The following is a 57671-nucleotide window of genomic DNA, read 5'->3' as shown; positions in this document are numbered from 1 at the left end:
GTGGTGGATGCAAGTCCAAGTTTGGTTATGTGGAGACTTAATCGGGAACTTTTTTTGACATTTTTTTCCTACTATTTTAAACATATACCCGTTAAAATTCTATGTAATGGAAAAATAGCATTGTTATTAAAGAAAGAGGGTAGGAAACGGATTGTATGGATTATCGGAACAAATGCCGATTCACAAGCCGATGAAGTAACCAAATAAAATCTACGATGAGGTGAAGCCTTTCTATGAAAAACAAATACCCTTTTGTTTCCGCACTGCTTGCTGCGAGTATGCTGCCAGCAGGCTCCGTATTCGCAGCATCCGTTTCAATGACACCCGCTCCGGCGCAGCAAGTTTTGGATACGAAAACGAACATTAGCCAGGACTTTAAAACCGTACCTCCTCTTGTGAAAGCTACAATGGATAAGCTATTGAAAGTAGAACCCGAGCTTAAAATAGCATCCATACAAACGGATGACAGTACACATTCGGTTTTCATCTATATGAGTGAGCACCCTACCGCTGACATGAATAAGCAACATGTCCCCGATTTGTCAAATGCTTATATTCGAATGGACAGTAAAACAGGTGAACTTCTTATGTTAAATTTACAGATTAAGGACTGGGCATCTGCTTCACTGCCAACCATCTCTGCAGCCAAAGAAAAAGCGGCCCAGTTTGTTAATCAACTGTTAGCCACGGATCGGAAGGCTATCTTGGGAGAACCCGAATCACACGGTTCAGGCAGTTCAGGATATCAGAAAGAAAATAAAACCTGGGTGAGGTGGGCCCACCGAGACGTTGAGTTCCCCTTCCTTATAAATGGAATTCCTGTGACAGGTGAATCTGCTGTTCACGTTGGAGTGGACGGGGCAGGCCATATCGTGAGCTTTCGCTATTCCTTGCCTGATATAGCTGGCTTAAAACTGAATAAACCATCGGATGTTCTATCGGAAGAGGAATTAAAAAAACGGCTGATAACTGCTGATTCATTAACATTAAACTATACAGCAGCCCAGCCTGCACGGTACAGTGCTGAGAATGGTCCGGAAAATGAACACCCGGCACTGTATTATGATTTCAATTTTTTTGGCCCGATAGACGCTCGGACTGGAAAGCCCATCAGCATGATGACGGGCAATGAAATGAAGGCTGGAGCATTCCAGAATGTTTTAAAAGATGTAACGCTGACTGCCCAAGGCGATAAACTTCCACTCATCCACACGGAACAGGACGCCGCTAACGCTCTTAAACAAATACTTCAGTATGATGTCAGCCAGCTTCAACGCGAGGAACAGCCGGAAGTTGCTCCTGATGTACAAAAAGCAAATGACAGATACATCGACTACGGCTGGACCAATCAGAAAGATACGTTTGTTCACGTAACGGCCTCTAAAAAGACCGGACAGGTCATTAGTCTCAACATCAGCCAGAACCATAATAAGAGCAACAATAATAAGAATCCGGACATTACACAGGAACAAGCCTATCAGCGCGCGTCTGCCATGCTTTCCCAATATGTTGATCCAGCCGCAACAAATCTCAAGGTTGTCGTCCTAACGGCCAATCCGCAGGAAGACCCGCCAACATGGGTAGATACAAGCAAACTCCTGGAAATGGATAATCAAAACAAGCAATATTTGTTTTTGTTCACTGAACTGCACAATGGTGTCCCTGTTACAGATAGATGCTATACGATAGCTGTGGATGCCGCAACCAGCAATGTAGTAAGCTTAACCATCCCGGAAAACATGGATAACGTTGAACTGCCTGACACCAAAAGTATAATTTCAAAGGAGAAAGCTGCCGCCGTTTTCCGTAACCAAGTACACTTTAAGCTGCAGTATATATGGCCAGATTATTTCGGTCAGCGTGCTCCTTCCCCTATTCTCGTCTACATGCGCGATAGCAAAATGCCCGGTTTCAGCTATGTTGATGCACTGACTGGCTCTTATACAACCGTTCCATATCTAACTGAGGAATAGGTTGCCCGTTTTTAGCCGTCCGGTCATAAACCATCGTTCGGAACCCAAATAAGTAAAGCCGTGGCAGATGCCCAACACTCGTCCATGCCCCTCCCCGTATCATGCAAGTAAAGGAGGGGATACCATGGGTTTCTTTGGTGGCGAAGATGTAATTGGTGTTATTCTGGTTCTGTTCATCCTGCTCGTTATTATTGCGTGTTCTTGCGACTGAACAGAATGAATGCTGGCGTCCAGCCTTAACTAAGGCTGGACGTTTCGCTCCTTGTAAGATTTCTTTCAATATAGTCGAAATCTAGGTTTTGTTCGAAGCTATCCAGCACTTCATCCCTTGTTGGTTGCTCCCCAAGCCAGGGAATTGAGCCAAGAACAGGTATGCCGCTGTATTGTGTTATCAGGTCCGCGTTGGTTCGCTCCGGTATGCCTATCTCTGTTTTGCCGACGCCTGACAGAATGACGCCTGCAATCGTAAGTCCACGTTGGCGCGCATACTCAATTGTAAGTAGCGTATGATTAACTGTGCCCAAGTTTGGCCGGGCCACGATGATCAACGGAAGTTTTAATAGACTTGCCAAATCAACGACGAATCCATCCTCCGTATAGGGCACGGCTATGCCGCCGGCACCTTCAACGATGAGCATTTGGTGATGTTCCTTTATTGACTCATATTTATCAACAAGATCACGTAAATACACCCTTTGCCCGGTACGCCGAAGGGCCAGAAGCGGTGCAATCGGCTCTTCTATACTATAAGGGCAAATAAGTTCGGGCTGATCCTCCACCCCTGAGAGAAGTTTGAGCCTCGCCGCATCCCCTTCCGGATTAGTGGATAAATGTCCGCTTTGGATGGGTTTAAACACTCCCATGTCATGATTACGCCGGCGCAACACACCTGCTAAACCACCTGCCACCATCGTTTTTCCTACTTCTGTGTCTGTTGCCGTAACAAAAAAACCGCTCATCGCATAACCCCCAGTTCCTTGCCGACTAATTGGAACGATTGAATCAACGACTGGATATCTTCATCCGTGTGGGACGCCATTAACGTAATCCGAATGCGTGAAGATCCAATTGGAACCGTCGGTGGACGAATAGCGGGTGCAAATATTCCATTGTCCTCCAATCTCTTCGAAAAAGTAACAGCTGCATCCGCAACTCCGATCACGACAGCCAAAATCGGAGTTTGACCATCCAACACATGAAAACCCAACCTGCTCAATTCCTGCCGCGCATATGAACTGACATGATGCAATCTCCATCTTCGCTCCGGTTCAAGCTCCACTATATCTAAAGCTTCAAGCGCACTGGCGATTACGCCTGGCGATAAGGCAGTGGAAAAAATGAACGGCCTTGCACGGTTCAATAAATAATCAATCAACTCTTGCTTTCCCGCAATATACCCCCCTTCCGCCCCCAGTGCTTTCGATAACGTACCCAATTGCACAGCAATTCTATCTTTCAAACCGAAGTGCTCCGCTGTTCCTGTACCGTTGTTTCCCAACACCCCCGTGGCATGGGCATCATCTACCATGATTGTTGCTTGATATTTTTCTGCCAGAGACACGATATCCGGCAATGGCGCTATGTCTCCATCCATCGAAAACACACCGTCTGTCACGATGAGCCGTTGCCGAAAGGAAGTTGATTCTTTCAATTTGTTCTCTAAATCTTGCATATCAGCATGACGGTAAATGACCGTTCTCGCCCGTGAAAGCCGGCAGCCGTCTATAATACTGGCGTGGTTTAAGGCATCCGATAAAATCACATCGCCCTCTCCGACAAGCGAAGTTAGAGCAGCAATATTCGCCATATATCCGGTATTAAAAACAATAGCGGCTTCGGTGCCTTTAAATTGAGCGAGACGTCCTTCAAGCTGCTCATGCAGAAGGGTGTTTCCCGTGGTCAAACGGGATCCCGAAGATCCTGTGCCATATCTTTCGATTGCCTGGCAAGCGGCCCGGATTAATCGGTGATCATCGGCGAGTCCAAGGTAGTTATTTGAAGCAAACATCAGCATCTCATGGCCTTCCACGATAACCCGGTTGGAGGCCGCACTTTCCATGCGCCGCAGTTTTCGATATAAGCCGTTTTTCGTTAGCTCATTAAGCTCTTCATGCAGCTTCATGCCTCGGTCACCTCAGCAATGCCTTGATATAAAATAGCGAGCATTTCATCCAGTTCTTCATAGGTGGACGCCAGGGGCGGCATGAAAACAACCACATTTCCTAACGGGCGAAGAAGCATGCCTAGCTCGCGTGTACGCCTGCAAACACGGGCGCCAATCCGCTCGGTCCAGTCATACGGCTGCTTCGTTTCTTTGCTGACCACCAGTTCCAGGCCAATCATGAACCCTTTCTGGCGAATATCGCCTACATGGCGTAGTTCATGAAAGCGAGCAAGCCTTTCTTTTATGTATGATGATTTTTTAGCCACCTGGGACACCAGATTGTTCTTTCGAAACAGCTCCAGATTCGCCAGCGCCACCGCACAGCCCAATTGATTGCCGGTGTAGCTGTGGCCATGGAAAAATGTTTTTTGTTCCGCATAATCGCCGTAGAACGCATCATAAATTTCGTCTGTTGTGACAGTGATCGCTACTGGCAGGTATCCGCCTGTTAACCCTTTCCCCGCTGTTAATATGTCGGGGCTCACCTGTTCATGTTCACAGGCGAACATTTTACCTGTCCGGCCAAATCCAGTTGCGACCTCGTCGGTGATCATCAAGACGTTATAGCGGTTGCAAAGATCGCGAATCGCTTTCAAATACCCGTCTGGCATGGTGATAATGCCGCCAGCACCTTGAACCGGCTCCACAATTAAAGCGGCCACCTCGTGTGATCGCGTGGCCAGAACCTGTTCCAGTTCTGCTAAATGGCCGGCTGCTGCCTCTTGCGGATCAGCCCCGTATGGCGAACGATAAACATACGGATAAGACACTTTAATAGAAGGAAATAAGAGGCCTGAATAAATGAGGTGAAACTGATCAATCGCGCCAACCGAGACAGCTCCGATCGTATCACCATGGTAAGCTTCTTTCATCGTGATAAAATGCCTTTTTTCCGGAAGGCCTTTATTCTTCCAATATTGAAATGCCATTTTAATCGCTATTTCTACGGCAGTCGCGCCAGAATCAGAATAAAAGACTTTAGACAATCCTGGAGGCATGATGTGTATAAGCTGCTCAGCTAATAAAATCGCCGGTACATTCGCCATTCCCAACAGGGTCGAATGCGCGATATTCTCTAACTGGTCGCGAATCGCCTGATCGAGTTCCGGGACGCGGTGGCCATGGACATTTAGCCAAACGGATGATACGCCATCCCAGTATTCATTTCCCTCAACATCTATCAATTGGCGTCCGCTTCCCCCCGCTATAATAACCGGGTCTTCTTCCAGGTAATCTTTCATCTGCGTAAACGGATTCCAGAGATAGGCTTTATTCTTCTCTGCAAGTTCCTCATAGGTATAAGATGGTTGATTCAATTCCAACACCTCCAGACAATATGTTAACCTAAAAAATATTAAGGTTGACAATTAATAGGTTAACATATGCAAAACGTTCTGACAACTTTAAAAATATTCAATCTCGCCAAACACAGAAGGCCAGCCGTTTCTCATGCAAACGGCTGGCCTTCAATGAAAAGACACTTTTATCTTAAGCTATTGTCTAAAAAACGGCGAAACAATGTTTTGGCCTCTGCAGCATCCTGTGTACCATGAACCAGTACTCTTCCATCCTCAAAAATAACCATGCGAAACGTATCTACTTTAAATGAAACGAGATAGGGGTTTTTCGCAAGGCTTCCCACTCCCTGTTTTGCAAGGTCTTCCGCAAGATGATCAAGAGTGCGGAATGATTTCACAGAGGGACGAATTTGTACCGTATCGCGGCCGCAGAGCACAGCTGTTTTCACATTGTTTTGTTCCTTTAAATAAGGATAGGTGGGATTGTTGCCGCACGAAGGGCAGTCATTATTCTTTAACGAGCCAATCTGAATGGATGCATGCTGATTTTTCCACAGGTCAAAAGAGATCAGGGAGGACCGGAGCGCCGCCCAATCTTCAACCAGAATTTTTAAGGCTTCTGCCGTCTGATAGGCGACAACCATCTGCACTGCAGGGCTGATAATTCCCGCTGTATCACACGTTCCCCCACCCAACGGCACTTTTTCTAGCAGGCAGTTGAGGCACGGGCTTTTCCCGGGGATAATCGTATACGTTAAACCATAACTGCCTACACAAGCCCCATATATCCAGGGGATACGATGTTTCTGTGAGGCATCGTTAATCAACAGCCTTGTCTCGAAGTTGTCCGTTGCGTCTAGGATTAAATCCACGCCGGCCATCAACTGCTCAATTTCATTTGCTGACACATCTTGTACGATCGCCTCTATGTCGACGAAGGAATTAATGGCAGACAATCTTTTTTTAGCTGCGATGGCTTTTGGCATCCGCTCGACAGCGTCCTGCTCGCAATACAATTGCTGACGCTGAAGATTGCTCCATTCCACATAATCTCTGTCAACAATCGTTACCTTACCGACTCCGGCCCGAACGAGCGACTCGGCATTTCCAGTGCCGAGCGCCCCTGCCCCGATGATCAGGACATGTTTGTGCGAAAGTTTCTTCTGTCCTTCTACGCCAATACCTGCGAACCGTTCCTGCCTGCTATAGCGGTCATTCAAACCACACTCATCCCTTCCACAGGGCTGCTGGCGGTAGCATAACGCTTTTTCGGAATTCGGCCTGCTTCGTAACTGAGGCGCCCGGCTTCGATGGCCATCTTCATCGCGGCTGCCATTTTTACCGGATCCTTCGCGCCTGAAACAGCTGTGTTCAGCAGCACGCCATCCGCTCCCAGTTCCATAGCAAGTGCGGCATCAGATGGGGCTCCAATGCCTGCATCTACAATAACAGGCACGGTGGCCTGTTCGATAATAAAGCTGATGTTCAGAGGGTTAATGATCCCCTGGCCGGAACCAATTGGGGAAGCGCCCGGCATGATGGCATGCACGCCAAGTTCCTGAAGCTTTCTGGCGAGTATCACGTCATCGGAGGTATATGGAAGAACGATAAACCCCTCCTCCAGAAGCATTTCAGAGGCTTTCAGCGTTTCAATTGGGTCAGGCAGAAGCGTTTTTGTATCCCCGATGACTTCGACTTTAATCATGTCACAAAGGCCCGAAGCCTTGGCCAACCTGGCAATGCGTACGGCTTCTTCGGCATTTGTGGCGCCTGCAGTGTTGGGAAGCAAAGTAAATTGCTTAACATCAATCATTTCAAGAAAGTTCGGCTGGTTCGCCTCCCATATGTTCATGCGGCGTACAGCAAACGTCAGAATTTGCGCGCCTGACACATCAACAGCTTGCTTTTGAATCTGAAAGTCCGGGAATTTTCCTGTGCCTAACAACAACCGAGAACCAAACTCATAAGGTCCTACTTTTAACATCTTCAACCGCCTCCCACAAAATGTACGATTTCAATACGGTCACCATCCGATAATTGAACGGTGGCATGCGAACTTTTCTCCAGTATCGAACCATTTTTCTCCACAATTACAACCTGGTCTCCCAGGCCAAAAAAACCGAGCAAATCTTGTACAGACTGCACACTCTCTTCAATCTTCACGCTTTCCCCATTGATGGTAAGATTCATCAAATTCATCTCACTCCTGCCTTCACTTCCGCATGCCGATCCAAAGCAAACGGCGCTAAATCAATTCCATCTGTCCGCCTGCCTTCCACTAGATCGGCTACAATCACACCGGTGATGGCGCTTAACAAAATGCCATTGCGGAAGTGTCCACTCGCCACGATTAAGTTCGTGAACTTCGGGTGTCTTCCCAGGTAAGGCAGTCCATCGCGAGTCTGCGGGCGGAGGCCAGCCCATGCTTTCTCCCATTCGGCATCAACAATACCCGGCAGAATACGCATGGCCCGCTGCATTAATAATCGGATCCCTTCAACCGTAACCTTCTGATCAAAGGTGCGCTCCTTTACTGTCGCCCCTACCAGCAGCCGGCTCCCCCGCTTCGGGACCAGATAGCAACCATGGGAAAACACAGTAGAAGTAAGCAGAGGGGTCGTTGTCTTTACTGAAAAACACTCACCTTTTACCGGATAGGTTCCAAGCTCAATGCCCGTCTGCTTTAGCAGTTTCTCACTCCATGCCCCCGAGGCAATAATCACTTCATCAGCCGTTATACAACCGTTATCCGTTTGAACCCCGCTTACTTTGCCATTTTCGATAATGAGCGATGTAACTTCGGTAAACTCTCGTATCTCAGCCCCTCTGTTCGCGGCTGTTTTGGCGAAAGCCTGGGACAGCTCAGGCGCCAGCAGCTGGCCATCATCAGGTATGTACATCGCTCCTGCAATCTCCCCTGTAAGGCCGCTTTCTCTGCTCCGCACTTCTCTGCCTTCCAACCACTCGGCTTTTTGCCCGGCTCTGTGATGGTAGGCGATCACCTCCTGGAATTCCCTCTTCTCTTCTTCCGTGAAAGCAATTCGCAGCATGCCTTTCGTTATAAGATTGGCATCAATTCCACTGCTTTCCCGAAGTTCCTCTACTAGAGAGGCAAAAAGAGCACGGCTTCGAATAGCGAGATTAAAAAGAGGGCCTACTTCTTTGCCCATTTCTACCTGCGCTCCAAGCATTCCACCCGCAGCACTGGAGGCGCGGCAGGCGATCCGCTCTTTCTCAACAACGACTACCTTCAACCCTCTTTTCGCCATCTCACAGGCGATAGACGCGCCTATAATCCCACCGCCAATAATGATCGCATCATATTGTTTTTGCATTTCTTTCTTCCTCCCCAAATAAAGCTTGTGCATATCGCTTGGCCGCTTCCTGCGGATCGCCCGCTTGCAGGATGCCGGATAAAACTGCAATGCCAGAAGCGCCGGCATTCACTACCGACTCTACTTTTTCCGGTGTAACGCCCCCAATCGCCATAACGGGAATCGTGACGCTCTGGGCGACTTGCGCCAGTTCAGCAAGCCCCCGGGGTTTTAAACCGGGCTTTGATTGACTGGCAAAAATATGGCCGAAAACCAGATAGTCGGCCCCCTGCCGCTGCATCCTGACGGCTTCCGCAACGCTGTGGACAGAGCGCCCCACCCGCAGGCGGGGAAAAGCCCCTTTTACCTGATCGGGTTCCAGGCTGTGCCCGGCCAGGTGCACGCCTTTCACACCCAGCGTCCATGCCACATCAACCCGGTCGTTTATGTAAATTTTCTCAAGCGGAACACCCCTGCTCAGCAGATGGTCAACGCCGAGGCAGATCTCTTTTACCGTGCGCTTCTTTTCCCGTATGTGGACAGCTGATACCCACTCGTGCACCGCACCCGCTATTTTTGCAAATGTTTCCAAAGCCATATTTCCGTCGCTGATTAAGTGAAGCTCTCTACTATTCATCACATGCACGACCATACTCCTTTTAGAAAATTAAAAAGCCCACTCATTTCGGAGAATGAGTGGGCCGATGAGCTGAGTCATAGAACTTAAGAATGACACGAAACGGTCTCTCCACTTCCCTCCGCTGGTATGATCCAGTTCAGGTTCAAAGGGTCCGAAACTTCATGTTTCATCTCAGCCAAAGCAGGCACCCCTAGTGAAATTGCGTATTTAATTTAGAATCTACTTAAACTATAACATACTTTTCCAAGTTGTAAAACCCTGTGCCCCTCAAAGAAAACAAACATACTTCAGACGCGCCCGTTCACCACGTAGCAGACGGACGCCTCATGTTTCCTACAGAAGGGCTATTTCCAGTCTGTATATAGATCTGTCCGGCGGTCGCGCCAGGTCGTGACTGTTCCTCGTTCACGCACTTGATAAAGCAGCTCAAGATCGAGGTCAGCAGTAATGATCATATCATGGTTCATTTCGCCTTCTGCCATGATTCCACCCGGCGGGAATGGAATATCATTAGGAGATATAATCGCGGCCTGACCGAAATTGGAACGCATAAAGTCTACGGTAGGCAGAGACCCTACTGTTCCGGTTGTGACGACATACACCTGATTTTCGATGGCTCTGGCATGGCTGCAGTAGCGCACCCGGTGAAACCCATGCCGATCATCCGTGCAGGAAGGACAGAAAATAACATCTGCTCCCCGTGCTTTGGCAATGCGCACAGCTTCTGGAAACTCGATGTCATAGCAGGTAAGAATTGCGATTTTTCCTTTGTCTGTATCGAAGACCTCCAGGCCGGTCCCCTGTTTCATGTTCCATTCTTTTAGTTCCGTAGGGGTAATATGAAGCTTGGATTGTTCGTCGATTCTTCCATCCGGATAAAAAAGGTGCGCGACATTGTATAAATTGTCTCCTTTGCGGACGACATGGGTTCCCCCGATAATGTGCAGGTCAGTCTGTTTGGCGAAGTAAGAGAATAATTCCTTGTAGTCATCGGTAAAATCGGGTAAATCCTGTATCGTTAACGCACTTCCCTGCATGTCTCCAATCGACATAAGCTGGGTTGTGAATAACTCTGGAAAAAGAACAAAATCCGCACCAAATTCCTCTGCGGTCTTAACGTAATGCTCACACTGTTTAGCAAACTCCTCAAAAGAATGGACGGTTTGTAGATAATACTGCACAGCGGATACTCTTAACTTCACTGGACGCCTCCTCTACTGGTACCATATTATTTTATTTTATGTTAACACGAATGTGACGCTAATCCTTAAAAACGCAAAACAAATTCGTTCTTTGATGATCCTCATTTTATTATACGTTCATTCCCTTCCCCTAAACAACTGATGTTAATCCGTCACACTCAGCCGGGCAGATATAAAATTCCATTTGCTGCATACCTATATAGAAAAATAAGTTTGTCCAAGGAGATGCTGCCATGCATAAGTGTTCAACTTGTAAAAATTATGTGGATCATACTGCCGCGGTGGTTAAAGGGAAAGGAGGACTTATTCTCGTTTATTGTCCTTCATGTGCCGCAAAACATGCAGAACGAAAAGCATCAGGGGAATAAATAATAGAAAGGGGCTGTCCAAGCATCCAGCCTGAGCAGCCCCATTGATTCATCCGATTTTCTTGTCTTCTTTCATTCGTGCCAATTCCTGTTCCACGGCCTCGTTCTTTGCCTGTTGGTAAGCGGACGCCGGGTTGTATGGATGGAGAATAGAATGCCCGGCATGCGCTTGTGCCTCCAGCGCCATTATTTTCTCCTCCATGCGGGCAAACCCTGAAGCTGCGCTTTCTGTATCAAAACGCAGTACCTGGTTTATCTGCTGCTTTGTGTGGGCCACATTAGCCCGAGAAAGTAAGTATGTCCTTTTGTTTTTCATTTCGTAATATTTGTCTTTCAACTCCTGCAGCTGCTGGCGCAGCGATTTATTCTGCTCAAGCACCGTATCATACTGCTGGTTGAATTCCTGAAGCCGTACTTCACAAAGTTGTTTATCGGACAGCGCCAGTCTCGCCATTTCATCCTCTCCGCGCTCCACAGCTAATTCAGCCTGACGGATTCGTTTAGTAATCGTATCTTTAGTCTCAGCAATATACAGGCTGTATTTCTTCTCTGTCGCGATTTGACGGGCAAGTGCCTGCTCAGCCTTGGAGATTTCATCCTCCATATTCCGCATATACTGGTTCAGCATGCTGATAGGGTCTTCGACATGGTCCATCGCCTCATTAATGGCCGCCATGGTAATATCACGTACGCGTTTAAATATACTCATTTTAATTCCTCCTCATTTTTTCTTCCTGTCCAGGATGGATTTAATTACTTCTTAATTGATTGTTCCCATTCATCCAGCGGGTCGTATTTGGGGGTCTGGCCAGTCGGAAAACCTTCCATCATCCTGTTGTCAGATCCACATGCGAATAACGTTCCTTGAGCACCTTTGACCATGTGCCATCCTTTATAAATCAAAAGAGCAGCAATTGCCATTGGGATTAAAAAACCAAGGTGCAGAATACCCATCAGCATCATCCCTCCTACTCCCATCAACACCAGCCCGCGTTTTTTCCCTTTCATCCTGCATCTCCCTTTCGTTTAGTGTTCATAAGGTATTGCCTGCTTTGCTTCTCATCCTTATCTTACCTGTGATTGAACCTGCCGATAACGAGCGGCCGGTTGATTTTATCTCCTCCCAGAGGAGGAGGAAGGAGTCATCCCAGGGTTAAGCACACAAATGAACGGCTTCCCCTACGGGAAGCCGTTCTTTGATTGACGCTTATTTAGGTGGTCTTTACATAATCGGTCTTATTTCTCAGACTTGTTTTCATTTGTAGCTTTTTCATTTTCACCCTGTTGTCCGCTCTGATGATTGCCAGTTTGGTTTTTCTTGTCCTGTACAGGTTTTGCGGCCGGTTGAACAGGTTGCCCTGTAATCGGATCAAGGAACAGTTTTTTAGCAGACGGATGTTTAAAGTCGAACATGTTCTCGATACTTCCGGCGACTGCATCAAATGAGTGGTCACCAATGCGCCCTAAATTCCAGTTATCTTCAATAAAGCGAAGAATGGACGACTGGTCAGTTAGCGTATGATCAACGAAATTAGTTTTAGCGTATGGAGATACCACCAGAAGCGGAAGGCGCGGACCGTAACCTGCACGGTTTAAGTATGGGCCAAGTTTTGGCGTACCTGCATTGCCCTGTCCATATAAGGCATCTGTTTCAGGGTCGTTTGAGCCGTTAACAAGTGGATTGTGCATCACATGGTCATACCAGCCGTCTGAATCATCATAAGCAAGAACAACAGCGGTATCCTTCCACTCAGGAAGCTTCTGCAGGTGGTTAATGGTGTCAACAATAAAATGCTGTTCATCAAGTGGATCCGAGTAACCAGCGTGGCCATCCTGATAGTTAGGAGCCTTCAGGTAGCTTACTGCCGGCAGGTTATGAGAATCTGCAGCACTCCAGAAATCCTGCATATCATATTGATGGTTAGCTTGATCGGCATGTCCAATCATAGCCGTAGAAGAAGGCGGCAGATGGTTCGGATTGGATGTTGATTTATAGTATTGGAATGGTTCATGGTGCGGATTGTAGTCCGTTGAGGAGCTTCCTGCAATATTGTTGTGTGTTGCTTTAGGATCGCGGAATCCGCCCTGGAACCAGCCCCATGTAATGTTCTTCGCGTTTAACAGGTCACCAACGTTTTTGCCGTCCATCGCAGCTTGAGCACGAGTCTTGCTTGAAGCTGTATCATAGTACGGGTCAGGGTCGCCTATTACAGTGCCGTTTACCACATTGTCTGTAATATCGCCTTTCTTTTCTCCATTTTGGTAACCTGTAGCTCCGTGAGTTTGACCGGAGATGAGGTTTAGGGCACCTGGTGTAGAAGGACCGAAGGTTGTGTTAAAGGAGTTATCGCTCATAGCGAAGTTTTGCGCATAATTCCACAGTCCGGTAACGGTATTTCCATCGTAATAATTCATAACCATAGTCTTGTCATTTCCACCAGAGGTGTACTCAACAAACTTGTCCATTTTGCCTCCATTGAATGCTTTCTGTTCAGCTGTATACTCATGATCCATGTCAGGTGTTACAGCCTGGGAGCGATCAAGGCGCTTTGGATTCGCGGCATTAGGATTCTTTCTCAGAAGGTCTTTTGTGAGTCCATTAACAGAGGGAGTGTTAGGCTTAGCTTTAAACACTGGTTCGCCTGACGGATTAGCTGCGTTAGGATATGTGCCGAAGTAATGATCGAAAGAAACATTCTCCCCGAAAATAACAACCACATGCTTGATTGGTGTTTTTGTTTGGTTTGATAGGACTTTTGCCTTCGGAGCGGCAGCATTAGCCATAGAGGAAAAACCAAATACGGAACATATGGCAGCTGTGGTTACTACGTTTAATAACTTCTTTTTCTTCATGACTTTCTCCTCTCATACCTGTATAGCCCTGTATAGCGATACAGTAATTGGTTTAAGCATAGAAGATTTTTGTTAATATTCTTTACCGAAATTGTTAACCGGGCGTAAATTATCTATAAATATGACGTTTATATTACATAGAAAAACCCATATTTATCTCCGTCGTAAAACGTTTTTTAACACCAAAAAAGTCCGAGGTGTCGCTGCCTGGTTTAAATGCAGCAACACCTGCGGACTTATCGAGAAATGCAGGGCCGCTTAGAGCCTTATTCTTCTTTATAGAAGCGGTCTCCTGTTCGGGGATTATAATAAACACGGGTCCGCCTGCCGCTCACCGGATCAATGTTGACTTCGTCTGTATATACATACCCGGATGGAATTTCGGTTCCCTGACTGTTTTTGTACTGCCTATCCCAAACAAACCATGAAAGTATCGCGAGGAGCAGCACACCGGCTATGATCATCACAGCCTATGTCCTTTCAACCACAACTGCAGTCCCGTAAGCGACAATTTCACTCATATCCTGCCCAATTTCCCCTGAATCATATCGCATCATAATAACGGCATCCGCACCCATGGCTCTCGCGTTCTGCACCATTCGATCCATCGCCTGTTTGCGGGCGTCTTCCAACATGCTCGTATATTCTTTGATTTCGCCGCCCATAATGGAACGCAGGCCAGCCATGATGTTGCCGCCGATCCCCCGGGAGCGAACCGTTAAGCCGAAAACAGGCCCCAGCACTTCCTTCACCCGGTAGCCTGGTATATTTTCCGTTGTTACTACGATCATCAAAACTCCCCCTTTAAATAGCCTCTACAGCAATATTTGGCTTAGTATAGCATACTAATCGCCTGGTCATCGGATTATTCTTCTTCCCAGTAAAAATAATTGAAGCCAGATAGCAGGGATATTCTATTGGATCTCCTGCTATCTGGCTTTTTTATAGATAAAGATAAACGTTGCCGTCTGCGATTTCGACCTGGTACGTTTTAATGGACCCGGTATCCGGTGCCTGAACCTTGCCATCAATCAAGCTAATCTTCCAGTCATATAGCGGGGTAAAGACATACTCACCCGATACAATTCCCTCCGCTATGGGACCGCCTTTGGGGCACAGGTTTTCCACCGCCCGCACATCTCCGCCGGTAAGACTAAAAAGGACAATCTCTTCATCTGCTACTGTTACGACCCAGCCTTCCTGCAAAGGCAGTTCATCTAACTCCGCTACTTTGTATTTCTTATTCACTTTGGTCTTCATTTCTCCAATCCTCCTTACACCGTAGCCGCGGAATGTTTCTCAAACAAGGCCCGCTTGTGATCATTGTGGATAATTTCTTCCCATGGATCATGCAGAACCGATAAAGCCTCATCCATGCGACTATTCAATTCCGCACGTGCTTCAGCAGATGCCAGCGCTTCTTTGACACACTCAATGCCAACACGTTCGATCCATGCCGCTGTACGCTCACCGTAGCTGGCATATTCCCGATAGTACTGTAGAGAGGCTCCTACCCATTCGATCACTTCTTCGCTTGTTTTAACCTCGCAGAGAAAATCTGCGCTCCGAAGTTTGATGCCCCCGTTCCCTCCTACATATACCTTCCAGCCACCGTCGATCGCGACAACACCTACGTCTTTTATTAAGGATTCCGCACAGTTGCGCGGACAGCCGGATACACCCATTTTGATTTTGGCTGGGCCGCTAATCCGCTCAAATTTTCTCTCCAGGTCTATGCCCATCTGGGTCGAATCCTGGGTGCCAAAGCGGCAGAACTGCTTGCCGACGCATGTCTTCACTGTGCGCAACGTTTTTCCATAGGCATAACCTGAAGACATATGAAGTTCTTCCCAGATCTTAGGCACATCCTCTTTTTTGACGCCTAAAAGGGCGATTCGCTGTCCGCCGGTTGCTTTTACCAGCGGAACCTGATATTTTTTAGCCACTTCAGCGATCTTGAGCAGATCATCCGGTGTGGTTACACCGCCATACATGCGTGGGACGATGGAGTACGTACCATCCTTCTGAATATTGGCATGCATCCGCTCATTAACAAAACGGGATTCTGGTTCATCGGCATGCCCGTGCGGCCAAAGCATGCCCAAGTAATAATTAAGGGCTGGACGGCATTTGGAACAGCCTTCTTTTTCTTTCCAGTCAAGCACGTGCATAACTTCTCTGACTGTCGTCAGGTATTTTCCCTTGATCTGGGCTACCACTTCATCACGGCTTAAATCCGTGCAGGCACACATCGATTGTTTTTGCGGGACGTTGGCAAACTCATTGCCCAGCACAGCCTCCAGTATTTGCGCGATCACCGGTTTGCAGCCGCCACACGAGCGCCCGGCGCCGGTGCACGCTCCAATTTCGGCTACGGTATGCGCACCCTTATCCCTAATGGCATCAATGATGGTTCCTTTCGATACACCGTTGCAGCCACAGATAATCTCTTCATCCGCTAGCGCCATCACGGCAGCCACGTCTGAACCACAGCTCGCACATTCGCTATCCAATACGGATATTCGATTCATTTCCTGTACGTTTACTTCGTCCTTCATCATTTTCATGAAGCGTATGCTGTCAGCGGTGTCGCCGAACAGCACAGCCCCTACGATTCGGTTCTCTTTGATTACAATTTTCTTATAGGTTCCAGCTAGTTCATCATATGCTTTAATTGAGCGGCAATCTTCATCCTCCATAAACTGTCCAACAGAAAAAACATCCACGCCAGAAACTTTAAGCTTCGTATTTACAACAGAACCTTCGTACGGTGTTGTTTCCACTCCGCATAAATGCTTGGCAAGCACCTGCGCCTGTTCGAATAGAGGCGCCACCAAACCATACAATGTACCCCGATGTTCCGAGCATTCGCCCAGCGCATAAACCCCTTCAGCACTCGTCTCTAGCCGATCGTTTACAACAATTCCTCTTCTCACATCAATGCCGCTGTCTTTCGCCAGGCCAGTGTTCGGCTTAATTCCGGCTGCCATTACTACCAGATCGCCCTCTTCCATCGTCCCATCGGTAAAACGCAATCCACTAACTCGGCTATCGCCTAAAATTTCAGCCGTATTTTTCTCCAGGAGAAATTTCATCCCCTGCCCTTCAAGTTCTTGTTGAAGCAGCTTCGAAGCTGTCAGATCGAGCTGTTTTTCCATAACGGCATCCATCAAATGTACAACAGTAACTTCCATTCCGAGATCAAGCAGTCCGCGGGCGGCTTCTAAGCCAAGTAAACCAGCGCCAATAACTACACCTTTTTTATATTGTTTTGCGGCTTTGATCATAGCTTCACAGTCTTCAATATTGCGGAAAGCAATAACCCCTTCTTTATCTGCGCCAGGAACCGGCAGTACAAAGGGCAGTGAACCAGTAGCCAGAATAAGCCTATCATAAGATGCCTGTCTGCCAGCACTCGTTTGGATGATTTTAGCAGCTGTATCAATTACTGTTACCTCTTCCCCTGTATACAGCTCGATATTATTTTCCTGATACCATGTGTAATCATTTAATATAATGTCTTCCATTTTGGATGCACCATCAAGCACATACGATAATAAAATCCTGTTGTAGTTCGGATGAGGTTCTTTTCCAAAAATCGTGATTTCATATTTGTCAGGATTGAGATTAAGAATTTGCTCTATGCAGCGGACACCAGCCATGCCATTCCCGACTAATACTAATTTTTCTCTTTTCATTCGTCTCTTCCCCTCACGTAACTGTTAATGACAGAATAGTTATGTTCTTTTTGATAGTTTGATTGTATAGGAGAAGAGAAATTGTTTGTGTGACATTTTTCACATAGTTGACCTTTATATATGGCGGCTTTGTTACGAAAACAGCATGCGCACGCCTTCATTTTTGCGAAGTTACCCATCACGATTGGGCTATTATGATAGGGTATCCAAAGCATTAAGGTATGTTTCGCTAATGGTGATCTTAGATCATCTTTAAATAAGCAACAAAGAGACAATGTAACCTAAAGTCACATTTTAACAAAAGGTAGTTTGTCTAAGGTAAACCGGGGTAAATATAAAGTGTAAGCCACTACTAATTAAGAAGGGACTGAATAGTTATGAATAACTTATCAGCGACTTCCAAATCAGGGTATGGACTTGCGTTAGAAGGAGGATTTGCTGCGCTGACGAAAGGAACGCTCGTCAGAAATCGTTATACTATCGTATCGATTTGAACCCAGTGACATCAGAGCCGACTTGCTTTTATGAAGCAGACCAATAACCAAGAAAGGACTGACAGCATATGAATAGCTTATCAGCAACTTTCAAGGAAACAGCAGGGTCCGCGTTAGAGGGAGGGTTTGCTGCGCTGGCGACCGGAACGCACGTCAGAAATCGTTTCACTCATTGTTAGCAGCAAAAGAAAAATTTAAAAATCGTTTAATAGATTCCGTTGACTATGTCATAGTGACATAGTAAGGTGTGTCGAAGTGATATACCGAAGTGCGTCATTTGCGACATACCGAAGTGTGTCATTTACGACATACGAAAAAGCCGACCTTAAAAGGTCGGCTTTTTCAGGTTTGCACCTTGAAAACTGAACTGGAAGTAACGATGCATTAGGAATTCCTTAAAAATTGGGTTAAGCCCTCGACCGATTAGTATTCGTCAGCTCCATGCGTTGCCGCACTTCTACCCCGAACCTATCTACCTCATCATCTATAAGGGGTCTTACCAGCTTATGCTGTGGGAAATCTCATCTTGAGGGGGGCTTCACGCTTAGATGCTTTCAGCGCTTATCCCGGCCGCACATAGCTACCCAGCGATGCTCCTGGCGGAACAACTGGTGCACCAGCGGTGCGTCCATCCCGGTCCTCTCGTACTAAGGACAGCTCCTCTCAAATTTCCTGCGCCCACGACAGATAGGGACCGAACTGTCTCACGACGTTCTGAACCCAGCTCGCGTACCGCTTTAATGGGCGAACAGCCCAACCCTTGGGACCTACTTCAGCCCCAGGATGCGATGAGCCGACATCGAGGTGCCAAACCTCCCCGTCGATGTGGACTCTTGGGGGAGATAAGCCTGTTATCCCCAGGGTAGCTTTTATCCGTTGAGCGATGGCCCTTCCATGCGGAACCACCGGATCACTAAGCCCGACTTTCGTCCCTGCTCGACTTGTAAGTCTCGCAGTCAAGCTCCCTTGTGCCTTTACACTCTGCGAATGATTTCCAACCATTCTGAGGGAACCTTTGGGCGCCTCCGTTACACTTTAGGAGGCGACCGCCCCAGTCAAACTGCCCACCTGACACGGTCCTCCATCCCGATAAGGGATGCGAGTGAGAAGGCCGGCATAATCAGGGTGGTATCCCAAGGATGCCTCCACCGAACCTGGCGGTCCGGGTTCAAAGGCTCCCACCTATCCTGTACAAATCATACCAGCATTCAATATCAAGCTGCAGTAAAGCTCCATGGGGTCTTTCCGTCTTGTCGCGGGTAACCTGCATCTTCACAGGTAGTATGATTTCACCGAGTCTCTTGCCGAGACAGTGCCCAAGTCGTTACGCCTTTCGTGCGGGTCGGAACTTACCCGACAAGGAATTTCGCTACCTTAGGACCGTTATAGTTACGGCCGCCGTTTACTGGGGCTTCGGTTCACAGCTTCGCGCTTGCGCGCTAACCGCTCCCCTTAACCTTCCAGCACCGGGCAGGCGTCAGCCCCTATACTTCGCCTTGCGGCTTCGCAGAGACCTGTGTTTTTGCTAAACAGTCGCTTGGGCCTTTTCACTGCGGCCCCCTCACGCTTATCACGCTAGCGGGGCACCCCTTCTCCCGAAGTTACGGGGTCATTTTGCCGAGTTCCTTAGCAAGAGTTTTCTCGCGCGCCTTAGGATTCTCTCCTCGCCTACCTGTGTCGGTTTGCGGTACGGGTACCTTACTTCTCGCTAGAAGCTTTTCTTGGCAGTGTGAGATCAGGAACTTCGGTACTATAATTTCCCTCGCCATCACAACCCGGCGTTACAGTGTACGGATTTGCCTATACACACGCCTCATTGCTTGGACAGACATAACCAGCAGTCTGCTTGCCTTACCCTCCTGCGTCCCTCCGTCACTATACCCATGAAAGTGATGAAAAGGCTTTGAAGCAGATTCATTTACTTTCATGGGGCCCCTCATTATATAAAGGGCTGGGCGAAGTAGAGGTAGTACAGGAATTTCCACCTGTTGTCCATCGCCTACGCCTTTCGGCCTCGGCTTAGGTCCCGACTAACCCTGAGAGGACGAGCCTTCCTCAGGAACCCTTAGGCTTTCGGCGGAAGGGATTCTCACCCTTCTTTTCGCTACTTACACCGGCATTCTCACTTCCTGCCGCTCCACCCGTCCTTCCGGTCGAGCTTCACCGCTGCAGGAACGCTCCCCTACCCCTGACACCTACGGTGTCAAGCCACAGCTTCGGTACTTCACTTAGCCCCGTTACATTTTCCGCGCAGAGTCACTCGACCAGTGAGCTATTACGCACTCTTTAAATGGTGGCTGCTTCTAAGCCAACATCCTGGTTGTCTGGGCAACTCCACATCGTTTCCCACTTAGTGAAGATTTAGGGACCTTAGCTGGTGGTCTGGGCTGTTTCCCTTTTGACTACGGATCTTAGCACTCGCAGTCTGACTCCCGGATATCTGTAGCCGGCATTCGGAGTTTGACTGAATTTGGTACCCCGCGAGGGGCCCGCATCCAATCAGTGCTCTACCTCCGGTACAGTAAATCCGAGGCTAGCCCTAAAGCTATTTCGGGGAGAACCAGCTATCTCCGAGTTCGATTGGAATTTCTCCGCTACCCACACCTCATCCCCGCACTTTTCAACGTGCGTGGGTTCGGGCCTCCAGTGCGTGTTACCGCACCTTCACCCTGGACATGGGTAGATCACACGGTTTCGGGTCTACGGCTGCGTACTGAATCGCCCTGTTCAGACTCGCTTTCGCTGCGGCTCCGGCTTCTCACCTTAACCTCGCACGCAACCGTAACTCGCCGGTTCATTCTACAAAAGGCACGCCGTCACACAGTTAATGTGCTCCGACTAGTTGTAGGCACACGGTTTCAGGTTCTCTTTCACTCCCCTCCCGGGGTGCTTTTCACCTTTCCCTCACGGTACTGGTTCACTATCGGTCGCCAGGTAGTATTTAGCCTTGGGAGATGGTCCTCCCAGCTTCCCACGAGGTTTCACGTGTCTCGCGGTACTCAGGGTACGTCTCGGAGAGACGGCCATTTCGATTACAGGGTTGTTACCTTCTGTGACGGGCCTTTCCAGGTCGCTTCATCTATGACCGTCTTTTGTAACTCCATGTGAGACGCCCTACAACCCCGGAAGGCGAACCTTCCGGTTTGGGCTTCTCCGCGTTCGCTCGCCGCTACTTACGGAATCACTATTGTTTTCTGTTCCTCAGGGTACTTAGATGTTTCAGTTCCCCTGGTCTGCCTCTACCTGCCCTATGGATTCAGGCAGGAGTACGATCCCATTACGAATCGTGGGTTTCCCCATTCGGACATCTCCGGATTAACGCTTGCTTACAGCTCCCCGGAGCATTTCGCAGTTCGCCACGTCCTTCTTCGGCTCCTGGCGCCTAGGCATCCACCGTGTGCCCTTCATAGCTTAACCTCTATCGCCTTGCCTTAAGCTTCGAATCTCTTCGTCTGCTTGTCACTGCGCTGCTCACGTATTAAAATACGCTCCGCTGCTCGTTCCCACGCATCCTCGATCTTCTCGCTTCTGACAACGCTCTAATATGGTATCACCTAAAAGGTTATTACAATTGGATTTTCCTATTGCGCATTGTTTCTTCCATGATTCAGTTTTCAAAGTGCAAAATCAACAGCAACCGTTAGGTTGCCGGCCTGGCAATGTCCTACTCTCCCAGGGCGTTGCCGCCCAAGTACCATCGGCGCTGAAGGACTTAACTTCTGTGTTCGGGATGGGAACAGGTGTGACCCCTTCGCCATAACTGCCAGACACTCAGGATGAGTGTCGTTCTACGTTGCTCACAGGACGTGAGCGGTTTTAGTAGAACATCCACTTCCTACCAGGTCGTTCTGCGTTAGCCACAGGACGTGGCTGCATTTAGCAGAACTTCCACCCTAAAACCTCGCGGTTTATTTAGTTTTCCCAGTGTTCCTGGAAAACTGAACAGTGAAAGTGCCAGTGTGCCGATTCTCCATAGAAAGGAGGTGATCCATCCGCACCTTCCGGTACGGATACCTTGTTACGACTTCACCCCAATCATCTGCCCCACCTTCGGCGGCTGGCTCCTTACGGTTACCTCACCGACTTCGGGTGTTGCAAACTCTCGTGGTGTGACGGGCGGTGTGTACAAGACCCGGGAACGTATTCACCGCGGCATGCTGATCCGCGATTACTAGCGATTCCGGCTTCATGCAGGCGAGTTGCAGCCTGCAATCCGAACTGAGAATGGTTTTTAGGGATTGGCATACTCTCGCGAGTTAGCAGCCCGTTGTACCATCCATTGTAGCACGTGTGTAGCCCAGGACATAAGGGGCATGATGATTTGACGTCATCCCCACCTTCCTCCGTCTTGTCGACGGCAGTCTCCCTAGAGTGCCCAACTTAATGCTGGCAACTAAGGACAAGGGTTGCGCTCGTTGCGGGACTTAACCCAACATCTCACGACACGAGCTGACGACAACCATGCACCACCTGTCACCGCTGTCCCGAAGGAAGCCTCTGTCTCCAGAGGGGTCAGCGGGATGTCAAGCCCTGGTAAGGTTCTTCGCGTTGCTTCGAATTAAACCACATGCTCCACCGCTTGTGCGGGTCCCCGTCAATTCCTTTGAGTTTCAGCCTTGCGGCCGTACTCCCCAGGCGGAGTGCTTATTGCGTTAGCTGCGGCACTGAGGATTGGAGTCCCCAACACCTAGCACTCATCGTTTACGGCGTGGACTACCAGGGTATCTAATCCTGTTTGCTCCCCACGCTTTCGCGCCTCAGCGTCAGTTACAGACCAGAGAGTCGCCTTCGCCACTGGTGTTCCTCCACATCTCTACGCATTTCACCGCTACACGTGGAATTCCACTCTCCTCTTCTGCACTCAAGCCTCCCAGTTTCAGGTGGCCCTCCACGGTTGAGCCGTGGGCTTTCACACCTGACTTAAGAAACCGCCTGCGCGCGCTTTACGCCCAATAATTCCGGACAACGCTTGCCCCCTACGTATTACCGCGGCTGCTGGCACGTAGTTAGCCGGGGCTTTCTCGTCAGGTACCGTCAGACCGGGAGGTCGTCCCGGCGGTTCTTCCCTGACAACAGAGCTTTACGATCCGAAAACCTTCATCGCTCACGCGGCGTTGCTCCGTCAGACTTTCGTCCATTGCGGAAGATTCCCTACTGCTGCCTCCCGTAGGAGTCTGGGCCGTGTCTCAGTCCCAGTGTGGCCGATCACCCTCTCAGGTCGGCTACGCATCGTCGCCTTGGTAGGCCACTACCCCACCAACTAGCTAATGCGCCGCGGGCCCATCTGTAAGTGTCCGAAAACTTTCCATCCAGAACCATGCGGTTCCAAATCCTATCCGGTATTAGCTTCGGTTTCCCGAAGTTATCCCAGGCTTACAGGCAGGTTGCCCACGTGTTACTCACCCGTCCGCCGCTAGCTTTGAAAAGCAAGCTTTCCAAAGTCCGCTCGACTTGCATGTATTAGGCACGCCGCCAGCGTTCGTCCTGAGCCAGGATCAAACTCTCCAAAAAGGTTCGATGCTGTTCGCTCATACGAGCTGGTCTTACTTAATAAATCCAGAATAAAATTCTGGGTCAATCGCACATTTGGCATTTCACTGTTCAGTTTTCAAGGAACTCTATCAGTCAGCCTCTCAATCAGCGACGACTTAACTATCTTATAACATTTAAGTGCATCAATCAACCACTTATTTTTCCCAATTCATTACGACATCATTCAAATCGACGCCTTTTTACTGGCGGAAAATTATCTTATCATAATAAAAGCGAAGCGTCAATGCAAACGTTAAGATATTATATTACCAGCTCGTGCAGCGTTTGAGTGCTGTAAGCAGATTGCGTTAACCGTTGGGATATCTGCAGGTGCCCATTTGAGCTTTTGTAACTGGTGACACTCCAGCCATTGAAACTTTTCGTGTTCTGTTGGATGTACAACAGCTTTACTGTCTGCCAATTCCGCGTAAAACGTGAGCAACCGAACCGTTATACCGGGGTACTGATACGTAAAATCGGCGATTTGTTGCCCTGTCTTAATTTCCACCCCCAGCTCCTCTGCGATCTCTCTTTTTAATGCCATCTCCGGTGTCTCCCCCGGTTCAATCTTACCTCCAGGGAATTCCCAAAGACCAGGCTGGGACATTTGCTGCGAACGGAGTGCACACAAAATCTGCTTGCTATCATTTACAATTACCGCGCCCACCACATTGACTTTGTTCATTAGATTTCCTCCCCTGCCACTGCCCAAATGACCGTGTTACTATAATATTGTGTTTTCTTCTCTAAAAAACTCGCTATAATTTTTTTCGATCCTGCGAAAAAAATAATCCGGAGTTGAATATTTCGCCGAATAAAAGGCTAAGGCGGGTGCATTTCTGTTCGCCATCATATTAGTGTAAAATATACACAAAGAACAGTTCATGATAAGGAGAAAGAAATGCTCCAAAATATAGTTTCTAAAGAAACAATCCGCTTTATCGCGGAAGAGTTTTCTGGAATTATGCATCAGAAAACCCTCAGGCGCGGGTTGGAATATCGGAACAAAGGACTCGTACACAGCGTTACATATGATAAGGCCGTTATTCATGCTTCTGTGAACAACAGCAAAACCTGCGAGGTTGAACTGGATACGGACTTTCTATTGAATAGCGCTTGCACGTGCGGGAACGGCGAATTATGCGAGCACATAGCAGCTGTCTTTTTTTATGTATACGGCCTGTTTTATGACCCTGACATATATATAGAAAGTGTTGCCCAACCTAAACAAGCAGCAACGCTACAAAACCGTCTGTCTCCAGGAACTTCCAAGATATCCTCGGTTCGGGAGACGGATCCGGCTGAGGAGTGGCTTAGCTGGATAGCACAACACTATGCCAAAAATATGGGTACGAATCCGCACCGGGTTTTTTCCCTTATAAAAAATCAACTGACTACCCTGTTGAAGAGCGTCTTTACATGGCAGGAGGAACCAAGGCAGCTATATACACTGTATGCGGTTCTTTTTCTGCTTCATAAAGCAGATCAGGAAAAACAAAAACCGACTTATTCGGATTACTATTATCGTTATCAGTATGTGGATACAGTTGAAGAACTATTAAAAAGACTCTCCTACATCTTGCAGCAGGTGAATTTAGACAATATGCGGAGAAAACACTCGGCACAGATAAAGCCCTTTATTGATCTGCTTGCCAAGGTATGTTTTCCGGAGAAAGAGTCCATGATCGACTGGATCAGTATTTATCGCGGTTTCTGGAATACACTGCTTCGGCGCAGTGATTGGTTTACAAGCGAACAACAGCGGCTCACGAAGGAACTGCAAACCCCCGGCTACAGCCGGAATCAGACCGATCTCCTTCTGCTTGCCCGCGCTCACTTTGATATCCACGCAGGACACGATGAGGAAGCTCTGGAAATGTGGCGGAGGAGTCCTTTTCCTGAGGCCAAACAGTTAATCGAATATCTTCACAGCTTTTACGCTACCGGCCAATGGGAAAGGCTGCACACCTGGCTTCAAGCTGTGGCTCCATACCTGGCTACAGCAGGCTATGACGAATTTCAATTTATCAACATGTGCTGGGTAAAGGTAGTACAAGAACTGGATGTTGAGGATGAATGGATCCATATTTTGCGATCATTTCTGCCGAAAAGAAGCAGGCATTACACGCATTACCTTCTTGAAATAGGACGATTTGAAGAATGGATCGACTACCATCTCTCCATGAAAATCCCGCCGTATGAGATAGATAAGGAGGATTTGCGCAGAGTTGAAAAAGAGGATCCAGCCCTTCTGCTGCCACTCTACCACCAATCGGCGGAACGGCTGATCCAGGAAAAAAATCGCGCAGCCTACAAACAAGCCGTTAAACTGTTTAAAAAGCTACGGATGTATTATAAGCGTCTTAAAAAACCGAAGCTGTGGGATACTTTTATTTGCCGCTTGAAGGAGCGTCATGTCAGGCTGCGTGCTCTGCAGGATGAACTAAAGAAGGGAGGAATCATCGAATGATGGACGTGCACACTCTTTCTGCTGAATGGCTGGACGAGGGTGGTTTTTTTGTCTGGGGTTTCGATCAAACAGGGTATCCTGTGGATTCTTTTACCTTGAAGTCCGATCTATTTAGCTGGGATGCTGATTCCTACTTCGGCACCCTTATTGAAACCATTCAGCTTCATAGAAAAGAAGGCCTGTTTCTTGCTCCCGATACAGCCCTGCGCATATTCGCTGATCCCAGGCCGCTTCAGCATAGAACGATTAAATGGAGTGAACAAACCGATCTCCTTCTTAATACGGCTGGACAGCTAAAGAATCGCCTTTCAGAAGGGCTGTTTCAACCCGACTTCACAAAATGGCAGTCCGGCCACTATGGTTGGAAGCTGCTTAGCCCCATCAGCGATCCGCCTGTTTATTTAGACAGATGGCTGGATGGAATCCTGTCTGCACTTACGGAAAAAAATGAAGCTCTGCAGGCGGTATGGGCCCAGGTAACACAGGCATACCCCCTGATCCATTCCGAGGGAGGCATGTACACAGATTGGACCGAAGAAGAATGGCTGATAGCGATTGGCTGGAAGCACGACGATGTGCCATTTTCCACCTGTCTGCGCATTGACGAAACGGCCGACGGCGAAAGCTGGATGGTATCGCTTATGCTGCAAGACCGTGAAAATAAGGAAAACCTTTTTGCCTGGCCGGAAGACGACATCTCCATTGCACCCCCCTGCCCGGAAAGCTGGTTATTGTACCAGGACCGGATGGATGCAGCGATTCAAAAAATCATGAAAATTCTCCCTCTGGCAGGGCAAATGCTAGATGAAACGGCGCACTATGCGCTAACCAACGAGGAAGCCTGGTGGTTCTTAACCGAAGGCAGTACACGGCTCGTTGAAGCTGGATTCCCCGTCTTCCTGCCATCCTGGTGGGAACAAATTAAGCAGAGGAAGCCACGCCTGAAAGCAAATATCCGCTCCTCTGTCGGCTCAGGCAGACAATCGCTGTTCGGGATACAGCAGCTTATGGAATTTGACTGGCAGCTGGCTGTTGGCGATGTGACGTTATCGGAAGACGAAGTCAGTCAGATTATCGATCAACAAAAACATCTCATCCGCATCCACGGGGAGTGGATTCAGCTTGATGCAGCGATGCTGGCGCAAATTCAGGCGATTATGAAGCGCGTTCGGAAGAATAAGGGGCTCACACTCAGTGATGTGCTGAGAAACCGGCTAGTTGAGCCAGAGGAAGATGTCGAAAATGAACTGCGTTTGGAAATCGAGCTAAACAAACCGCTCCGTAAAATGCTCATGCAGCTCCAGCAGACATCTGAGATTCCGCTCATCAGTGCACCTGACACCCTTGAAGGGCAACTTCGTCCGTACCAGGCGGCAGGCGTATCGTGGCTCCTTTTTCTGCGGCGCTTTGGGCTGGGGGCCTGCCTGGCGGATGATATGGGTCTTGGAAAAACCATCCAATTCATCTCGTATTTGCTCCATAGCAAGGAGGCCAAGGATGGCAAGAGCCCCTCCTTACTCGTGTGCCCTACTTCTGTTTTAGGCAACTGGCAGAAGGAATTGGAGCGGTTTGCGCCCTCTTTGCAAGTGTATGTGCATTACGGCCCATCGCGCAAAAGAGGAGATGCCTTTGTGGAAGCCATTAAAGAGGCCGATATCGTGCTCACTTCATATACGCTTTCGCATTTAGATGAAGAAGAGATGCAGTCCATTATGTGGGACGCGATCTGCCTGGATGAAGCCCAAAACATAAAAAATGCCTACACGAAGCAGTCGACCGCGATCCGCATGCTTCGAGGTCAGCACCGCATCGCCTTAACAGGTACACCGGTTGAGAATAGGCTCACCGAGCTGTGGTCTATTTTTGATTTTATAAATCCCGGCTATCTGGGCAGTCTGCATGAGTTTACGCACAGTTACGTGTCACCCATTGAGCGGACACAGGAGCCCGGGCTAATCGAACAAGTTCAAAGACTCATTCGCCCTTTTCTGTTGAGGCGCGTGAAGAATGATCCAAAAATCCAATTGGAGCTTCCTAATAAATATGAGACAAAAGAGTTTGTTTCGCTGACCGTTGAACAGGCATCTTTATACGAAAATATGATTCAGAATATGTTTGAGCGGATCGATCATAGTTCACCGATGGAGCGTAGAGGCCTCATTCTGACAGCCTTAACCCGTTTAAAACAGGTGTGCAACCACCCCGCTCTTGCTCTAAAAGAAGACTGGGAATCAAATTGGAAGCATCGATCGCATAAAATCGAACGGCTGCTTGATATGGTGAGTGAAGTACGCCAGGAAGGCAATCGCTGTTTGATTTTCACCCAATTCGTACAAACAGGGCGGATGCTTAAGAGCGTGCTTGAAGATGAACTAAAGCAGCCTGTTTACTTTCTGCACGGCGGGGTACCCAAAAATCAGCGGGATGAAATGATTTCCCGCTTTCAAAGTAAAGAGGAATCGAACGAGGAGCCATGCGGGATTTTCATCCTTTCTTTAAAAGCGGGTGGAACGGGGCTGAATCTAACCGCAGCCAATCATGTGTTTCATTTCGACCGCTGGTGGAATCCAGCGGTAGAGAATCAGGCAACGGATCGATCACACCGTATCGGCCAGACACAGCCTGTCCAGGTCCATAAATTCGTGACGCTTGGTACGCTGGAAGAACGGATTGATGAGATGATCGAGCGCAAACGAAGCTTAAGCGAACAAATTATCGGTACAGGCGAGAGCTGGATAACCGAAATGTCTACGGAAGATTTACGGGAGCTGTTCGCTCTGCGCAGAGAATGGGTTGAAACGTAAAGGAGGATGCCATGAAAAGAACAGGCAGGAAGCCAGCAAGTAAAAAGATTGAGGAATCCAAACAGCAAAAAGAAGAAAACTTTGCCGTTATGTACCCCCATCTGAGGAAAGCATCAAAAGAATGGCGTGCGCTCTACCAGGAGATTTCTCGCAAGCTGCAGAGTTAATGTACTTTCCAGCGTTTCTACAGAGGAAGGCGGATAGTTAACAACTATCCGCCTGTATGCTGGTATTAATTAGCCTTGATTATTCATTTAGCTTTTAGATTGAGCTTCATTCACAGCTGTATTCGTTGCAGCTGTGTTAGCCCCTAACGCGTTTGCTGCAGTGTTACCTGCAGTTGTATTCTGTGCACCCGCTTGAAGTTCAGAAGCTAATTCCTGAACGTGCTGCTGCTCCTGGCTGTTCGTTGCATGCGCCTGAGCTGCATTTATACCATGTTGGATGCTGTTATTTTTGTTTGCTGCCATGATTGGATCACCTCCTCGCCTATTAAGGAGTATCCCACACACAGCAAAAAATATCCGTGGGATGCGAGATTGTTTTACATTATTTTACAGGTACTATCCTTTAATGGGCCCTGCCTTCATAACAAGTCCATCCAGTTTGTGCTGCAGCTGGTGTTCAACCCATTTAGCCGTTTCAATTAATCCCTCCAGGTTTATTCCTGTTTCTATCCCCATAGCTTCACACATATTAACCAGATCCTCCGTACAAACGTTTCCCACTGCCTGAGGTGCATAAGGGCATCCGCCCAATCCTCCGATTGAACTGTCAAACCTGCTCACTCCCGCCTGTATTCCAGCCAGCACGTTAGCAAGTCCTAACCCGCGAGTGTTATGGAAGTGAAGGGACAAACAAACCCCTGGAAAGCGATTCGTGATTTCCCTGACGATTTGGCTAACTTGCCTGGGATTAGCAAGGCCTGTTGTGTCGGCTAAAGCAATACCACAGTCACCCAGATTCAGATAAAACTCGATCATTTCTAAAACCCGTTTTAAAGCAATCTTGCCTTCATAAGGACAACCAAAAGCGGTTGCTACAGTTGCCCTAACCTTTTTTCCCGACTCCAGTGCCTCTTTAATTGGAGAAGACAGCCTGGTAAGCGTATCCCAGGTTGTTCGTCCAACATTCTTCTCATTAAATGCATCCGAAGCTGCGACAGCAACATGGATCTCCGTGAGTTTTTCTAAGAAAAGTGCTCTGTTCATACCGCTTGCACTGAGTACTAATCCAGCGTATCGAACACCAGGCACAGTGGGCAATAGCTCCATAATCTGTTCAGCACCGGCCATTTGAGGCATCATATCATCCCGAACAAAGGAAACGCATTCAATTTTCTTAATACCGAGACTTGATAACCTGCAAATTATCTCGACTCGTTTCTCTATCGATAGGATCGTTGCTTCTGTTTGCAGACCGTCTCTCGGCCCCACCTCACAAATTTCGATCATGACCATCACCTGCTTTCTGAAAATTACGATTGCATACAATCATAGGCTGAAACATAAAGTTAATTAAGAAAATAGCAAACATTCAAAGACTATTTGTATACAATATTGCTCGGAGGTGTTTATTATGTCTAATCTTCCATTGTCGGACATACGTGTTCTAGAACTTGGTTCTTACATTGCTGGCCCGTTTACCGGCCGCTTGCTGGCGGATTTTGGTGCGGAAGTTATTAAGGTCGAACCTCCTGACCGCCCTGATCCGCTGAGAAAATGGGGAGATACAATAGATGGCCACGGACTTTTCTGGGCGATTCAGTCCCGAAACAAGAAGTGCATCAGCTTAAATCTTAGAAAACCGGAAGGGCAGGAAATAGTAAAGAAAATCCTCCCCCATATCGATGTTGTTATTGAGAATTTCCGCCCCGGGACGTTGGAGAAATGGAATCTGGGATATGAGATTATGTCTGAAATAAATCCCCGGCTGATTTTAGTCCGCACTTCTGGATTTGGTCAGTCAGGGCCTTACAAAGATAGGGCTGGTTTTGGTTCTGTAGGTGAGGCAATGGGAGGGCTTCGCTACGTTACAGGGGAACCTGATCGGCCTCCGGTAAGAACAGGCATTAGCATGGGCGATTCACTTGCTGCATTGTACGCGGCAATCGGGTGTTTAACCGCCCTGCATGAGCGAGAACGATCAGGAATTGGGCAAGTTGTGGATACTGCTTTATATGAAGCTGTATTTGGCGTGATGGAATCCATTCTTCCGGAATACGTTGTGCTCGGCAAAATCCGGGAACGTTCAGGCAATATTCTGCCCGGTGTCGCGCCTTCAAATATTTACAAAACAAAGGACCAATCCTGGATTGCGATTGGAGGCAACGCAGACACCGTATTTAAACGCTTATGCTGTGCCATGGGCCAGCCTGAGCTGGCTGAGGATTCGAAATATGCAACCCACTCCGCTAGAGGAAACAATCAGAAAGAACTGGATGAACGCATCGAATGCTGGACGAGGACAAAAACATGTAATGAGCTACTCGAAATACTCGTCCACCACAGCGTTCCCTCAGGCCGAATATTTACCGCACAGGACATGGTTAACGATCCGCATTTCCTGGCTAGAGAAATGATCATCAATTATGAACACCCTGCCCTCGGTTCATTTCCTATGCCGGGAATCGTACCCAAACTCAGCCGAACACCCGGTCAAATTCAACATTCTGGCCCCTCCTCCATTGGACAGCATAATCAGGAGATTTTTGCGCAATTGCTTGGTCTTGACGAATCAAAGTTAACTAAACTCGCATCAAAAGAGGTGATTTGATTCATACGTGTCATAATTTTTCCTGCTTTATCATTTACTGAAAGTAATTTGAAAGGGGAGAATGGAGAATGGGAAAACAAGTGCATGCAGGGCCCCGTCTTGACCGGTTACCAATGACAAAGCGCCATTATTCAATTCTCATGCTGTTGGCTGGCGGCGGATTCTTTGATGGCTTTGATATTTATTTAGCCGGATCGGTTCTTGCGTCCATGGTAGCAATGAAATTTTCTACAGTAGCAGGGAATGCTTCTTTCATTTCCAGTACATTCTTCGGGCTTCTGTTCGGGACTCTCATCGCTGCGGCGCTTGGGGATCGGCTAGGCAGAAAGTTCACGCTTAAATATTCTCTTCTCGTATATGGAATTTTTACGATACTTTGTGCGATTGCTCCTTCTTTTGGATGGCTTATTGCTTTTCGTGCAATTGCAGGGCTTGGCCTTGGCTCTGTCATCGTAGTCGGTTATGGAATGTGGGTGGAGTTTACGCCAAAACATACCAGAGGATTTTGGACGGGTGCCCTTTCATTTTTAATTAATCTATCGCAACCAGCTGCAGCATTAGTTGCCCTATATTTTATCCCTGATTTCGGTTGGAGAGTTATGTTTTGGATCGCAGGCATACCGCCTATTCTCGTTTGGGCGCTTCAGGTGAGGTATCTGCCCGAATCACCACGTTGGCTTGAGGAAAAAGGAAAGTCAGAAGAAGCAGAAAAGGTACTTGTACAGTTTGAAAAACATGTAAAAGATCTCCCCCCCGCAACAGTGTACAGCCAAGCCGCCAAATCGCAGCGTAAAAAGGTCATTTCGCTATGGTCTCCAGGTATCCGAACGATTACTCTACTATCCATTATTATCTCAACATTTACCATGACTACCTGGTACACTTTCACCGCATGGATTCCCACTTTTTTCATCAAGCAGGGCTTTTCCGAAGTAAAGACCTTTACTTTTTCACTTGTGATTATGCTCGGCGCTATCCCGGGAAACGCATTAGCTGCATGGCTCATGGATAGAGTGGGCAGAAAATACACACTTGCTGTCATATCTTTGCTGCTTGGAATTATTGCCGTTATGTACGGAGGATCCAAGAGTCCGGTTGAGATTATGACACTTGGATTTATATACGTAATGGGAGGCAATATTCTAATCGCAGTCATCCTGGCAAGCTATATTCCAGAATTATTCCCAACCTCTATTCGGATGACAGGTTCATCGCTTGCCAATGCTTTTGGTCGCGCAGGTACGATTGTATCTCCCTACTTAATTGCTTATCTATTTACTCATGGCGGGCAAAACGCGGTCTTCTGGTCTTCCTGTGCCATGTATGTCATTATGGCTCTAGCCATTCTGTTTCTCGGTCGGGAAACCAAACAGATGAGCCTGGAGGAAATTGAGAAAGAAGAAATCATGGACAACAATTATGAAAGCGGAACCAAGTTTATTTAAATAAACCCATCCCCGGTTCTTAATAAGCCGGGGGTTATCATTTACACTGAATACTCCGAATTATTTAAGAAGAAAAAATATGGTATAGTATTTTTATTAAAATGATGGAGTGGACCTATGTCGGATACATACGAAACCCTGCGCACCTGGATTATACGCGGCGCCCTTGAACCTAACCAACGTCTGCTGGAAGCTCAATTAGCAGACCAATTGAAAATAAGCCGAACTCCTATTCGTGAAGCCTTACGCCGATTAGAAATTGAAGGGCTTATTCGTTTTACCCCTAATAGGGGTGCTGTTGTAAGAAGTTATTCCGTTGATGAAATTAACCATATCTTTAACCTGCGAGTGCTGCTCGAGGGGTTTGCCGCCCAGCAGGCTGCATATAACAGAAATGATCAGCATGGTTTAGAAATTATTTTTTTAATTGAACAATTCAAGGATTTGTATGAACAGGTGAAAACAGATGGCATTTTGGAAGGTCATGTTGATAAATTCGTAGAAATTAACCAAAAATTTCATCATTTAATATGGAATGCTTCTGAAAATCCACAACTGCCTTATATATTAGATCGGCTGATGGTGATCCCGTTGATCTATAAGTCTTATCATAAATATACGTATGAACAGGTCGGAAATTCTTTAACTGCCCACACAACAATCGGAAATGCCGTTATACATAAAGACCCTGTGCGCGCGGAAATCGCAATGAAAGAGCATATACTTGTAGGTAGGGACCACGCCTTTTCCTTTTTAATATAAAAGAGGGCCTGCAAACAGACCCTCTCCATTTAATTTCTCCGGGCAAAATCCACAAATCTAAACTTGTCCGGCCTGTGCCTCGACTCGGTATACTGCATGAGGCTTGCATCGTGGAGGTACACATAATTACGGACCACGACCACCATGTTGTAGATGCCCAGATCGAGATACTGCCTGTCCTCTTCCGTCGCATCTTCCACAACAAATTCCTTCTTGGCAAAACTAATCACAATGCCAACTTCATTCTCCAGGTATTCATAAATGGAGTCCTCGCACACTTCTTTCGTTAAAGTAGGTACAAATTGTTTGTTGAAGAAATCCTTATCAAGGATAATCCGTTCATCCTCAATCACCCTCACCCTGACGACTTTCCATACTTCATCATCTCTAGAAACACTCAATCTGTTCATGAGGAATTTATCGGGCTTTATCAGGGTTAGCTCAGGTACAAGCGTTTTTGATGGTTTCCCCATTTTTCGGGCGATTTCTTTAAAGCTAACCAGCCCTGAAATGGGGAAATCAAGCTTGCTGACATCGAGGACAACGGATCCCTTCCCTTTTATTTTATGAATGTAGCCGTTCTGTGCCAGGAGAAGCAAAGCCTTACGGATTGTTTCTCTGGACGCCCCATAATGTTCCCCAAGATCATTTTCCGAGGGGAGCGTGGTATTTGGCTCGATGGAGCCGTTCTGAATTTGGCGTACAATTTGGTTATAAATCGCCAAATATTTATTTTTCATCGTTTATCACCGTGATCATTGTATCATCTGGCTGATAGATAATAAACGACCGACTCGTACGGGCGAAGATCCACCCCAGTAGAAAGCATTGGGGAGTCCGCATAGTTAGATAGCAGAATCTCACATTTACGTTCGTCTTCTGCTAATTCAGCCTGCGGGTTGAATGTCGCGTCCTTGCCATAGAAGTTGTTAACGACAAGCAGCGTTTCACCGTTATAGTTCCTCGTATACGCAAAAATACGCGGATCTTCTTCAGCCAGCAGCTGATAATCGCCCCAGGTCACGATGTCCAGTTCTTTTCTCAGGCTTATCAGCTTCTTGTAGTGATAGAGGATAGAATCCGGATCGGCCAAAGCGGACTCCACATTAATTGACTCATAATTGGCTGGAATTCCTATCCATGGCGTTCCACCGGTAAACCCGGCCTGCGGGCCGTCATTCCACTGCATAGGCGTACGAGAGTTATCACGGGACCTGCGTTTGATTACCTCCATCACTTCCTCAGGAGACATTCCGTGTTCCTGTTTCAGCCGATACATATTGAGGGTTTCTACATCGCGGTACTGTTCGATCCGATCAAACTTCGGATCGGTCATCCCAATCTCTTCACCCTGGTAAATATAAGGCGTCCCCTGCATCATATGGATTACGGTTGCCAGCATCTTGGCGGACTGCACCCGGAATTCTCCATCATTCCCATACCGGGTTACGACGCGCGGCTGATCGTGGTTACACCAGAATAAAGCATTCCAACCGTTGCCCTGATGCATACCCGTCTGCCACGTTGAGAGGATTCTTTTCAAAGCAAGGAAATCAAATTCCGCCAATGCCCATTTCTCCCCATTCGGATAGTCCACCTTAAGATGGTGGAAATTAAACGTCATGGAAAGCTCCTTGCTCTCTGGATTGGTGTATTGAATACAGTTCTCAAGCGTAGTCGAGGACATCTCGCCTACTGTCATGCTCTCGTACTTGGAGAATACTTCCTCATTCATCTCCCGAATGAATTCATGCACCCGTGGCCCGTCTGTATAAAACCTTCTTCCGTCACCGGGGGGAATGGAGCCATCATCATCAGGAAAACGCTGATCCTTTGAAATCAGGTTGATAACATCAAGTCGGAAACCATCGACGCCTTTCTTAAACCAGAAGTGCATCATGTTATACAGTTCCTGGCGAAGATCTTCGTTCTCCCAATTCAAATCGGCCTGGGTCACGTCAAACAAGTGAAGATAATATTTGCCTGTTTTTTCGTCAAATTCCCAGGCGGGCCCGCCGAACTTGGACTGCCAGTTCGTCGGTTCCTGCCCGTCTTTTCCTTCTTTCCAGATGTAAAAGTCCCTGTAAGGGCTATCCTCAGATTCCCGCGCTTTGCGGAACCATTCATGCTCGGTCGATGTATGGTTGACGACGATATCCATAATGATGCGAATACCGCGCTTATGCCCTTCGGCAAGCAGCCGTTCAAAGTCTTCCATGCTGCCGTATTTTTCGTAAATTGTGTAGTAGTCGCTAATATCATACCCGTTGTCTTTCTGCGGAGATCGATAGATAGGTGTAATCCAGATAACATCGACCCCAAGTTCTTTTAAATAATCAAGCTTCTCTATAATTCCCTGCAGGTCACCAACACCGTCTCCGGTAGTATCTTTAAAGCTTTTCGGATAAATCTGATAGACAACAGACTTCTTCCACCAAGGTTGTTCCATTGTTAGCCTCACCATTCTGTTCTAGTTGTTTAGTGCTTCATATTATTTACTTTCTTCGAACTTTTGCATAAACGAAAGTCAGGATGAACGGAATCACAACGGCAATGGCCATACCGATGAAGAACGGACCCCAGCTTCGTGGGAAAATCGAGAGGAATGCCGGCAGACCGCCAATCCCTACGGATGGTGCCAATACTTTATTCATCGTAATGAACATACCGCCAATTGCTGAGCCGACAATCGCACAGATGAACGGATAGCGGAAACGTAAGTTCACACCGAACATCGCCGGCTCCGTAATACCCAGATAAGCGGATATCGCGGATGTCAATGAGAGCCCTTTTACTTTTTCATCTTTCGTAATGGTCATTACGGCGAGCGCCGCTGAACCCTGTGCAATGTTAGAAAGTGCAAGAATCGGCCATAAGAACGTTCCGCCTGTGCTTCCGATAAGCTGTAAGTCCACTGCGAGAAACGTATGGTGCATCCCTGTAATAACAAGCGGTGCGTAAATCGCCCCATAGATAAGTCCGCCTAATGCGGCGAATGAACCGAACACAGCAACAAGCGCATGCGTAATCGCCTGTCCGATTGCAAACGTAATCGGCCCGATAACAATAAAAGATAGAAAACCTGTCACAAGCAGTGCGATTGGGGCCACAACGAGCATTTTAAACGCATCCGGCACCCGTTTATTTAATGCCACTTCAATTTTAGCTAGTAAGTAAGAAGCGAATAATACCGGCAGAACCTGTCCTTGATAACCAATCTTTTGAACCTGCAATCCGAATAAATTCCAGTGCGGAATGGTACCTTTAGCCAGCGCATCCCCGTAACTCCACGCATTCAACAGCGCAGGATGCACAAGGATCAACCCAAGTACGACACCGAGCAGCTCGCTGCCGCCGAACTTTTTCACAGCTGACCAGCCAATGAGGGCCGGCAGGAAGGTAAACGCCGTGTTCGCGATGAGGTTAATAATATCGGCGACGTCCTTCCAGCTGGCATGAACATCTACAAACGCTTTGCCTGCATAGAAAATGTCCTTGCCTGTTAATACGTTGTTGATCCCCATTAGTAGACCAGCGGTTACAATCGCCGGAAGAATCGGGATAAAAATATCCGCCAGCGTTTTAATAGCACGCTGAAGCGTATTAAGCTTCTTGGCCGCTTCATCTTTCATCTCCTGTTTGGAGGCGCGGCCTACACCGGTAAGGTCAACCATGTCATTGTAGACTTTATCAACGGTTCCCTGGCCGATAACAACCTGGAACTGCCCGTTTGTTGAGAAAAAGCCTTTTACCAGATCGACATTATCGAGCGCTTCTTTATCCACTTTGCCTTCGTCTTTAAGCGCAAAGCGAAGCCGCGTTACACAATGTGTTGCAGCAGCAATGTTTTCCCTGCCGCCAATAGCCTGAACAATTTGTTCAGCTGATTGCTTCGTATTCATACTGCTTCTCCTCCTGCAGTCACACCCAAAACAAAGGACGTTTTTCTGTACTATTGTTTTAAGTGGACATTCATAATTTCTGTATCGCCTTTGGTAACCCGCATATTGGCCTGTTTATCCAGTGATTCAACGCGATCCCCATTTGTGATGATGATCGGGGTTACGGCGCTTTTGGCCTTTTCCTTGATGAAATCAAGATCGAACGTAATAAGTCGGTCTCCCTCCTTAACTTTGTCGCCCTCTTTTACGTGTCCTTCGAATCCTTCACCTTCAAGTGTTACCGTTTCCAATCCAATGTGAATAAGAATTTCCAGGCCGGTTTTTGAACGAAGGCCAATCGCATGTTTTGTATGAAAGAACTGAACGATTTCCCCGTCCACCGGAGCTACAACCGTTCCCTCTGCAGGTTCTATCGCCAAGCCGTCACCCATCATTTTTTGAGAGAATACAGGGTCTGGGACCTGATCAAGATTGACAACTTTTCCGGTAAGAGGCGCTAAAATCGTTTCTTCCGTCTGCTTATCTTTTTTGCCAAATAAATTTTTAAACATGAAATTCCTCCTCTAAACCGCTTTCATTTTTAGAACATGTATATACAAGTTATACTTATATTTTAAGATGTATATACATCTTTCGTCAATTAAAATTATGATTTGTGTATACTTTTTGCAAAAATCGCGTAAAGAATCCCCTCCACGGATTGCGCGGAGGGGACGACTGTGAGATAATTTACTTTTTTTCGTTCAGTGCCGAAAGAGCAAGGTTGCGTATAACCGCATCATCCATCGGCGGGTTGTGCAGGCCTGCGCGCACATCCCTAAACATCCGCTCCAGCGGATACGTCCGGTACAGGCTTGCACCGCCGACAACCCGCATTGCTTTGTCTACGATCGAGATGGCTGAATTCGTCGCTGTGTATTTTACAAGCCCAAGTTCATCAGCTAAGTCGCCCCGTTCGCCAGGGTTATCATCCCAGCGTGCGGCAACCGCGTACATCAGGGTGCGGGCAGTTTTTAGCTCCGCTTCCATCTGTCCGATTTTCTCCTGAATGTGTGGCAGCTCTGCAATGGGCTTCTGTAGGCTGTTCGGCCGATAGCTGCGCACAAAATTGAGCGCGAAATCGCGTGCGGCAACCGCAATTCCGAGGTAGCAGGCCGGAATATGAAGCAGCCAGCCGTTGCCCCGCGAATCGCCTTTTGATTTGCCTGGAATAAACTCTCTTATAAAAGCGTTGGCTGGAACTTCAGCGTGGTCCAGGATGATATCGTGGCTTCCCGTGGCACGCATGCCCAGTGTATTCCACGTTTCTTCAATATGCACCCGATCCGACTTGCGGATTAAAAACTCGGCAACCTTATCTTCTCCGGCAATGCTGGCTGACACAATAAATTGATCGAGGATGGGACTGAGTGAACTGTATGTTTTTCTCCCTGTTATTACCCAGCCACTATCTGTGCGCTCAGCAGTCGTCGCCGGTTTTCCGCCACGGGTAGGGCTTCCGGTCACTGGCTCGCTCGCAAAGCTGTTGATCATAGCCCCGTTCTCCACGACATCCCGGCAGAACTTTGCAAACAATTCTTCCGGCCATGGGCGCGTAATACGTAGGTTCAGCATCAAACCCATATGCCACCCTACAGCCAGGGCAGTCGACCCGTCGCCGCGCGCAATCCGCTCCTGTGCCAGCAGCATCTCGTATAAGGATATTTCTTCGCCGCCGTATTCTTTTGGCGTGGTTAACTTGAGGTAGCCTGATTGTTTTAATTCCTCGAAGTTCTCAAACGGAAAGGAGCCTTCCGCATCATGGATGGGTGCGCGTTCCTTAAACCGCTCCGCTAATCCATCGGCTAATGCAGCCAACTCAGCTTCCCGTTCATTGCGGATAAAATAATCGATTTCTTTCCTTCCCACATACAAGACCTTCTTTCACACTTAAGGTTTTTGTTATTTTGTTTCTTTGCCGATTATGTATTGGGTTATTTAATCCACGATAAATTTGTAAAAATAGCACCGCCCATTTCTTTATAACCTTGCGGAGTCAGATGGATCCCGTCATCGCTAATTAGCGCAGAGAAATCCCCGGCGTTTTTGATTGCAGTGCGAATATCTACCTTTAAAACATCCAATTCTGAAATGAGGCTGTTCAAGCTGCGGTTGTATAAACCATGCCAGTGCTCGATTCCACCGCACATGCTGATCCAGTGGCTGATCGATTTGTCATAGGCGACTGAGATCGCTTTATAGTAACGGACAGGATCAAGCGGTGGCAGCGTAAGGACGATAGGCGTAATTCCGCATTCTTTAATCCTGAATACAATATTCTTCACATTATCCAGATAACGGTCAAGCGGCACTGTTGCCTCGTGTTCCTGTTCAGGATGTTCAGCCACTTCTCCCCAATTAAAATTGCAATCATTTCCTCCGATTCCAATAATGACGTAATCAGGCTCTTCAGAGAGGACATCCTTATCCAGTCGCTTCACGAGCAAATTGGAGTTATCATTAAATACCCCTTTATTTAGCACCGTAACATCCGCTGCAGCATTCTCAGAGAAGAAATTCTGCAGAAAAGACGGATAGTTTTCCTTCACGATGCGCAGACGGCCTTTGATGTACGTGACACCCTTGGTAATACTGTCACCAAAACAAACAATTTTCATTTTGATCCCTGCTCCTGATTTAGGCGTAGTGCGGACTTCTAAAGTTGTCCGTTTATTCTTATTATACCGGAATTACCAAAACTTTTAACTTTGTTTATCAAGAGAAAGCGATAAAGTAATGAATTTTTTTGGCTGAACCTCATCTACGCTACATTCCATCCCTTGCGTCCTCATAACCACAGATTTTAACGGGCATAGTATCACTAACAAACCGATGGGGAGGGATGTTGAAGTGAATCATGATGAGGTAAGAGATTACATTACCGTTATCGATAATGAAGGAGCAGAAAAGGAGTTCGCGGTGGAAGCCATGTTTACCATGGAAGATAAATCTTATGCCCTGCTATCATCGGGTGACGAAACCATAGCGATGCGCATTACCGGCGAAGGAGAAGACCAGCAGCTTGTTGGGATTTCTGACCCTGAAGAGCTGGACGCTATTCTGTCCGCCTATCAAATTGCTGTAGAGGCCGAACCGGCAGAACTGCAATAATACCAACCAAGATACAGTCATTACAAGAACCCCCTGTGGCAATCGTTACAGGGGGTTTTCGCGTGCTTTTAAAAGTCTGACATAAAGTATTTTTTGATACCGCCGAATTGCTGGAAACAGTTTCCCTGACATTATTATGACACATTTGTTTTGTAATCTGGTACGGTATGTATGGGGCTTAATTATTGCTACATTCAAACAAGGAGGATTTGTACGTTGAAAAAAACGGTTTTATGGGTTTTAGTTGCGTGTGTTTTTGCTGCAATACCGGTTATCGCATACAGCACAAGCACCGGCACCAACAATGTAGTCGTGGACACCAGCGTTGGACAGATTACGAAAGATGATTTATATAATGAGATGAAGAAGCAATATGGTAATCAAGTGCTTCAGCAGATGATATACACAAAACTTCTCGAAAAGAACTTTCCTGTATCGGATCAGGAAGTCAACGACGAGGTTCAGCGTTTGAAAAAAAGCTATACGAGCACGGATGCTTTCAACCAGGCATTAGCGCAGAATGGGATTAAAGACGAAACTGAACTTAAGCAGAAGATTCGAGAGAACCTCCTGCAATTAAAAGCCGCTACAAAAGATGCCAAGGTATCCGACGCGGATGTGAAAAAACTGTATGAACAAAATAAAGTACAGGTACGCGCTTCTCACATCCTTGTAAAGGATCTAAAGACGGCGAACGATATTGAGGCGAAACTCAACCAGGGTCAAGATTTCGCCACCCTTGCAAAACAATATTCTACCGACACATCGAGTGCTGCAAACGGCGGCGATCTTGGCTTCTTCGGCAAAGGCTTAATGACGCCGGAATTTGAAAAGGCCGCCTTCTCTCTTCCTGTTGGAAAGATTAGCGCTCCTGTTAAAACGCAATTCGGCTATCATATCATTAAAGTTACGCAGAAGCGCGTTCTTGCGTATGCCGATATGGAAAAAGACCTCCGTCGCCAGCTATTAGAAAAGCAGGCAAAACCGGTCCAGCCTGTTCTGGACGAACTTGTGAAAAAAGACAAGGTTAACATCAAAGATAAAGACCTGGCGAATGCCCTAACTGCCCAACCGGCGGCTACTATGCCTCCGCAACAACCATAATCGATTAGCAGAGGGACTGTACTCTCCCCCACCTGTCACACCCCCGTACGTACCATTCGGTATACGGGGGTTTCTTTATTTGCGACCTTTATAGGAATCGCAATATCACTAGAAAGTAAAAAGCATTGGGACCATCTCAGTGCCGTTTCATGTATACCGTACCTGTCTAGTTATCATGTATGATAGTTACTATATAAGCAGATAAACCAAGGAGGCTAATTGTGAAAAAGAACCAGCTCGGAAGTTCTGTTCTTTATGTGACGGAAATAGGCTTTGGCTGTATGTCCATTGGTACCATAGAAGCACAAGGAATACGGCTCATTCATGAGGCACTTGACCAGGGGATTAATTTTTTAGACACTGCTGACCTTTATGACTTCGGAAGAAATGAAGAGATCGTTGGGCAGGCTTTGAAAGGAAAACGCCAGGATGTGATCTTATCTACTAAGGTTGGCAACCGATGGCATGAAAACAAAGAAGGATGGTTTTGGGATCCTTCCAAAGCGTACATAAAGGAGGCTGTAAAAAAAAGCCTCAGCCGCCTGCAGACAGATTACATAGACCTTTATCAGCTGCACGGTGGGACTTTGGAGGATCCGATTGAGGAAACAATTGAAGCATTTGAAGAATTAAAGCAGGAAGGCCTTATTCGCTATTACGGAATTTCCTCTATTCGGCCTAATGTTATCCGAGAGTATGTACACCGTTCCAACATTGTTAGTGTGATGTCACAGTATAGTATTCTCGATCGCCGCTCGGAGGAAGAAGTACTTGGGCTGCTTCAGAAGAATCAGATCAGTCTTATTGCCCGTGGCCCTGTAGCAAAAGGAAACTTGTCCGACAAAGTATTGAACAAGCCGATTGATAACGGATACTTGGACTATCATGCAGAGGAGATCGTAGACCTCGTCAAACGCTTAAAAGCGCTGTCAACAGCAGATAGAAGTGTATCCCAGATCGCTTTAAGGTTCGCCTTAGCACACCCGGCCGTAGCGACGGTGATCCCTGGAGCGAGCCGATTGGAACAAGTATACGAAAATGTAAAAGCAGCAAAAGCTTTGCCATTAACTGTGGAAGAAATTCGGCAAATTCAACAATGGTCGAAAGCCAACAGGTATGAATCTCATCGTTAAAACATCCCTTCCCTCACCTTGTATCTCATTCAAAAATAAACGCGCATACTTTACAATTCAGGTAGCAAAATAAAAGGAGCATAGGACGGAGGGATAGAATGGAGAAACATAACGAAGCGAGTAAAAAACACAAAATACGCCTAACATCAGTAGAGTTGTCTAGTCTGTGGAATACCTATATGTCAGATAGTGTAACGACTTGTTTTCTCAGTTATTTTTTAGAAAAAGTTGAGGAGACCGAAATAAAACAAGTGATAAAGCTTGCGTTAAATCAGGCTCAGAAACAAATAGAACGTGTAACGCAAATCTTTAAAGAGGACAAAATTCCAATCCCACATGGTTTTGGAAAAGATGATGTGAATACAAATGCTCCCCGTTTGTATTCGGATACGTTTTTCCTTAATTATATCCATCAGATGTCCAGGATTGGTGTCCTCTTACATGGAAATTATTTAACTTTATCAGCCCGCTCAGATATTCGTTCTTTGTATAACGACTTGCTCAACTTCTCGAGAGAAACCCATAACAAAGCAACTGAGGTATTGTTAGCCAAAGGCCTTTATATCCGTCCGCCTTATATTGATGTACCGGACGAGATTCACTATGTGAGGGATCAGAGCTATCTAGGGGGGATATTCCGTGTGGCAAGACCGCTTAATGCCACAGAAATCACCCATTATTATCTAAACATTCAATCCAACAATCTTGCTAAAGCGTTGCTTATGGGCTTTAGTCAAGTAGCGAAGTCCGAGGAACTTCGGGAATTCTTTATCAGGGGAAGAGATTTGTGCAAGAAGCAAATTCAAAAATTTAGTGACCTATTCAGTAAAGACAACCTGCCCGTACCGATGTCCTGGGACACGGATGTAACAGACGCTAAGGATTCCCCGTTTTCAGATAAAATCATGGCGTTTCATGTGGCGTCTCTTATGTCCATTACCGTTATGAATTATGGAGGAAGTATGGCTGTAACCTTTAGGCGTGATCTTGTAGCACAATACGCGACGCTAATGGATGATTTTCTTCGATACGCAGAAGATACAGCCAATATCATGATTAAACATGGATGGCTAGAGGAAATGCCAAAAGCCAATAACCGTGATGAACTTGTAAGAGTGTAGGTACCAAATACGATGAACGACATAAACGGCATAAAAAAGAGTATGAGTAGGGTTGAACCTATTACTCATACTCTTTTTGTCGCGCTATTCCTTTTTATCCGGAATGCGGCATCCGTTCTCGTCACAGATCTCGCCATCTCCGCCCAGAATGGTTAAAGGCTGCTCTTCCTGCCATGCCCTTTGCAAGGCGTCCAGGAACACTTCACTTCGCTGTGCGCCCGAGATCGCGTATTTACGGTTGATCACAAAGAACGGCACCCCAGTAACTCCCAGATCCATCGCTTCCTGTTCATCGGCACGTACGTCCCCGGCAAACGCATCGCTTTCAAGGACTGCCGCCGACTCGGCCGGGTCGAGGCCGACTTCAACGGCCAGTTGCACCAGCGTCTTATGGTCGCCGATATGTCTCGATTCGGTAAAAAAGGCGCGGAATAAGCGTTCACTTATTTCTAGCATTTTCCCATGCTTAGCTGCCAGCAATGTCAGTCGGTGAGCATCAAACGTGTTGGTCAACACCATGGTGTCATAGTTAAACTCAAGGCCGACCATCTCAGCCTGGCGTTTGGTATTGTTGCTGGCCGCAATTGCCTGCTCACGGCTCATCCCATACTTCATGGCCAGCTTGTCGTAATAATTGTAATCTACATCCCGCTCTGCATCGGGATCAAGTTCAAAGCAGCGGTAACTAATTTCGACCTGATCGCTGTGGGGAAAACTCTTTAGCACGGCATCCAGCCGGCGTTCGCCAATATAGCAAAACGGTCAAACATAATCAGACCAAATTTCAATTTTCATGGTTATACACCTCCAGCGTTTTCGTTGATGGTAATCCCAGCGGTCGTGTGCGGACAATATACGACGACCATGCCATCTTGAATCCCTTCATGAAGGACCACTTCCCTGATTCGCGAAGTCACATCCAACATTTCATCACGCTTGGACGTCTGGATCGTGAATTTATGCAGCATGTGCTCTCCTTCCTGCCTATTCCTAATCCGGCTGATTTCTCCTTCATTATAGCATATGCATTTTGTTCAAAAGCACACGAGAAAACACCCGCGAGAGCCAGTCTGGAATGTCGTGCCACCAAAACATTCAAGAGGAGCCGCGGGCGTTTTTGTAAAAATCCAGTTAATGATCAACTGACACTTCGACAGAAAAAAGCAAGGTTTACTCTGCCTTATTTTGTCACTTTAACAGGGGAATCTACTTCTTTGACGGGATAACCATATATGGAGCCGTCTTTGATTTTAATTTGGTTTTCCCAAGGCAGCCTATAATTTCCTGCAGCTAAATCCTTAACAAAAGTATACGGATTCTCCTTGATTCCTCCCGGAGTCGCTACATATCCCCTTGTCCCTAAATTATAAATATTATTCTCCAGACCCCAATCCGTGCGGGCTTGATCGGCCAATCTCGGATAGATTTCGGCCGTAACGATTTCCCAGGGGTTGCGATGTCCCTGAACCAGTACAGTGCCATCAAAATTGCAAACTTGCCCTTCTCCGAAATAGTAGAACACACCATCATATCCCGCCAAATTTACCGACATGGTATACATCAAATTATGCCAGGCATTGGAACGATTGGTTAATATCCATTGTTCATTAACCTGGGTGCTATAACCGGAGATACGAATCAGAACATTGGCTCCTTTGTAGGCTGCTTCTCTTGCAATTTCAGGAAACATACCATCGTGGCAGATACAAACGGCCCATTTGCTTCCGCCTGGCCCATCGCAAATGGGCATCCCCAGATCTCCTGCCTGCCACGGCTCAACTGGAACCCACGGATTCAATTTCCGATATTTAAGGATGATATCCCCATTTGGGTCGATGATCACAGCTGTATTGTAGGGTGAACCGCCATCAGGGTTTTTCTCCATGATGGAGAAGACCCCGTAAACTTCAGCCTCCATACAGGCCTGAGCAAATAGGTCGGTCTCAGGTCCGGGAACCGTACATAAAAACTCATCCGTAGTCCATTTTGCTGTATTTAACCCCTGAGTGCTGTATTCGGGAAATACGATTAATTCCATACCTGGATAACCAGCTTTAGTGGAATGAATGGTCTTTACAATCTGGCTAATTTGAAAATCAATGTCAGCACGTGAATTTACTACTGGAACCGGATATTGGATTAAGGCGGCTAAAAAGCCTTCTGTTGGTTTACTCATGCTTCCGATGCTTCCCATGTTAGATCCTCCTATAAATAAATCAATAATAGTCAAAATTTTTTATACGATATTTTGGTTTTCCTTACACATATCGTGGCAATCTTTTTCAAGACTGCAACACAGGGAGCAGATCGTGCCTTCATGATAAGGACAATAGGTGGTGTCTTCCCTTTCATAACTGTAATCACATGCTGAGCAAGTCATCTCTGGCTTTGCATGATCATGAATTTGGTCATGCAAAGAGAACGTAACGACTGCCGGTTGCGCATCTGGATTTTCCCGCGCGATATAATATTTGCCCTTCGTTACGATGGCGATGATGGGAGCAAGTATAAAGGCCAACGCAAGTGAAAGAAAGGGTGAGAAAGCCTGCAGCATCGGGCCAAAAGCTCCGAAATAAGCAATGATTGACACTGCGGAAGCAATAATCATCGAACCAAATCCTACAGGGTTAAAGTTGTAAAGGTGCGCCCGTTTAAATTCAATATAAGAAGGGCTAATCTTGAGGATTTTTTTATTAATGGTTAAATCGGAGACAATCGCACCGACCCAGGCCACCGCTACATTTGAATAGAACCCGAGAACTTTGTTCAGAAAATCGAATACGCCCCCTTCCATCAAACAAATCGCAACCCCTATTTGGAAAAATAGCCAGACTACGCGTCCAGGGTGGAAGTGAAAGAGCCGCGAGAAAAAGTTTGACCAGGACAGTGAACCGGAGTAAGCATTAGTCACATTGATTTTGATTTGGGATAGCAAAACGAAAAACGTAGCAATAGTCAACACGGCGAAGGTATTCGGTATAAATTGATGGAAGGCTATCGTAAACATTTGGATCGGTTCATCTGCGGATTTGAATCCGATATGCGGTGCGATATAAGAGACAAGAAACGAACCGCCGAGTTGTTTAAACGCGCCTAATAACACCCATCCTGGACCGGCCAGCACAACTGCCCAGAGCCATTTGCGATGATTTCTGGCAGTTCGGTTTGGCATAAATCGCAGATAATCTACCTGTTCCCCGATCTGCGAAATGAGAGATAGTACAACGCCTGCCGCCATGGCAAATAGCATAGGATTAAACGAGGTACCGGATGGAGATTCACCCGCAAAGTGAGTCCAGGCGGTCAATGAAGTTGGATCTTTTATGACAATCCCCAGCAAAGGGGCAACCATAAGCAGCAACCAGATAGGCTGGGTCCAGACCTGTAAGCGGGATAATAGCGTCATGCCAAAAAGAACGAGTGGAATTACCAATAATGAACTAACCAGATACCCGATAGCCAGCGGAATGCCAAAGTAGAGCTGTATGGCCTGGGCCATTATCGCCCCTTCTAAAGAAAAGTAAATAAAGGTAAACGAGGCATAAACCAATGATGTTAAGGTTGACCCGAGGTAACCGAATCCGGCACCTCGAGTGAGAAGATCCATATCGATATTATATTTAGAAGCATAATAGGCGATGGGAATTCCCGTGAGAAAGATTATTAACGCTGCCGCTATAATTCCCCAGAAGGCATTCGTAAATCCATAAGAAATGCCAAGGGAGCCCCCGATAGCAAAATCCGCCAGAAACGCAAGACCACCCATTGCCGATGTAGCTACGGCATATTCGCTCCATTTCCGAAAGGATTTCGGTGCATAACGAAGTGCGTAATCTTCTAAAACAGGGTTATTAACCCAGGAATTAAACTTGCGTTTCGCTTTTGGCACATTTTCATAAGGAACGCTAATGTTATCTGAGGTTGCTCTTTCAGACATGTTTGGGCCTCCCTTTGCTTAATATTGAAATTCAATCTAGTTTTTCAGTAAAATCTCCTCAACTTCCACCGGTTTTTCTTCCGGTTGTTCAGGTGTGGAGCGGGTGAGCGATTCACATATTTTTCTCGCTTTTTCAGCGTCGTTCACCCATGTTTCATAGAAAGAGTACGGATTATTTGCGACGCCATTTTTCACAGCTGAATAGCCGCGGTGCGTTAAATTATAAAGATGGTTTTCCGCTGTCCAGTTTTTCCTGGCATTTCGGATGGCGGAGATGGAAAGTTCGGCGTATGTGACTTCGTCAGGCGTCGTTCCGCATTCAGCTAACGTGGTTCCATCGAAATTCACAATGTTTGAATGGCCAAAATAGGAATAGACTTTATCCCGGCCCGCCATATTCGCTACTGCAAAATAGGCTAAGTTCTCCCATGCACGAATGCTGGCCAACTTTATTTGCTGCTCTTTGGAAGGATACATATACCCCTGAATCCGGACAACCAGTTCGGCTCCCTTCATCACCGTGTCACGGACGATCTCGGGAAGATTTGAATCATAGCAAATGTTTGCCCCAATCTTTAACCCTTTAGGGCCTTCCACTACCATGGTTTCGTCTCCCGGGTACCATGGCTCCTTTGGAACCCACGGATTAATCTTATGATAATTAAGGACGATCTCGCCTTGATCATTAATCAGAACAAAACTATTAAAAGGATTTCCAATTGGGTTAAGTTCCCCTGTGATAGAGAATACACCCCAGACTTTATTACGACGGCAAGCTTCCGCAAAAATTGCGGTTTCAGGACCCGGGACGGTTGTGCATAGTTCCTCCCATTTCGTAGGGTGGAATCCCTGAGTTGAGTACTCTGGGAAGATAATCAGATCCAACCCTGGATAGCCAAGTTTGACCCCATCTACAAATTCCGCAATTCGATGGCAATTCTTTATGACTTCCTCCTTCGACTCTAACACCGGCACCTGGTAGTTAACGACGGCTACCCCAACGGTGTCCCTTGAACTCGAGATTGATCCTACTGGCATTTGAATTCCTCCTACTATTCATATTTTTGGTATCTGAGAACAAGTTTGCAGTTCGTGATGTGTGCTCTGAATGTTCTAACAAGATTATGATACAGCCGATAGCATTGTGGAACTTCTGTGTAATATTTTCTAACATGAAATTTCCGCTGTCAGATAATCTTTCATTTTTCTCGACGACCATCCCCAAACTGGCTATATTTAGGGTGACACCTCCCCAGTTATCTCTCAACACACTCCTTAGGAATTGCCGGCGCTTGCCGGCCTTTTTTAGTGGTAGAATATGAGCTGTGTGCCGGAGGACCACAAAAAAATGCTCAAAAGAGGATATGATAGGATAAGAAGCACCTAGCGCAAACAAAGGAGGTTTACCATTGGATCTTGGTTTGTCAGGAAAAGTCGTATTAGTTACCGGAGGATCAAAAGGAATCGGCAAAGCCATCGCCAAAGCGTTTGTAGAGGAAGGAGCCCGGGTTGCGATTGCAGCACGGGGAAAAGAAGATTTAGAACGCGCTCAACAAGAGCTTGGAAACGTGAGCATTTATAGTGGGAATTTAGCCATGGCGGCGGACAGAGAGCAGGTGTTTGACGCACTCATCCGCACGTATGGCCGAATCGATATTCTGATCAATAACGTGGGCGGAAGCAGCGGGGGGCTTGCGATGGAAACGGAGCTTTTCCAGTTTGAGCAAGCGATGCAGTTGAACTACCTCTCCGCTGTGCATTTCAGCCAGTTGGCTGCGGAAGTCATGAGGAAAACAGGAGGCGGCTCCATTGTGAACATCTCCTCCGTCTTCGGCAGAGAATCAGGCGGGAAAATTACATACAACAACAGCAAAGCCGCTTTGATCAGCTTTACCAAGGCATTCGCTGATGAAATGATTAAAGAGGGGATCAGGGTGAATGGTGTTGCGCCTGGTTCCATTCTTCATCCCACAGGAAACTGGCAAAAACGATTGGAACAAAATCCCGAGAAAATCCAGGCATTTGTGAAACAAGAAATCCCGGCAGGGCGCTTCGGAAGCGTGGAAGAAGTAGCCAATGTCGCCGTGTTCCTCGCTTCTGATAAAGCCTCCTGGGTCGTTGGTGCTACCTTAAATGTGGATGGCGGACAATCTCGGAGTAATTTTTGACGAACACTTCTTTTTTGTGCAGATACATAAGGAGTGTTATCATTAAAATAACACAGCTGCTAACTTTAAGTTGACTGGTAATAAAAAAATCCACATGTCTACTAAAGGAGTGTAATCGGCAATGGAATATACTCAGATAGCAAATACAGGCATAAAGTCTTCGAGGATTGGCCTGGGAACGTGGGCCATCGGCGGTTGGATGTGGGGCGGAACAAATGAAGATAATTCTATTAAAACCATTCATACTGCTTTAGATAAAGGCATCAACCTCATTGATACCGCTCCTGTGTATGGATTTGGAACATCTGAAGAAATTATCGGGAAAGCTATAAAACAATACGGCAAACGCGACACGATTGTCTTGGCAACAAAGACTGCTTTAGATTGGAAGAATGAGCGGCCGTTCCGCAATGCGTCCAAAGAGCGAATCACAAAGGAAATTGATGACTCTCTCAGAAGGCTGCAGACCGATTATATTGATATCTATCAAATACACTGGCCGGACCCGCTAACACCGATAGAAGAAACAGCAGTAGCGATGAAAAGCCTTTATGACGCGGGCAAAATTCGCGCGATCGGCGTCAGCAACTTCTCACCCGATCAGATGGATACATTTCGGCAAGTTGCCCCCTTACATACGGCCCAGCCTCCCTATAATCTATTCGAGCGAGAAATAGAAAAAGACGTGCTTCCTTATTGTAAAGAGCACGGCATCACGACACTGCTATACGGCAGCTTATGCCGGGGATTACTATCCGGAAAAATGAGCAGTGAGAGCCAATTTACCGGCGATGACCTGCGTAAAGCTGATCCTAAATTCCGGCAGCCGCGCTTCAGCCAGTACTTAGAGGCGGTCAAACAGTTAGGCCAGCTCGCAAAAGACCGCTACAATAAATCGGTTATTCATTTAGCCGTCCGCTGGATTTTAGACCAGCCCGGCGCAGGCATCGCTCTCTGGGGCGCACGCCGTCCTGACCAGGTGGAAGCGACAACGGATATTATGGGTTGGAAGTTGACCGATGATGATAAAACCGAAATCAATCGCATTTTACATGATAGGATTAAAGATCCTGTAGGTCCTGAATTTATGGCGCCGCCGGCTAAAAACGAATTGTAAGTGTATCACGTGGAACATCACGTATTACCAAACACATAAGGGGATTCCCAAAATGGATATGCATTCAACTAAGAAAACTGCCGCTGTCTCCCCTTCCAGTGAGCGAGCCCCAAAGATGCGGGTTCTTGTCATGACATCTGTAGCGGCAGAAAGGGATGCCGTGCTGCGCGGGCTGCGCGGCTCAAGCAGATTTGAAGTACTGGTGGCGGGCGTCGGTCCCGCAGCTGCCGCAGCCAGTACAGCTTCGGCTCTGGCAACAGCTGAGTATGACCTTGTTGTAAATGCTGGCATAGCCGGTGGTTTTACCGGCCGGGCGGATGTGGGCTCCCTTGTGGTGGCAAGTGAAATTATCGCCGCCGACCTGGGAGCAGAGACTCCGGACGGCTTTCAAAGTCTGGATAAACTCGGCTTCGGCTCCGCGCATGTGCCGGTGGATGCAAGTCTGGCCGCTCGGATCCTACAGTCGTTCCAAGAAGCCGGATTGCCTGTCACTTCTGGTCCTGTGCTGACGTTATCGACCGTCACAGGAACCGCTGAGACCGCTATGGAACTGGCTGCCCGCATACCTGAAGCCGCAGCCGAGGCGATGGAAGGTTATGGCGTGGCCACCGCCGCTCAGCAGCGTGGTGTACCTGTTCTTGAAATTCGCGCCATCTCTAACGCTGTAGGACCGCGCGACCGTTCCGCCTGGCGTATTCCAGATGCATTACACACCCTAGAAGCAGCAAGTGCAGTATTATTGGAGGTATTATAATGAAGATCGCTTTTTCTCCGTGTCCGAACGACACGTTTGTTTTCCATGCTTTAGTACACGGGCTTGTACCCGGAGCACCAAAATTTGACGTCACGTTCGCGGACATCGACATCACGAACAGTCTGGCTACAAAACCAAATGGTCCCGAAGTGCTGAAGATTTCCTACGCAGCGCTGCCATGGGTATTATCTAACTATGCCCTCCTTCCAACAGGCGGGGCATTGGGAAGAGGCTGCGGCCCTCTCGTGCTAACGAAAAACGGTTTGTCCGACACGAACGATCCATCACTGCTTTCCGGCCGCCGGGTTGCAGTCCCAAGTGAGCGATCCACCGCTTACCTGCTTTTTAGATTGTGGGCGGCCCAGAACGTCCCCGGCGGTGTTGGCGAGATTGTGATTATGCCGTTTAACGAAATTATGCCTGCTGTGCGCGATGGGTTGATCGACGCCGGCCTCGTCATCCATGAAGCGCGCTTCACTTATCCGTCGTATGGGTTAAATCTGCTGGTTGACTTAGGCAGTTGGTGGGAAACAGATACAGGCCTGCCGATTCCGCTTGGGGCCATCATCGCCAAGCGATCACTGGACTTAAATTCGCTCGCCGGCTGGATTCGCTCTTCTGTTGAATACGCCTGGGCAAATCCCGAAGAATCGCGCGGTTATGTGCTCAGCCATTCCCAGGAGCTGGCCCCTGAAGTAGCGCAGGCTCACATTGACCTGTACGTAAACAAGTTTACTGCGGATCTGGGCGAAGCCGGTTATGGCGCGATCGAGGCCCTGCTCGGCCGGGCTTCAGATGAAGGGCTTGTTCCGAAAGTGGATTGGTCCCTACTGCGTTAACCACTACCTACTCGTTTTCGAAATTAAAAGGCACCTCCAAATGTACTAGATTACATGAGGAGATGCCTTTTTAGTTACCATTCATATCTTCTATACTAATTTTTCCTATTAGATAAAAAAATAATAAAACAGCCCATTTCCCTATTAATATACTGAATATTTTTAACTATAATAAAAGGGTACATTTACCATACGAAAGGAAGTGTGTATGTGAAAAACAAATTAGCCGCTTGTGTAATCAGTGCAGCACTTGTTTGTCCTGTTTCTATTCCATTGTGGTCGCACACAGTAGCCCAGGCAGCCTTCTCTCCGGTTATTCCAGGTGCTCAAAGCGTCGTGGTAACCTCCTTTAACGGACAAGATGGCAATTGGCTGACAACGAAGAATCCGACTCAGTATGCGGCTGCAACCGTATTTGGCAACGCAGGCCTGGCACCATACAACTGGGGGGAGAAGGACAAGGGAACCGGATGGTATAAGATGAATGACCCTAAACCTGTTACTGGAACCCAGGTCAACGGAATGTTTGGTGATGCAAAGTTTGTCATTCGAGTACCTGATAACTGGAATGGAAAGCTCGTAGTAACAGGAGCTCCGGCCACCCGGAATGAGACATCGACCGATTTACTTTTCAGTGATTATGTGTTGGGTAAAGGGTATGCTTTTGCGGCGACCGACAAAGGAACGCAGGGAGAAATCGATCCGAAAGACCCGTTTGCCAAAGTAAAAGATGCGCTCGTCTCACCTGATGATTCGGTTGCCGAATGGCATGCCCGGTTCAGACAGCTAACCAAGGCGGCACAGAAGTACCTGGTCGACAACTATGGTGACAAGCTGACAGGGAAAGTTAATAAAGACCATCCGATTACAACGTATGCGGTAGGCATCTCCAACGGGGGGTATGTCGTTCGGTATGCGCTTGAACATGACGATCCGAAGCAGACGGGAGAGCCTGCGCTTTATGACGGCGGGGTCGACTGGGAAGGTGTCTTGTGGCGGGCGAAGGAACCTAACCTCATTACTTCGCTAACTACTGTGGTAAACAATGCGGACAAAGCCATATATGGGACAGGAACTGAGCAGCAAAAAGCAAAAGAAGCCCTTTATAAGGCCGGTGTACCGAAAGGATCGGAAACCTTATGGCCGTACCATGACCAGGTGTACTGGTTTGTCACGCTTAATATATACCGGGATGAATTCGATCCGAACGCTCCTGGTAAGCTGAACTGGCGTGATTACCTGAACTTCAGCGCCAACGGGCAGCGTGACCGTTCGAAAGATAGCGCCTTCATCGGCTACGACTATACTAAACGGCCCGGCTATGTTAAGAACAATGTCGAAAAGATTGAAAATACCGGCAATTTGCATGCTCCTTTAATCAGTATTGCCGGGACTTGGGATTCTCTGATTTTCCCGGATGTCCATGCAACCGCTTACGATAATCTTGTGAAAAAAGCAGGGAAAGGAGATTTACACCGCCTGTACATGATTGACAAAGGCAACCATGTGGATAGCCTGGTTTGGAGTAAATCCGATCCGAATAAAGAACTTCAGCCGCTTCTACCGTATGCCCACCAGAGTTTTGACCTTCTTGTGAAATGGGTTGAGGATCATAAGCAGCCTCCAACAAGCCAGACATACCAAACACCTGCCGATACAGTCAAAGTAAAAGATTTGGCTACGGGCAATGATGTTGATCCGTATTAAAAAAAGTATATCCCTGCCGCAGAATTGGCAGGGATTTTTAGCCTCTATAGAGCCCTATGGCGGTAGTGATTAACTAGCTTGTTTATGCGATTTGAATATGGTTTTCTTCATAATGAACCGTCTGTCAATAAAGAAAGCTATCAACAAAGTTAGTAAACCGGTTAAAAGCATATTGCTGTATGTTTCTAGCGGGAACGGTTTGCCTTCAAGATGGATATGATTTGCACGATACTCGAGTCGTTTGACAGCATGCTTGGCAGTTAGAAGGTCCTCTTGCTTAGCTAAGTCTTCCAATGGTGCTTCAAATGCATATCTGTTTGGTGAGTCGCTATGAATGAGGAGAGTCTCATTAGCATTGCCTTTTTCACTCCAAAGTTTTACGTCTGCTGCAGCGAGTGTTTTTGCGTTGCCACCTGGAACGATCATTTTATCCAATTTTGGAGCATTCGCTATTTGATGCCTAGCCACTATATTAAGATGATGTTTTGTCACCACTGGAGCATCTGAGCTCGAGACGGTCAAGACTTGAGTTGTTCCGGTGTCTGCGTAGCTGTCAAATATAGAAGATAATGATATTTCATCCATGCCGTTATACAGTAGTACGCCCATTTGTTTCTTATTCCAATGGAATGCATTGTTTAGTACATATGTCGAAAATTTTATGTCCATGTGGAAAGGGTCTACTTTTGGATTTTGGACGAAGTGGTACGAAGGATAATTAATTTCTTTCGCTATTTTTGCCGCTATGGGTTCTCCTAGTTTTTGAGCTATCATGTACAGTACGGCATCGATACCTGCAGTTTGGCCGGCGGAAGTTATGATGTTTCCTTCGTGAACATACCTTAGGTTCTCTTCCCAATGAGTGTCCGGATATTGCCAGCTTATTCCAGGGATCGCTTGCCAGTGTGTGGCGGCTGATTTACCTTTTAACAAGCCTGCGTCGGCTAGATTCCCTGATCCACCACAAATACTTAGGAGAGTGGTTTTACTGCTGGAATGTTGTTTAATCCATTCACGAGTTGGTTGATATTTCTTTTCATCAACGATCGGCATGTAAGGGACCACGATTATGTCGGGGCTTTTACCTAATAACTTATCTAATTCTTTATAAGAGTAATGCGGTACCACATCCAATCCACCCGATAACGACTTTACACCATGGTCTGGGGCAACGGCAAACACATTAAAAGCGTTTGTTCTAGAAAACAAATCGTATGGAATCATAAAATCAAATACCTCAGTGTCCACATTCGCCAGTAGAACGGCTACTGTAGGTTTAGTTGCATCATACTTTGGTGGATGAACACCTTGTAGGTAAGGAACTGGCTCATGGCGGACTGTCCCGTAAAAATCATTCTGTGAACGCATAAGCCCGAGCATCCCAATCCCTCCCACAAACACAACAAAACTTAGCACATAAACAACCAAACGTAGCAATAATTTTTTCATTTCATTTTCCTCCTCCAATTATTTTCTTTTTACTATACCTTGGTAAGGTATTAAACTTTTAAAAATACGTAGACTACCATCCGGTTGTAACCAATGTCACAACCACTGTGTCCCCCTATAAACCATTTTTAATAATCACCCTCGATAAGGAAAATATAAACCCTCTTTGTGAACGCAATATGAACGAAATGAACGATTTAAAAAATACCGCCATATGGCGGTATTTCGATGATTATTGTCGATTCAAGATACCTGGATCACTGCAGCAGTGTCACTTCGAAAGTTGCACCTGTTCCCAGTTTTCCTGATACTCGAATATCTCCTTTATGAATATCAATAATTTTTTTAACGATTGATAGGCCGAGCCCGTTGCCCTTAACGGAAGGGTCGCGCGCTTTATCCACTTTATGGAACGGCTTAAAAATATCCGCCCGTTCTTCTTCAGGAATCCCGATACCATTATCCGTGATGGACACGATGTTCTGATTATCTTTCATGAAAGCCTCAATAGCAATCTTACCGTGTGCTGGCGTGAATTTGATGCTATTACTCAGTAAATTGGTCCATACCTGATAGAATTGGTCTTCATCTGCATGAACAGTAAGAGGCTCAAGTTGAAGATCGATTTCGATTTCTTTCTGTGTCCATTGAGGCTCAAGCGCAATGACAACCTTGCGCAGCTGCTCATCCAGTCGATACGTACTTACCTTTAACGGATGATTCTCCTGCTGCAGATAGGACAGCCGAAGCAAATTTTGGCTTAATCGGGATAACCTCTCGCTCTCCTTTTCGATGATGGTCAAATAATGGTGACGGCTCTCCTCGCTCATTTTCTTCTGCTGTAGTGCCTTACTAAACCCTCGAATGGAAGTTAAAGGCGATTGAATTTCATGTGAGACGTTCGAAACGAAATCCTGCCGCATTCGATCCAGCTTAGATAGCTCCTTCGCCATTTCGTTAAAACTAACCGTTAAGACACCAATTTCATCCTTGCGTTTGGTAGGCAGCTCCAAATCGAATGTTCCCTTCGCCATCCTCTTAGTTGCTTCTGTCAAACGCACAATGGGATTTACGATATAACGCGCAGCAACGACAATCAGCAAACTGCCGAGAAATAGAATAATCATGTACGTAACATGAATGGAATTCATGATTTCATTCTCCACGGGATTTTGCTTCATGGTGACAAATAACGCGTAAGGCTGCCCATCTACCTGAATTGGAAGGCCGACTAAAGGTAGTGGAGGCATGTGCAAATGAGCAAGGTCTACGTTATCGAAATGGCGAACCTTTTCACCGGCGAGCACCTGCTTAATATCATGAGGGTCAACCTGCATGGGCCACTCTTTTTGGGCAAGGATGGGCTTGCCATCCTTATTGTAAAGTTGAAGAAGGGTATGGGAAATTCCGGACACGTTTTGCATAAACGGTATCAAATCAGCAGATGGTGTCGATTGATAGGTTTGTATCATTTTATTAGCGTTCGTCATTAGAACTT

The 57671-nt window shown here is 47.0% G+C and carries 47 protein-coding genes, 3 rRNA genes, 1 pseudogene and 1 riboswitch; of the genes and pseudogenes, 16 read left to right on the top strand and 35 right to left on the bottom strand.

Features of this window, described 5'->3' with window-relative positions; genetic code table 11:
• Positions 1-233 precede the first annotated feature (233 nt).
• The gene (locus tag PP175_RS04650) at positions 234-1973 is read left to right on the top strand and encodes a YcdB/YcdC domain-containing protein (RefSeq protein WP_272441668.1); all 1740 of its coding nucleotides are present in this window, start codon (positions 234-236) and stop codon (positions 1971-1973) included.
• 236 nt (positions 1974-2209) lie between these two features.
• On the opposite strand, the gene bioD is transcribed toward PP175_RS04650, so the two are convergent.
• The 20 genes from bioD to PP175_RS04550 form a co-directional block, all read right to left on the bottom strand.
• Entirely contained in the window at positions 2210-2932 is a 723-nt protein-coding gene (bioD, locus tag PP175_RS04645; RefSeq protein WP_272441667.1) for a dethiobiotin synthase, read from the bottom strand.
• Positions 2929-4095 carry an 8-amino-7-oxononanoate synthase gene (bioF, locus tag PP175_RS04640; protein ID WP_272441666.1) on the bottom strand — a complete coding sequence of 389 codons (1167 nt, stop codon included), beginning with the start codon at positions 4093-4095 and terminating at the stop codon, positions 2929-2931. Before bioF ends, bioD begins: the two co-directional genes overlap by 4 nt.
• Positions 4092-5462: an adenosylmethionine--8-amino-7-oxononanoate transaminase gene (gene bioA, locus PP175_RS04635; protein ID WP_442870419.1), complete on the bottom strand. Its 1371-nt coding sequence runs from the start codon at positions 5460-5462 to the stop codon at positions 4092-4094. Before bioA ends, bioF begins: the two co-directional genes overlap by 4 nt.
• A 158-nt stretch (positions 5463-5620) precedes the next feature.
• Positions 5621-6655 (bottom strand): thiazole biosynthesis adenylyltransferase ThiF, encoded by a 1035-nt coding sequence (locus tag PP175_RS04630; RefSeq protein ID WP_272441664.1) that lies wholly within the window; start codon positions 6653-6655, stop codon positions 5621-5623.
• Positions 6652-7419 (bottom strand): thiazole synthase, encoded by a 768-nt coding sequence (locus tag PP175_RS04625; protein WP_272441663.1) that lies wholly within the window; start codon positions 7417-7419, stop codon positions 6652-6654. The genes PP175_RS04630 and PP175_RS04625 overlap by 4 nt, the downstream gene beginning before the upstream one ends.
• 2 nt (positions 7420-7421) lie before the next feature.
• Complete coding sequence (thiS, locus tag PP175_RS04620; protein WP_334314186.1) at positions 7422-7634, bottom strand: sulfur carrier protein ThiS; 213 nt, start codon at positions 7632-7634, stop codon at positions 7422-7424.
• Positions 7631-8770 carry a glycine oxidase ThiO gene (gene thiO / locus PP175_RS04615; RefSeq protein ID WP_272441662.1) on the bottom strand — a complete coding sequence of 380 codons (1140 nt, stop codon included), beginning with the start codon at positions 8768-8770 and terminating at the stop codon, positions 7631-7633. Before thiO ends, thiS begins: the two co-directional genes overlap by 4 nt.
• Positions 8754-9386: a thiazole tautomerase TenI gene (gene tenI, locus PP175_RS04610; RefSeq protein ID WP_272443183.1), complete on the bottom strand. Its 633-nt coding sequence runs from the start codon at positions 9384-9386 to the stop codon at positions 8754-8756. Before tenI ends, thiO begins: the two co-directional genes overlap by 17 nt.
• Before the next feature lie 99 nt (positions 9387-9485).
• Positions 9486-9591: riboswitch (TPP riboswitch) on the bottom strand.
• A 142-nt stretch (positions 9592-9733) separates the two neighbouring features.
• The gene (locus PP175_RS04605) at positions 9734-10591 is read right to left on the bottom strand and encodes a carbon-nitrogen hydrolase family protein (RefSeq protein ID WP_272441661.1); all 858 of its coding nucleotides are present in this window, start codon (positions 10589-10591) and stop codon (positions 9734-9736) included.
• A 417-nt stretch (positions 10592-11008) separates the two neighbouring features.
• Positions 11009-11668: a PspA/IM30 family protein gene (locus tag PP175_RS04600; RefSeq protein WP_272441660.1), complete on the bottom strand. Its 660-nt coding sequence runs from the start codon at positions 11666-11668 to the stop codon at positions 11009-11011.
• A 44-nt stretch (positions 11669-11712) separates the two neighbouring features.
• Positions 11713-11967, bottom strand: coding sequence for a hypothetical protein (locus PP175_RS04595; protein WP_272441659.1), 255 nt, complete (start codon positions 11965-11967; stop codon positions 11713-11715).
• A 228-nt stretch (positions 11968-12195) separates the two neighbouring features.
• A complete protein-coding gene (locus PP175_RS04590; protein WP_272441658.1) occupies positions 12196-13812 on the bottom strand; it encodes a phospholipase C in 1617 nt (538 codons plus the stop codon).
• 266 nt (positions 13813-14078) lie between these two features.
• On the bottom strand, positions 14079-14276 hold the full coding sequence (locus PP175_RS04585; protein WP_272443182.1) for a hypothetical protein: 198 nt from the start codon (positions 14274-14276) through the stop codon (positions 14079-14081).
• Between the two features lie 6 nt (positions 14277-14282).
• Positions 14283-14603: a YbjQ family protein gene (locus PP175_RS04580; protein ID WP_272441657.1), complete on the bottom strand. Its 321-nt coding sequence runs from the start codon at positions 14601-14603 to the stop codon at positions 14283-14285.
• 151 nt (positions 14604-14754) lie between these two features.
• Positions 14755-15072: a nitrite reductase small subunit NirD gene (nirD, locus tag PP175_RS04575; protein WP_272441656.1), complete on the bottom strand. Its 318-nt coding sequence runs from the start codon at positions 15070-15072 to the stop codon at positions 14755-14757.
• A gap of 14 nt (positions 15073-15086) precedes the next feature.
• On the bottom strand, positions 15087-17510 hold the full coding sequence (gene nirB, locus PP175_RS04570; RefSeq protein WP_272441655.1) for a nitrite reductase large subunit NirB: 2424 nt from the start codon (positions 17508-17510) through the stop codon (positions 15087-15089).
• Positions 17511-18407: 897 nt separating this feature from the next.
• Positions 18408-21421, bottom strand: a 23S ribosomal RNA gene (locus PP175_RS04565).
• 234 nt (positions 21422-21655) lie between these two features.
• Positions 21656-21772, bottom strand: a 5S ribosomal RNA gene (rrf, locus tag PP175_RS04560).
• Between the two features lie 208 nt (positions 21773-21980).
• Positions 21981-23515, bottom strand: a 16S ribosomal RNA gene (locus tag PP175_RS04555).
• Together the 16S, 23S and 5S rRNA genes form the textbook arrangement of a ribosomal RNA operon.
• Positions 23516-23789: 274 nt before the next feature.
• On the bottom strand, positions 23790-24221 hold the full coding sequence (locus PP175_RS04550; protein WP_272441654.1) for a (deoxy)nucleoside triphosphate pyrophosphohydrolase: 432 nt from the start codon (positions 24219-24221) through the stop codon (positions 23790-23792).
• A 216-nt stretch (positions 24222-24437) separates the two neighbouring features.
• Here PP175_RS04550 and PP175_RS04545 point away from each other — a divergent pair, with 216 nt between their 5' ends.
• Genes PP175_RS04545 through PP175_RS04535 form a run of 3 tightly spaced genes read left to right on the top strand, consistent with a single transcriptional unit; the run spans position 24438 to position 28977 of the window.
• Entirely contained in the window at positions 24438-26006 is a 1569-nt protein-coding gene (locus tag PP175_RS04545) for an SWIM zinc finger family protein (RefSeq protein ID WP_272441653.1), read from the top strand.
• Positions 26003-28810: a DEAD/DEAH box helicase gene (locus PP175_RS04540; RefSeq protein ID WP_272441652.1), complete on the top strand. Its 2808-nt coding sequence runs from the start codon at positions 26003-26005 to the stop codon at positions 28808-28810. Before PP175_RS04545 ends, PP175_RS04540 begins: the two co-directional genes overlap by 4 nt.
• 11 nt (positions 28811-28821) lie before the next feature.
• Entirely contained in the window at positions 28822-28977 is a 156-nt protein-coding gene (locus tag PP175_RS04535) for a hypothetical protein (protein WP_272441651.1), read from the top strand.
• A gap of 87 nt (positions 28978-29064) precedes the next feature.
• Here PP175_RS04535 and PP175_RS04530 read toward each other — a convergent pair whose 3' ends face one another.
• Both PP175_RS04530 and PP175_RS04525 read right to left on the bottom strand, forming a co-directional pair.
• Positions 29065-29280: a hypothetical protein gene (locus PP175_RS04530; RefSeq protein ID WP_272441650.1), complete on the bottom strand. Its 216-nt coding sequence runs from the start codon at positions 29278-29280 to the stop codon at positions 29065-29067.
• A 93-nt stretch (positions 29281-29373) separates the two neighbouring features.
• On the bottom strand, positions 29374-30264 hold the full coding sequence (locus PP175_RS04525) for a hydroxymethylglutaryl-CoA lyase (RefSeq protein WP_272441649.1): 891 nt from the start codon (positions 30262-30264) through the stop codon (positions 29374-29376).
• Positions 30265-30388: 124 nt separating this feature from the next.
• On the opposite strand from PP175_RS04525, the gene PP175_RS04520 reads away from it, so the two are divergent.
• From PP175_RS04520 to PP175_RS04510, 3 genes are all read left to right on the top strand, one after another.
• Entirely contained in the window at positions 30389-31585 is a 1197-nt protein-coding gene (locus PP175_RS04520) for a CaiB/BaiF CoA transferase family protein (RefSeq protein ID WP_272441648.1), read from the top strand.
• Positions 31586-31653: 68 nt separating this feature from the next.
• The gene (locus PP175_RS04515) at positions 31654-33030 is read left to right on the top strand and encodes an MFS transporter (protein WP_272441647.1); all 1377 of its coding nucleotides are present in this window, start codon (positions 31654-31656) and stop codon (positions 33028-33030) included.
• Positions 33031-33147: 117 nt separating this feature from the next.
• Positions 33148-33792, top strand: coding sequence for a GntR family transcriptional regulator (locus PP175_RS04510; protein ID WP_272441646.1), 645 nt, complete (start codon positions 33148-33150; stop codon positions 33790-33792).
• A gap of 29 nt (positions 33793-33821) precedes the next feature.
• Here the strand turns inward: PP175_RS04510 and treR are convergent, their stop codons facing one another.
• From treR to PP175_RS04480, 6 genes are all read right to left on the bottom strand, one after another.
• Positions 33822-34532, bottom strand: coding sequence for a trehalose operon repressor (treR, locus tag PP175_RS04505; protein WP_272441645.1), 711 nt, complete (start codon positions 34530-34532; stop codon positions 33822-33824).
• A gap of 23 nt (positions 34533-34555) precedes the next feature.
• The gene (gene treC, locus PP175_RS04500) at positions 34556-36241 is read right to left on the bottom strand and encodes an alpha,alpha-phosphotrehalase (RefSeq protein WP_272441644.1); all 1686 of its coding nucleotides are present in this window, start codon (positions 36239-36241) and stop codon (positions 34556-34558) included.
• 46 nt (positions 36242-36287) lie between these two features.
• Positions 36288-37694, bottom strand: a complete 1407-nt coding sequence (gene treP, locus PP175_RS04495; protein ID WP_272441643.1) for a PTS system trehalose-specific EIIBC component — start codon at positions 37692-37694, stop codon at positions 36288-36290.
• A 50-nt stretch (positions 37695-37744) separates the two neighbouring features.
• Complete coding sequence (locus tag PP175_RS04490; RefSeq protein ID WP_272441642.1) at positions 37745-38245, bottom strand: PTS sugar transporter subunit IIA; 501 nt, start codon at positions 38243-38245, stop codon at positions 37745-37747.
• A gap of 178 nt (positions 38246-38423) precedes the next feature.
• Complete coding sequence (locus tag PP175_RS04485) at positions 38424-39602, bottom strand: acyl-CoA dehydrogenase family protein (protein WP_272441641.1); 1179 nt, start codon at positions 39600-39602, stop codon at positions 38424-38426.
• A gap of 65 nt (positions 39603-39667) precedes the next feature.
• Positions 39668-40351: an SGNH/GDSL hydrolase family protein gene (locus PP175_RS04480; RefSeq protein WP_272441640.1), complete on the bottom strand. Its 684-nt coding sequence runs from the start codon at positions 40349-40351 to the stop codon at positions 39668-39670.
• A gap of 232 nt (positions 40352-40583) precedes the next feature.
• Between PP175_RS04480 and PP175_RS04475 the strand changes: the two genes are divergently transcribed.
• The 4 genes from PP175_RS04475 to PP175_RS04460 all read left to right on the top strand — a co-directional run bounded on the left by PP175_RS04475 (position 40584) and on the right by PP175_RS04460 (position 44202).
• On the top strand, positions 40584-40844 hold the full coding sequence (locus PP175_RS04475) for a DUF1292 domain-containing protein (RefSeq protein ID WP_272441639.1): 261 nt from the start codon (positions 40584-40586) through the stop codon (positions 40842-40844).
• A 216-nt stretch (positions 40845-41060) separates the two neighbouring features.
• Entirely contained in the window at positions 41061-41948 is an 888-nt protein-coding gene (locus PP175_RS04470; RefSeq protein WP_272441638.1) for a peptidylprolyl isomerase, read from the top strand.
• A 221-nt stretch (positions 41949-42169) separates the two neighbouring features.
• Positions 42170-43081 (top strand): aldo/keto reductase, encoded by a 912-nt coding sequence (locus PP175_RS04465; protein WP_272441637.1) that lies wholly within the window; start codon positions 42170-42172, stop codon positions 43079-43081.
• Positions 43082-43179: 98 nt separating this feature from the next.
• The gene (locus tag PP175_RS04460; protein ID WP_272441636.1) at positions 43180-44202 is read left to right on the top strand and encodes a DUF3231 family protein; all 1023 of its coding nucleotides are present in this window, start codon (positions 43180-43182) and stop codon (positions 44200-44202) included.
• Positions 44203-44286: 84 nt separating this feature from the next.
• Here PP175_RS04460 and PP175_RS04455 read toward each other — a convergent pair whose 3' ends face one another.
• From PP175_RS04455 to PP175_RS04435, 5 genes and pseudogenes are all read right to left on the bottom strand, one after another.
• The gene (locus PP175_RS04455) at positions 44287-44997 is read right to left on the bottom strand and encodes a DsbA family oxidoreductase (RefSeq protein ID WP_272441635.1); all 711 of its coding nucleotides are present in this window, start codon (positions 44995-44997) and stop codon (positions 44287-44289) included.
• A 14-nt stretch (positions 44998-45011) separates the two neighbouring features.
• Positions 45012-45170: pseudogene (locus tag PP175_RS04450) on the bottom strand (YjbQ family protein); the annotation flags it as partial.
• Positions 45171-45382: 212 nt separating this feature from the next.
• Entirely contained in the window at positions 45383-46396 is a 1014-nt protein-coding gene (locus PP175_RS04445) for a formamidase (RefSeq protein WP_272441634.1), read from the bottom strand.
• Between the two features lie 42 nt (positions 46397-46438).
• Complete coding sequence (locus tag PP175_RS04440; protein ID WP_272441633.1) at positions 46439-48139, bottom strand: purine-cytosine permease family protein; 1701 nt, start codon at positions 48137-48139, stop codon at positions 46439-46441.
• 36 nt (positions 48140-48175) lie between these two features.
• Complete coding sequence (locus PP175_RS04435; RefSeq protein WP_272441632.1) at positions 48176-49177, bottom strand: aliphatic amidase; 1002 nt, start codon at positions 49175-49177, stop codon at positions 48176-48178.
• A gap of 371 nt (positions 49178-49548) precedes the next feature.
• Between PP175_RS04435 and PP175_RS04430 the strand changes: the two genes are divergently transcribed.
• From PP175_RS04430 to PP175_RS04410, 5 genes are all read left to right on the top strand, one after another.
• Positions 49549-50307, top strand: coding sequence for an SDR family NAD(P)-dependent oxidoreductase (locus PP175_RS04430; RefSeq protein WP_272441631.1), 759 nt, complete (start codon positions 49549-49551; stop codon positions 50305-50307).
• Between the two features lie 121 nt (positions 50308-50428).
• The gene (locus PP175_RS04425) at positions 50429-51424 is read left to right on the top strand and encodes an aldo/keto reductase (protein ID WP_272441630.1); all 996 of its coding nucleotides are present in this window, start codon (positions 50429-50431) and stop codon (positions 51422-51424) included.
• Between the two features lie 58 nt (positions 51425-51482).
• The gene (locus PP175_RS04420) at positions 51483-52178 is read left to right on the top strand and encodes a futalosine hydrolase (RefSeq protein WP_272441629.1); all 696 of its coding nucleotides are present in this window, start codon (positions 51483-51485) and stop codon (positions 52176-52178) included.
• A complete protein-coding gene (locus PP175_RS04415; protein WP_272441628.1) occupies positions 52178-53017 on the top strand; it encodes a 1,4-dihydroxy-6-naphtoate synthase in 840 nt (279 codons plus the stop codon). Before PP175_RS04420 ends, PP175_RS04415 begins: the two co-directional genes overlap by 1 nt.
• 210 nt (positions 53018-53227) lie before the next feature.
• A complete protein-coding gene (locus PP175_RS04410) occupies positions 53228-54724 on the top strand; it encodes an alpha/beta hydrolase (RefSeq protein WP_272441627.1) in 1497 nt (498 codons plus the stop codon).
• 69 nt (positions 54725-54793) lie between these two features.
• On the opposite strand, the gene PP175_RS04405 is transcribed toward PP175_RS04410, so the two are convergent.
• Positions 54794-56173, bottom strand: a complete 1380-nt coding sequence (locus PP175_RS04405) for a DJ-1/PfpI family protein (RefSeq protein ID WP_272441626.1) — start codon at positions 56171-56173, stop codon at positions 54794-54796.
• 257 nt (positions 56174-56430) lie between these two features.
• On the bottom strand, positions 56431-57663 hold the full coding sequence (locus PP175_RS04400; protein WP_272441625.1) for a sensor histidine kinase: 1233 nt from the start codon (positions 57661-57663) through the stop codon (positions 56431-56433).
• Positions 57664-57671: the final 8 nt, after the last annotated feature.

It is taken from the genome of Aneurinibacillus sp. Ricciae_BoGa-3 (assembly GCF_028421645.1).
Taxonomy (GTDB): domain Bacteria; phylum Bacillota; class Bacilli; order Aneurinibacillales; family Aneurinibacillaceae; genus Aneurinibacillus_B.
The sequence above is the reverse complement of the archived record's forward strand: the minus strand, read 5'-3'. Positions and strand labels throughout refer to the sequence as shown.

Bases quoted from the DNA above. Each gene is read 5' to 3' on its own strand.
- treR (WP_272441645.1), bottom strand. From the start codon at position 34,532: ATGAAAAATAAATATTTGGCGATTTATAACCAAATTGTACGCCAAATT.
- nirD (WP_272441656.1), bottom strand. From the start codon at position 15,072: ATGAAGACCAAAGTGAATAAGAAATACAAAGTAGCGGAGTTAGATGAA.
- PP175_RS04545 (WP_272441653.1), top strand. From the start codon at position 24,438: ATGCTCCAAAATATAGTTTCTAAAGAAACAATCCGCTTTATCGCGGAA.
- PP175_RS04480 (WP_272441640.1), bottom strand. From the start codon at position 40,351: ATGAAAATTGTTTGTTTTGGTGACAGTATTACCAAGGGTGTCACGTAC.
- thiS (WP_334314186.1), bottom strand. From the start codon at position 7,634: ATGAATTTGATGAATCTTACCATCAATGGGGAAAGCGTGAAGATTGAA.
- PP175_RS04420 (WP_272441629.1), top strand. From the start codon at position 51,483: ATGCATTCAACTAAGAAAACTGCCGCTGTCTCCCCTTCCAGTGAGCGA.
- PP175_RS04540 (WP_272441652.1), top strand. From the start codon at position 26,003: ATGATGGACGTGCACACTCTTTCTGCTGAATGGCTGGACGAGGGTGGT.
- PP175_RS04625 (WP_272441663.1), bottom strand. From the start codon at position 7,419: ATGTTAAAAGTAGGACCTTATGAGTTTGGTTCTCGGTTGTTGTTAGGC.
- PP175_RS04510 (WP_272441646.1), top strand. From the start codon at position 33,148: ATGTCGGATACATACGAAACCCTGCGCACCTGGATTATACGCGGCGCC.
- PP175_RS04550 (WP_272441654.1), bottom strand. From the start codon at position 24,221: ATGAACAAAGTCAATGTGGTGGGCGCGGTAATTGTAAATGATAGCAAG.
- PP175_RS04525 (WP_272441649.1), bottom strand. From the start codon at position 30,264: ATGATCGAAATTTGTGAGGTGGGGCCGAGAGACGGTCTGCAAACAGAA.
- treC (WP_272441644.1), bottom strand. From the start codon at position 36,241: ATGGAACAACCTTGGTGGAAGAAGTCTGTTGTCTATCAGATTTATCCG.
- PP175_RS04435 (WP_272441632.1), bottom strand. From the start codon at position 49,177: ATGCCAGTAGGATCAATCTCGAGTTCAAGGGACACCGTTGGGGTAGCC.
- PP175_RS04600 (WP_272441660.1), bottom strand. From the start codon at position 11,668: ATGAGTATATTTAAACGCGTACGTGATATTACCATGGCGGCCATTAAT.
- PP175_RS04530 (WP_272441650.1), bottom strand. From the start codon at position 29,280: ATGGCAGCAAACAAAAATAACAGCATCCAACATGGTATAAATGCAGCT.
- PP175_RS04460 (WP_272441636.1), top strand. From the start codon at position 43,180: ATGGAGAAACATAACGAAGCGAGTAAAAAACACAAAATACGCCTAACA.
- PP175_RS04415 (WP_272441628.1), top strand. From the start codon at position 52,178: ATGAAGATCGCTTTTTCTCCGTGTCCGAACGACACGTTTGTTTTCCAT.
- PP175_RS04445 (WP_272441634.1), bottom strand. From the start codon at position 46,396: ATGGGAAGCATCGGAAGCATGAGTAAACCAACAGAAGGCTTTTTAGCC.
- PP175_RS04425 (WP_272441630.1), top strand. From the start codon at position 50,429: ATGGAATATACTCAGATAGCAAATACAGGCATAAAGTCTTCGAGGATT.
- tenI (WP_272443183.1), bottom strand. From the start codon at position 9,386: ATGAATAGTAGAGAGCTTCACTTAATCAGCGACGGAAATATGGCTTTG.
- PP175_RS04520 (WP_272441648.1), top strand. From the start codon at position 30,389: ATGTCTAATCTTCCATTGTCGGACATACGTGTTCTAGAACTTGGTTCT.
- PP175_RS04440 (WP_272441633.1), bottom strand. From the start codon at position 48,139: ATGTCTGAAAGAGCAACCTCAGATAACATTAGCGTTCCTTATGAAAAT.
- nirB (WP_272441655.1), bottom strand. From the start codon at position 17,510: ATGAAAAGAGAAAAATTAGTATTAGTCGGGAATGGCATGGCTGGTGTC.
- bioD (WP_272441667.1), bottom strand. From the start codon at position 2,932: ATGAGCGGTTTTTTTGTTACGGCAACAGACACAGAAGTAGGAAAAACG.
- PP175_RS04580 (WP_272441657.1), bottom strand. From the start codon at position 14,603: ATGATCGTAGTAACAACGGAAAATATACCAGGCTACCGGGTGAAGGAA.
- PP175_RS04585 (WP_272443182.1), bottom strand. From the start codon at position 14,276: ATGATCATAGCCGGTGTGCTGCTCCTCGCGATACTTTCATGGTTTGTT.
- PP175_RS04535 (WP_272441651.1), top strand. From the start codon at position 28,822: ATGAAAAGAACAGGCAGGAAGCCAGCAAGTAAAAAGATTGAGGAATCC.
- PP175_RS04405 (WP_272441626.1), bottom strand. From the start codon at position 56,173: ATGAAAAAATTATTGCTACGTTTGGTTGTTTATGTGCTAAGTTTTGTT.
- treP (WP_272441643.1), bottom strand. From the start codon at position 37,694: ATGAATACGAAGCAATCAGCTGAACAAATTGTTCAGGCTATTGGCGGC.
- PP175_RS04400 (WP_272441625.1), bottom strand. From the start codon at position 57,663: ATGACGAACGCTAATAAAATGATACAAACCTATCAATCGACACCATCT.
- PP175_RS04515 (WP_272441647.1), top strand. From the start codon at position 31,654: ATGGGAAAACAAGTGCATGCAGGGCCCCGTCTTGACCGGTTACCAATG.
- PP175_RS04590 (WP_272441658.1), bottom strand. From the start codon at position 13,812: ATGAAGAAAAAGAAGTTATTAAACGTAGTAACCACAGCTGCCATATGT.
- bioF (WP_272441666.1), bottom strand. From the start codon at position 4,095: ATGAAGCTGCATGAAGAGCTTAATGAGCTAACGAAAAACGGCTTATAT.
- PP175_RS04650 (WP_272441668.1), top strand. From the start codon at position 234: ATGAAAAACAAATACCCTTTTGTTTCCGCACTGCTTGCTGCGAGTATG.
- PP175_RS04490 (WP_272441642.1), bottom strand. From the start codon at position 38,245: ATGTTTAAAAATTTATTTGGCAAAAAAGATAAGCAGACGGAAGAAACG.
- PP175_RS04595 (WP_272441659.1), bottom strand. From the start codon at position 11,967: ATGAAAGGGAAAAAACGCGGGCTGGTGTTGATGGGAGTAGGAGGGATG.
- thiO (WP_272441662.1), bottom strand. From the start codon at position 8,770: ATGCAAAAACAATATGATGCGATCATTATTGGCGGTGGGATTATAGGC.